55 protein-coding genes, 1 tRNA gene, 1 pseudogene and 1 riboswitch are annotated in these 47,413 nt (G+C 63.3%); of the genes and pseudogenes, 25 read left to right on the forward strand and 32 right to left on the reverse strand.

Annotated features, from left to right (window positions below):
• Window positions 1-87: 87 nt before the first annotated feature.
• The 3 genes and pseudogenes from G455_RS24575 to G455_RS0118235 form a co-directional block, all read left to right on the forward strand.
• A pseudogene (locus tag G455_RS24575) lies at window positions 88-1,044 on the forward strand (DDE-type integrase/transposase/recombinase); the annotation flags it as partial.
• Window positions 1,045-1,298: 254 nt separating this feature from the next.
• On the forward strand, window positions 1,299-2,507 hold the full coding sequence (locus tag G455_RS0118230) for a cytochrome P450 (protein ID WP_028095012.1): 1,209 nt from the start codon (window positions 1,299-1,301) through the stop codon (window positions 2,505-2,507).
• A gap of 86 nt (window positions 2,508-2,593) precedes the next feature.
• A complete protein-coding gene (locus G455_RS0118235) occupies window positions 2,594-3,103 on the forward strand; it encodes a PhnA domain-containing protein (RefSeq protein ID WP_028095013.1) in 510 nt (169 codons plus the stop codon).
• A gap of 15 nt (window positions 3,104-3,118) precedes the next feature.
• Here G455_RS0118235 and G455_RS26485 read toward each other — a convergent pair whose 3' ends face one another.
• The gene (locus tag G455_RS26485) at window positions 3,119-3,256 is read right to left on the reverse strand and encodes an entericidin A/B family lipoprotein (RefSeq protein WP_154664425.1); all 138 of its coding nucleotides are present in this window, start codon (window positions 3,254-3,256) and stop codon (window positions 3,119-3,121) included.
• Between the two features lie 379 nt (window positions 3,257-3,635).
• On the opposite strand from G455_RS26485, the gene G455_RS24580 reads away from it, so the two are divergent.
• Window positions 3,636-3,821, forward strand: coding sequence for a hypothetical protein (locus G455_RS24580; protein WP_035366990.1), 186 nt, complete (start codon window positions 3,636-3,638; stop codon window positions 3,819-3,821).
• 18 nt (window positions 3,822-3,839) lie between these two features.
• On the opposite strand, the gene G455_RS0118250 is transcribed toward G455_RS24580, so the two are convergent.
• Genes G455_RS0118250 through G455_RS0118260 form a run of 3 tightly spaced genes read right to left on the reverse strand, consistent with a single transcriptional unit; the run spans window position 3,840 to window position 5,910 of the window.
• The gene (locus tag G455_RS0118250; protein WP_028095014.1) at window positions 3,840-4,643 is read right to left on the reverse strand and encodes a metal ABC transporter permease; all 804 of its coding nucleotides are present in this window, start codon (window positions 4,641-4,643) and stop codon (window positions 3,840-3,842) included.
• The gene (locus tag G455_RS0118255) at window positions 4,640-5,434 is read right to left on the reverse strand and encodes a metal ABC transporter ATP-binding protein (RefSeq protein ID WP_028095015.1); all 795 of its coding nucleotides are present in this window, start codon (window positions 5,432-5,434) and stop codon (window positions 4,640-4,642) included. Before G455_RS0118255 ends, G455_RS0118250 begins: the two co-directional genes overlap by 4 nt.
• On the reverse strand, window positions 5,431-5,910 hold the full coding sequence (locus G455_RS0118260; RefSeq protein ID WP_028095016.1) for a Fur family transcriptional regulator: 480 nt from the start codon (window positions 5,908-5,910) through the stop codon (window positions 5,431-5,433). Before G455_RS0118260 ends, G455_RS0118255 begins: the two co-directional genes overlap by 4 nt.
• Window positions 5,911-6,024: 114 nt before the next feature.
• On the opposite strand from G455_RS0118260, the gene G455_RS0118265 reads away from it, so the two are divergent.
• Entirely contained in the window at window positions 6,025-7,029 is a 1,005-nt protein-coding gene (locus G455_RS0118265; protein ID WP_028095017.1) for a zinc ABC transporter substrate-binding protein, read from the forward strand.
• Between the two features lie 114 nt (window positions 7,030-7,143).
• Here the strand turns inward: G455_RS0118265 and G455_RS0118270 are convergent, their stop codons facing one another.
• Window positions 7,144-7,479, reverse strand: coding sequence for an ArsR/SmtB family transcription factor (locus G455_RS0118270; RefSeq protein ID WP_028095018.1), 336 nt, complete (start codon window positions 7,477-7,479; stop codon window positions 7,144-7,146).
• A gap of 398 nt (window positions 7,480-7,877) precedes the next feature.
• Between G455_RS0118270 and G455_RS0118275 the strand changes: the two genes are divergently transcribed.
• The 7 genes from G455_RS0118275 (at window position 7,878) to G455_RS0118305 (ending at window position 13,513) form a co-directional block, all read left to right on the forward strand.
• Complete coding sequence (locus G455_RS0118275; RefSeq protein WP_028095019.1) at window positions 7,878-8,510, forward strand: ATP-dependent Clp protease proteolytic subunit; 633 nt, start codon at window positions 7,878-7,880, stop codon at window positions 8,508-8,510.
• A 142-nt stretch (window positions 8,511-8,652) separates the two neighbouring features.
• On the forward strand, window positions 8,653-9,915 hold the full coding sequence (gene clpX / locus G455_RS0118280) for an ATP-dependent Clp protease ATP-binding subunit ClpX (RefSeq protein ID WP_028095020.1): 1,263 nt from the start codon (window positions 8,653-8,655) through the stop codon (window positions 9,913-9,915).
• A 75-nt stretch (window positions 9,916-9,990) separates the two neighbouring features.
• On the forward strand, window positions 9,991-10,353 hold the full coding sequence (locus tag G455_RS0118285) for a RidA family protein (protein ID WP_028095021.1): 363 nt from the start codon (window positions 9,991-9,993) through the stop codon (window positions 10,351-10,353).
• A 99-nt stretch (window positions 10,354-10,452) separates the two neighbouring features.
• Window positions 10,453-12,081: a Vgb family protein gene (locus G455_RS0118290; RefSeq protein ID WP_205620481.1), complete on the forward strand. Its 1,629-nt coding sequence runs from the start codon at window positions 10,453-10,455 to the stop codon at window positions 12,079-12,081.
• Between the two features lie 144 nt (window positions 12,082-12,225).
• Window positions 12,226-12,609 (forward strand): NADH:ubiquinone oxidoreductase subunit NDUFA12, encoded by a 384-nt coding sequence (locus tag G455_RS0118295; RefSeq protein WP_028095023.1) that lies wholly within the window; start codon window positions 12,226-12,228, stop codon window positions 12,607-12,609.
• A gap of 44 nt (window positions 12,610-12,653) precedes the next feature.
• Window positions 12,654-13,148, forward strand: coding sequence for an outer membrane lipid asymmetry maintenance protein MlaD (gene mlaD, locus G455_RS0118300; protein WP_028095024.1), 495 nt, complete (start codon window positions 12,654-12,656; stop codon window positions 13,146-13,148).
• Window positions 13,148-13,513: a DUF2155 domain-containing protein gene (locus G455_RS0118305; RefSeq protein WP_028095025.1), complete on the forward strand. Its 366-nt coding sequence runs from the start codon at window positions 13,148-13,150 to the stop codon at window positions 13,511-13,513. Before mlaD ends, G455_RS0118305 begins: the two co-directional genes overlap by 1 nt.
• Here G455_RS0118305 and aat read toward each other — a convergent pair.
• From aat to G455_RS0118330, 5 genes are all read right to left on the reverse strand, one after another.
• Window positions 13,477-14,109 (reverse strand): leucyl/phenylalanyl-tRNA--protein transferase, encoded by a 633-nt coding sequence (gene aat / locus G455_RS0118310; RefSeq protein ID WP_028095026.1) that lies wholly within the window; start codon window positions 14,107-14,109, stop codon window positions 13,477-13,479. The two genes, G455_RS0118305 and aat, sit on opposite strands and share 37 nt — an antisense overlap.
• Before the next feature lie 30 nt (window positions 14,110-14,139).
• A complete protein-coding gene (gene accC / locus G455_RS0118315; RefSeq protein WP_028095027.1) occupies window positions 14,140-15,489 on the reverse strand; it encodes an acetyl-CoA carboxylase biotin carboxylase subunit in 1,350 nt (449 codons plus the stop codon).
• A 9-nt stretch (window positions 15,490-15,498) separates the two neighbouring features.
• Window positions 15,499-15,990 carry an acetyl-CoA carboxylase biotin carboxyl carrier protein gene (gene accB / locus G455_RS0118320; protein ID WP_028095028.1) on the reverse strand — a complete coding sequence of 164 codons (492 nt, stop codon included), beginning with the start codon at window positions 15,988-15,990 and terminating at the stop codon, window positions 15,499-15,501.
• Window positions 15,991-16,133: 143 nt separating this feature from the next.
• Window positions 16,134-16,673: a helix-turn-helix transcriptional regulator gene (locus G455_RS0118325; protein ID WP_028095029.1), complete on the reverse strand. Its 540-nt coding sequence runs from the start codon at window positions 16,671-16,673 to the stop codon at window positions 16,134-16,136.
• A gap of 42 nt (window positions 16,674-16,715) precedes the next feature.
• Window positions 16,716-17,582: a glycosyltransferase family 2 protein gene (locus G455_RS0118330; protein WP_028095030.1), complete on the reverse strand. Its 867-nt coding sequence runs from the start codon at window positions 17,580-17,582 to the stop codon at window positions 16,716-16,718.
• A gap of 142 nt (window positions 17,583-17,724) precedes the next feature.
• Here G455_RS0118330 and G455_RS0118335 point away from each other — a divergent pair, with 142 nt between their 5' ends.
• Window positions 17,725-18,150 carry a PaaI family thioesterase gene (locus G455_RS0118335; protein ID WP_028095031.1) on the forward strand — a complete coding sequence of 142 codons (426 nt, stop codon included), beginning with the start codon at window positions 17,725-17,727 and terminating at the stop codon, window positions 18,148-18,150.
• Between the two features lie 72 nt (window positions 18,151-18,222).
• Here the strand turns inward: G455_RS0118335 and G455_RS0118340 are convergent, their stop codons facing one another.
• From G455_RS0118340 to G455_RS0118360, 5 genes are all read right to left on the reverse strand, one after another.
• Entirely contained in the window at window positions 18,223-18,978 is a 756-nt protein-coding gene (locus G455_RS0118340; RefSeq protein ID WP_028095032.1) for an ABC transporter ATP-binding protein, read from the reverse strand.
• 14 nt (window positions 18,979-18,992) lie between these two features.
• Complete coding sequence (locus tag G455_RS0118345) at window positions 18,993-19,748, reverse strand: ABC transporter ATP-binding protein (protein ID WP_028095033.1); 756 nt, start codon at window positions 19,746-19,748, stop codon at window positions 18,993-18,995.
• Window positions 19,749-19,758: 10 nt separating this feature from the next.
• Window positions 19,759-20,955: a branched-chain amino acid ABC transporter permease gene (locus G455_RS0118350; protein ID WP_028095034.1), complete on the reverse strand. Its 1,197-nt coding sequence runs from the start codon at window positions 20,953-20,955 to the stop codon at window positions 19,759-19,761.
• Window positions 20,956-20,958: 3 nt separating this feature from the next.
• Window positions 20,959-21,990: a branched-chain amino acid ABC transporter permease gene (locus G455_RS0118355; protein WP_028095035.1), complete on the reverse strand. Its 1,032-nt coding sequence runs from the start codon at window positions 21,988-21,990 to the stop codon at window positions 20,959-20,961.
• 145 nt (window positions 21,991-22,135) lie between these two features.
• Window positions 22,136-23,527 carry a substrate-binding protein gene (locus G455_RS0118360; protein WP_028095036.1) on the reverse strand — a complete coding sequence of 464 codons (1,392 nt, stop codon included), beginning with the start codon at window positions 23,525-23,527 and terminating at the stop codon, window positions 22,136-22,138.
• A gap of 232 nt (window positions 23,528-23,759) precedes the next feature.
• Here G455_RS0118360 and G455_RS0118365 point away from each other — a divergent pair, with 232 nt between their 5' ends.
• The 6 genes from G455_RS0118365 (at window position 23,760) to G455_RS0118390 (ending at window position 29,821) form a co-directional block, all read left to right on the forward strand.
• Entirely contained in the window at window positions 23,760-25,061 is a 1,302-nt protein-coding gene (locus G455_RS0118365; protein ID WP_028095037.1) for a helix-turn-helix transcriptional regulator, read from the forward strand.
• 124 nt (window positions 25,062-25,185) lie between these two features.
• Complete coding sequence (locus tag G455_RS0118370) at window positions 25,186-25,566, forward strand: response regulator transcription factor (RefSeq protein ID WP_028095038.1); 381 nt, start codon at window positions 25,186-25,188, stop codon at window positions 25,564-25,566.
• Window positions 25,563-25,892, forward strand: a complete 330-nt coding sequence (locus G455_RS0118375; RefSeq protein ID WP_028095039.1) for a hypothetical protein — start codon at window positions 25,563-25,565, stop codon at window positions 25,890-25,892. The genes G455_RS0118370 and G455_RS0118375 overlap by 4 nt, the downstream gene beginning before the upstream one ends.
• A gap of 14 nt (window positions 25,893-25,906) precedes the next feature.
• A complete protein-coding gene (locus G455_RS0118380) occupies window positions 25,907-28,588 on the forward strand; it encodes a sensor histidine kinase (RefSeq protein WP_028095040.1) in 2,682 nt (893 codons plus the stop codon).
• 85 nt (window positions 28,589-28,673) lie between these two features.
• A complete protein-coding gene (locus G455_RS25745) occupies window positions 28,674-29,330 on the forward strand; it encodes a TetR/AcrR family transcriptional regulator (RefSeq protein ID WP_051312613.1) in 657 nt (218 codons plus the stop codon).
• The gene (locus G455_RS0118390; protein ID WP_028095041.1) at window positions 29,327-29,821 is read left to right on the forward strand and encodes a hypothetical protein; all 495 of its coding nucleotides are present in this window, start codon (window positions 29,327-29,329) and stop codon (window positions 29,819-29,821) included. The genes G455_RS25745 and G455_RS0118390 overlap by 4 nt, the downstream gene beginning before the upstream one ends.
• A gap of 100 nt (window positions 29,822-29,921) precedes the next feature.
• Here G455_RS0118390 and G455_RS0118395 read toward each other — a convergent pair whose 3' ends face one another.
• The 4 genes from G455_RS0118395 to G455_RS0118410 all read right to left on the reverse strand — a co-directional run bounded on the left by G455_RS0118395 (window position 29,922) and on the right by G455_RS0118410 (window position 32,202).
• Window positions 29,922-30,353: a TIGR01244 family sulfur transferase gene (locus G455_RS0118395; RefSeq protein WP_028095042.1), complete on the reverse strand. Its 432-nt coding sequence runs from the start codon at window positions 30,351-30,353 to the stop codon at window positions 29,922-29,924.
• A gap of 11 nt (window positions 30,354-30,364) precedes the next feature.
• Window positions 30,365-30,796: a DUF6691 family protein gene (locus G455_RS0118400; RefSeq protein ID WP_028095043.1), complete on the reverse strand. Its 432-nt coding sequence runs from the start codon at window positions 30,794-30,796 to the stop codon at window positions 30,365-30,367.
• Complete coding sequence (locus G455_RS0118405) at window positions 30,796-31,224, reverse strand: YeeE/YedE family protein (RefSeq protein ID WP_028095044.1); 429 nt, start codon at window positions 31,222-31,224, stop codon at window positions 30,796-30,798. Before G455_RS0118405 ends, G455_RS0118400 begins: the two co-directional genes overlap by 1 nt.
• Before the next feature lie 114 nt (window positions 31,225-31,338).
• A complete protein-coding gene (locus G455_RS0118410; protein ID WP_035366999.1) occupies window positions 31,339-32,202 on the reverse strand; it encodes an MBL fold metallo-hydrolase in 864 nt (287 codons plus the stop codon).
• A gap of 331 nt (window positions 32,203-32,533) precedes the next feature.
• On the opposite strand from G455_RS0118410, the gene G455_RS0118415 reads away from it, so the two are divergent.
• Window positions 32,534-32,767, forward strand: a complete 234-nt coding sequence (locus G455_RS0118415; protein WP_028095046.1) for a hypothetical protein — start codon at window positions 32,534-32,536, stop codon at window positions 32,765-32,767.
• A gap of 103 nt (window positions 32,768-32,870) precedes the next feature.
• Here G455_RS0118415 and G455_RS0118420 read toward each other — a convergent pair whose 3' ends face one another.
• The 6 genes from G455_RS0118420 to G455_RS0118445 form a co-directional block, all read right to left on the reverse strand.
• A complete protein-coding gene (locus tag G455_RS0118420; protein ID WP_028095047.1) occupies window positions 32,871-33,098 on the reverse strand; it encodes a hypothetical protein in 228 nt (75 codons plus the stop codon).
• Between the two features lie 72 nt (window positions 33,099-33,170).
• Complete coding sequence (locus G455_RS0118425) at window positions 33,171-33,824, reverse strand: adenosylcobinamide amidohydrolase (RefSeq protein WP_035366991.1); 654 nt, start codon at window positions 33,822-33,824, stop codon at window positions 33,171-33,173.
• On the reverse strand, window positions 33,821-34,582 hold the full coding sequence (locus G455_RS0118430) for an ABC transporter ATP-binding protein (RefSeq protein ID WP_028095049.1): 762 nt from the start codon (window positions 34,580-34,582) through the stop codon (window positions 33,821-33,823). The genes G455_RS0118425 and G455_RS0118430 overlap by 4 nt, the downstream gene beginning before the upstream one ends.
• The gene (locus tag G455_RS0118435; RefSeq protein ID WP_028095050.1) at window positions 34,579-35,559 is read right to left on the reverse strand and encodes a FecCD family ABC transporter permease; all 981 of its coding nucleotides are present in this window, start codon (window positions 35,557-35,559) and stop codon (window positions 34,579-34,581) included. The genes G455_RS0118430 and G455_RS0118435 overlap by 4 nt, the downstream gene beginning before the upstream one ends.
• On the reverse strand, window positions 35,556-36,410 hold the full coding sequence (locus G455_RS0118440) for an ABC transporter substrate-binding protein (RefSeq protein WP_229861836.1): 855 nt from the start codon (window positions 36,408-36,410) through the stop codon (window positions 35,556-35,558). Before G455_RS0118440 ends, G455_RS0118435 begins: the two co-directional genes overlap by 4 nt.
• On the reverse strand, window positions 36,397-38,238 hold the full coding sequence (locus G455_RS0118445; RefSeq protein ID WP_028095052.1) for a TonB-dependent receptor plug domain-containing protein: 1,842 nt from the start codon (window positions 38,236-38,238) through the stop codon (window positions 36,397-36,399). The genes G455_RS0118440 and G455_RS0118445 overlap by 14 nt, the downstream gene beginning before the upstream one ends.
• A 137-nt stretch (window positions 38,239-38,375) precedes the next feature.
• Window positions 38,376-38,589: riboswitch (cobalamin riboswitch) on the reverse strand.
• Window positions 38,590-38,727: 138 nt separating this feature from the next.
• On the opposite strand from G455_RS0118445, the gene G455_RS0118450 reads away from it, so the two are divergent.
• Window positions 38,728-38,997 (forward strand): DUF2312 domain-containing protein, encoded by a 270-nt coding sequence (locus G455_RS0118450; RefSeq protein ID WP_028095053.1) that lies wholly within the window; start codon window positions 38,728-38,730, stop codon window positions 38,995-38,997.
• Between the two features lie 187 nt (window positions 38,998-39,184).
• Here G455_RS0118450 and modC read toward each other — a convergent pair whose 3' ends face one another.
• The 5 genes from modC to G455_RS0118475 all read right to left on the reverse strand — a co-directional run bounded on the left by modC (window position 39,185) and on the right by G455_RS0118475 (window position 43,147).
• Window positions 39,185-40,273, reverse strand: a complete 1,089-nt coding sequence (gene modC, locus G455_RS0118455; protein ID WP_028095054.1) for a molybdenum ABC transporter ATP-binding protein — start codon at window positions 40,271-40,273, stop codon at window positions 39,185-39,187.
• Window positions 40,270-40,968, reverse strand: coding sequence for a molybdate ABC transporter permease subunit (gene modB / locus G455_RS0118460; RefSeq protein ID WP_028095055.1), 699 nt, complete (start codon window positions 40,966-40,968; stop codon window positions 40,270-40,272). Before modB ends, modC begins: the two co-directional genes overlap by 4 nt.
• 3 nt (window positions 40,969-40,971) lie before the next feature.
• On the reverse strand, window positions 40,972-41,763 hold the full coding sequence (gene modA, locus G455_RS24590) for a molybdate ABC transporter substrate-binding protein (RefSeq protein WP_035366992.1): 792 nt from the start codon (window positions 41,761-41,763) through the stop codon (window positions 40,972-40,974).
• 77 nt (window positions 41,764-41,840) lie between these two features.
• Complete coding sequence (locus G455_RS0118470; RefSeq protein WP_028095056.1) at window positions 41,841-42,230, reverse strand: winged helix-turn-helix domain-containing protein; 390 nt, start codon at window positions 42,228-42,230, stop codon at window positions 41,841-41,843.
• 23 nt (window positions 42,231-42,253) lie between these two features.
• The gene (locus G455_RS0118475; protein ID WP_240474632.1) at window positions 42,254-43,147 is read right to left on the reverse strand and encodes a hypothetical protein; all 894 of its coding nucleotides are present in this window, start codon (window positions 43,145-43,147) and stop codon (window positions 42,254-42,256) included.
• Between the two features lie 206 nt (window positions 43,148-43,353).
• Between G455_RS0118475 and G455_RS0118480 the strand changes: the two genes are divergently transcribed.
• Window positions 43,354-43,429: transfer RNA gene (locus G455_RS0118480), tRNA-Thr, on the forward strand.
• A gap of 1,245 nt (window positions 43,430-44,674) precedes the next feature.
• On the opposite strand, the gene G455_RS0118485 is transcribed toward G455_RS0118480, so the two are convergent.
• A complete protein-coding gene (locus tag G455_RS0118485; RefSeq protein ID WP_154664426.1) occupies window positions 44,675-45,067 on the reverse strand; it encodes a hypothetical protein in 393 nt (130 codons plus the stop codon).
• A gap of 161 nt (window positions 45,068-45,228) precedes the next feature.
• Here G455_RS0118485 and G455_RS25750 point away from each other — a divergent pair, with 161 nt between their 5' ends.
• From G455_RS25750 to G455_RS24610, 3 genes are all read left to right on the forward strand, one after another.
• The gene (locus tag G455_RS25750; RefSeq protein WP_028095059.1) at window positions 45,229-45,867 is read left to right on the forward strand and encodes a hypothetical protein; all 639 of its coding nucleotides are present in this window, start codon (window positions 45,229-45,231) and stop codon (window positions 45,865-45,867) included.
• Window positions 45,855-46,163 (forward strand): hypothetical protein, encoded by a 309-nt coding sequence (locus tag G455_RS24605; protein ID WP_035366995.1) that lies wholly within the window; start codon window positions 45,855-45,857, stop codon window positions 46,161-46,163. Before G455_RS25750 ends, G455_RS24605 begins: the two co-directional genes overlap by 13 nt.
• Window positions 46,164-46,260: 97 nt before the next feature.
• The gene (locus tag G455_RS24610) at window positions 46,261-47,034 is read left to right on the forward strand and encodes a hypothetical protein (protein WP_051312614.1); all 774 of its coding nucleotides are present in this window, start codon (window positions 46,261-46,263) and stop codon (window positions 47,032-47,034) included.
• A gap of 115 nt (window positions 47,035-47,149) precedes the next feature.
• On the opposite strand, the gene G455_RS0118505 is transcribed toward G455_RS24610, so the two are convergent.
• The coding region (locus tag G455_RS0118505) for a transposase (protein WP_028095061.1) at window positions 47,150-47,413 on the reverse strand (264 nt) is incomplete at its 5' end.

Here is a 47,413-nt window from a genome sequence, read left to right on the forward strand (position 1 = left end):
CGTCAGAGCAGCAATACAGCGATCGCAAGCTTCGATCGCGGAGCTGAGCCTGGGGTCCAAGCGACAAGCGATTGATCCAGTGGATCAATCGCCGCGCAGGACGGGATCAACCCCAAAACGGTCGCGAAGTGGCGCAAGCGACAGACCGTCGATGATCGCAAGACCGGGCCTCGGAAGCCGCGCTCAACCGTTCTCAGCGAAGAAGAGGAAGCCATGCTCGTTGCGTTCCGACGGCACACATTGCTGCCGCTGGACGACTGTCTTTACGCTCTGCAACCGACGATCCCGCATCTCACGCGCTCTTCCTTGCATCGCTGTTTGCAGCGGCATGGGATTTCGCGTTTGCCGGATGTCGAAGGCGACAAGCCGAAACGGCAGAAGTTCAAGCGCTACCCGATTGGCTTCTTCCACATCGACATTGCCGAGGTCAGGACCGAAGAGGGCAAGCTCTATCTCTTCGTAGCCATCGACCGCACCAGCAAGTTCGCAGTCGCGCAACTGGTAGAGAAAGCCGACCGCAAGACGGCCTGGGAGTTCCTTGAACACCTCCTTGAGGCGGTGCCTTACAAGATCCACACGATCCTGACGGAGCGAGCCATTGAAGGCGCCATCGGTTCGAGCCCAATGGCGAGCGGCATCCAGTTCGCAGAGCAGCCCCGAAACCGGAACACCGTCTATTCTCGGCCCATGCGGGTCGATTTGATCTGCGAGGCGAACGGGATCGAGCACCGGCTGACCAAACCGAACCATCCATGGAGTTCCGAGGATCGGAAAACAGTCCGGGGGACTGTTTTCCCGAGGGACGGCCAGGTCGAGCGCATGAACCGCACCATCAAGGAGGCGACGGTGAAACGCTATCACTACAACAGCCACGCGCAGTTGCGCAGCCATCTCGCCGACTTCCTGGATGCCTATAACTTTGCCCGCAGATTGAAGACGCTCAGCGGCCTCACGCCCTACGAATACATCTGCAAAATCTGGACATCAGAACCAGAACGATTCATCTTAAATCCGATCCACCAGATGCCGGGACTGAACACCTAACCAGCTCTGCAACAGGCGCGACTGAAGGCCAAACCAACCAACGCCCCTGTCATCCCCGCGAAAGTGGCCCCCCCCCAGCCGCTCCCGCCGACAGATCCCCGCCCGCGCGGGGATGACTGCCACCCCTGACCGCTTCCCCTCTCCCCACCCCACCTAACGCGACGATGCTTCACTTCGTCTCTTCAATCCAGCGTTGAAACATGAGACCAAGCCATGAGGGGCCCGCTGCCCGGTTCGGAGAAAAGGGGAAGACCATGTCACTCGATCTGCATTCCGCCGACTTCCTGCGCGATCCAGATGCGGGGCTGGCCGGTCTGCGCGCCGAGGCCGGGCTGGTGCGGATGCGGCTGCCGATCCTCGGGCCGGTCTGGGTGACCACCACCTATGGCGCCGCCCGCACGGTGCTGTCGGATTCCAAAAGCTTCGTGCGCAACCCGGCCCATGCCGGCGGCAAGAGCCTGGAGCAGAACTACTGGTGGTTCCCCCGCTTCATCCACCCGCTGTTCCACAATGTCACGCTCAAGGACGGGGCGGATCACTCCCGCCTGCGGCGGCTGGTGATCGGTGCCTTCTCCTCGCGCGGGATCGATGCGATGCGGCCGCAGATCGACGGCATCGTCGATCGGCTGCTCGATGCGCTGCCTGCCGATCGAGAGGTCGATCTGGTCGAGGGCTTCAACCGCCGGGTGCCGATGCTGGTGATCTGCGAGCTGCTCGGCATCCCCGAGGCCGACCGCGCCAAGGTTGCCCGCTGGATGGAGCCGGTCGGCCGGGTCTCTTCGCCGCTGTCGTTCTTCCGTGCCGCGCCGGGGCTCTGGCGCGCGTCGCGCTATTTCCGCGCCGATTTCGACGAGGTCCGTCGCAGCCGTCGCCCCGGTCTGATCCGCGAGCTGGTCGAGATCCGCGACGGTGAGGACAAGCTTTCCGATGACGAGCTTCTGGCGATGGTCGTGGCCATCTTCATCGGCGGCTTCGACACCACCACCCATCTGATCGGCAATGCGGTCATGACGCTCCTGCAGGATCCTGCGCTGGCCCGCTCGCTGGTGGCGGAACCGGCGAAGATGCCGCTCTTCATCGAAGAGGTGCTGCGGTTCCATTCGCCAGTGATGTTCACCAATATGTTCCACGCCACCCAGCCGGTCGAGGTCGGCGGCCGCATGCTGGCGCGTGGCGACCGCGTCGTGCCGCTGCTGATCGGCGCCAACCGCGACCCGGCGGCCTTTGACGCGCCCGAAACGCTGTGCCCTGCGCGCAAGCCGAACCGGCATCTGGATTTCGGCATCGGCACCCATATGTGCATCGGCACCCAGCTGGCCCGGGCCGAGGCCTCGGCGGCGCTGATGCGGCTGTTCGCCCGCTACCCGGGGATCGAACTGGCCTGTCCGGTGGACAAGGTGCCGATGCTCAGACGGGTGGGCCTGCGCGGCGTGGCAAAACTGCCGGTCCGGCTGGAGCCGTGATCGGCACCGGGACAGGTCATCCCTCTTCCCCTCGCGCGCCCAACCCCCTATAGCGCTCTCGACACCTTACAATCCGGAGACACCCGATGCCCTGCGCCCTCTGTTCCGCTGATGCGCCCCTGACCGCCTATGCCGTCACCGGCGGCCCTGCTGGTGCCACTGCCGAGCTTTGCGACACTTGCATCGCCCAGATCGAGGGGGAGGCGGATGCCAATCATTGGCGGTGCCTGTCGTCTTCGATGTGGTCGGAGGAGCCGGCGGTTCAGGTGCTGGCCGCCCGCATGCTGACCCGGCTGTCGGATCAGGACTGGGCGCGCGATCTGGCGGATCAGCTCTGGCTTGATGACGATACCCGCGCCTGGGCTGACAACGTGCCGCAGGACACTGGGCACAAGGACAGCAACGGCGTGACCCTGTCGCAGGGCGACACCGTGGTGCTGATCAAGGATTTGCCGGTGAAGGGAGCCAATTTCACCGCCAAGCGGGGCACGGCGGTGCGGGGCATCTCGCTGGTGCAGGACAATCCCGGCCAGATCGAGGGGCGGGTCGAGGGCCAGCGCATCGTCATCCTCACGGAGTTCGTCAAGAAGCGCTGACCCCCGGGGCCGCTATCAGATTTTCTTCTGGACGTCGGTTGCCGCGTTTTCGATCGCGGTGCCGGCCTTGTTGATGTCACGGCCGGCGCCCTTGGCGGTTTCGCAGGCGGTGAGGGCCATCAGGGTCAGTCCAATCAGGATTGCTCGGGTCATTGGGGTCTCCGTTTCGCTCGACGTTCCCGATATAGGCGCAGCACCCCCCTGCGGGCAAGCGCCTATGCGTGGGGCGGTTTCATCTCCCGGGCGGGGTCCTTGGCCGGTGGGCGGGCATCAGCGAAACCTTGCCAGCCAGAGGCCTGGTGCGGGCCTATGATGCCTTGGTCGGATCGCCCTGCATTGGCAAACTTCTAGGCTGTCCTGGTGTTTTCCTGTTTCACCGCAGTATGTTCGCTGTCCGGGGGCGGGACTCGCGGCGAGAGGGGGGCGGGCAGTCCAGCCGGCCGCCGGTGCTGAAGGCGCCCCCCGGAGGGAGGATGCACGCGGGATGATCCGGATCAAGGTCGGCCCGGCGGGGTGGGCGTAGACCGCTGGCATGAGCCTGCTTATCCTGACCCTGCATCTGTTCATTGGCGCTACCTTGTCGGGGGTGGCTCTCGTCGTCGTGCTGGTGGCGGGGATAGACGGTTTCTGGCCGCTGACAGGCGCGGTGCTGGGTGGTTTCCTGCTGGGGTTTCCCGTCGCCAGGAGGGTGGCCCGGGCGATGGGCGGGGAGGGCTGAGCTGCGGTTCAGGCCGGTTCAGGCCGGGTGGCGGCGCAGCGCGCCGGCCAGGGTCAGCACCAGGAAGAGCAGGGCGGCAATGCAGACGATGCTGGGGCCGGTCGGCGTGTCGAACTGATACGCTGCCCAGAGCCCGCCGAGCGCCGACAGCGCCCCGACCCCGACTGCACCGAGGGCCATCGCCTCAGGGGTGCGCGCCAGCGGTCGGGCGGCAGCCGGCGGGATCACCAGAAGCGAGGCGATCAGCAGCACGCCCACGACCTTGATCGCCACCGCGACCACCACCGCCAGCGCCAGCGTCAGCACCAGTTCCTCGCGCCGGGGATCAATGCCGCTGGCCCGGGCCAGATCGGGGTTCAGCGTCGACAGCAGCAATCCCGACCAGCGCCAGATCGTCAGCCCCAGAACCAGTGCCGCACCGCCCCAGATCACCCCGAGGTCAGATGCCGTGACTGCGAGGATATCACCGAACAGATAGGCCATCAGATCCAGCCGCACGTCGCTGAGCAGGGTCACCGCCACCAGGCCGGCGGCAAGCGCTGTGTGTGACATCACCCCCAGTGCGGTATCCATGGCAAAGCCCCGTCCGGTCATCGTTGAGACCAGCAGCGCCATCAGCAGGGCGGCGGCCAGGACCGAGGGCATCACCGACAACCCGAGCCCGAGTGCCAATGCGACGCCAAGCACGGCGGCATGGGCCGTTGCCTCACCGAAATAGGCCATCCGGCGCCACACCACGAAACAGCCCAGCGGGGCTGCGGCCAGGGCCACGCCCAGCCCGGCCAAGGCGGCGCGAACCAGAAAATCGTCAAGAAGGCTCATATCTGGGCATCCTCGCTCGCCGGATCGGGGGAATGGTGATGATGCGGGTCAGAGCCATGTTCCGGCCCGTGGTCGTGATCGTGGTCATGGGTGTGTTCATGGCGGTACAGCGCCAACGCCCCCTTGGTGCCAGTGCCGAAGAGTGCACGGTATTCCGGCGCATCGGCGACGATCGCGGGGGTGCCTTCGCAACAGATATGGCCGTTCAGGCAGATCACCCGATCGGATGCCGCCATCACCACATGCAGATCATGGCTGACCATGACGATGGCGCAGCCGATCTCCCGCCGCACCTCCTCGATCCGGCGATAGAAGGCGGCGGCGCCAGGCTGGTCCAGACCCTGCGTCGCCTCGTCCAGCAAAAGCAACCGGGGTTGCTCCAGCAGGGCACGGGCCAGCAGCACGCGCTGGAACTGACCGCCGGAGAGATCGACCATCTGCCGGTCGGCCAGCGCCTCGGCTCCGGCCTGGGCCAGGACCTGATTGGCCCGGGTCCGGCCGATGCGGTGCGGCAGTTCCAGGAACCGCCGTACCGTCAGGGGCAGTGAATGGTCGATGGCAAGCTTTTGCGGCACATAGCCGATCCTGAGCCCGGGAGCGCGTTCGATACTGCCGGAACTGGGGCGGATGGCGCCGATCAGAGCGCGCAGAAAGGTGGATTTTCCCGATCCGTTGGGGCCCACGACAGTCACGATCTCTCCGGCACGGATTTCGACATTCACGTGATCCAGAATCACGTGGTCGCCCCGTCGGATCGTCAGATCACGGGCGGTAATCAGGGGGGTGGTCAAGCGGCGGTCTCCGCGCAGGCGGGGCAGAGGCCTTCGGCCTCCACCACGATTTTCTCGATGACAAAGCCGGTCTCATGGGCGGCTTTGCCCAGCCGACCGCCGTCGAGCACCGTCTCGGCCTCGGCCACCGCCTTGCAAAGGCGGCAGATCAGAAAGGCCGGCACATGATCCTCGCCGGGATGGGTGCAGGCGGTATAGGCGTTCATGCGCTCGATCCGGTGGACAAAGCCGTGGCCGACCAGAAAGTCCAGCGCGCGATAGACCACCGGTGGTTGCGAGCCCAGCCCCTCGGCGGCGAGAATTTCGAGGATTTCATAGGCGCCCATCGCGCGATGCTGTTCCAGCAGGATTTCGAGAACCCGCCTGCGCGCCGGCGTGAATTGCAGCTTTTCCGCCTTGCAGCGCTCTTCCGCCGCGGCGATGGCCTCGGCGATGCAATGGCTGTGGTCGTGCTGTTGGAAACCGATGCTGTCCATGCTCTGCGGCCTCTGGGAACTGAGGGCGATCGGGAACGATCAGGGGTTGATATAAGGTAACAGCGCCTATATGCAAGCGACATCACATGTTATGATATAACGTTCGAGGCTGATATGTCCAAATTTCCCCTGCTTGCCGCAGCCGCGCTGTTGGTGGCGACCCCGGTGCTGGCCGAGGTGCCGCGTGTTGTCACCGATATTGCCCCGGTGCATTCCCTGACCGCGCAGGTGATGAAAGGGGTGGGCGAGCCTGTGTTGCTGGTTGCGCCCGGGCAATCGCCGCACAGCTATGCGCTGCGTCCCTCGCAGGCACGGGCGCTGGAAAAGGCGGGGCTGGTTGTCTGGGTGGGGCATCCGCTGACCCCCTGGCTGGAAAAGCCGCTGGACGCGCTGGCCGGCAAGGCCGAGAAACTGGAGCTGATCGAGGGCAAGGGGACGGTCGAGCGTCATTATCGCGGCGCTGCCGATATCCTGGCCGAAGCAGACCACGATCATGATCACGATCATGACCACGGAGGCGAGGCCGATCATGACCACGATCACGATCATGACCACGATCATGCGGTCGACGACGATGGCCACGATCATGATCACAACGGCCCCGATCCGCATGCCTGGCTCGACCCCGAGAACGGCAAGGTCTGGCTGGGGCTGATCGCCGACAAGCTGGCGGCGCTGGATCCTGAGCATGCAGACATCTACCGCGCCAATGCGGCGGCGGGGCAGGACCGGATCGACACGTTGGAACACCAGATCGCCGTCGAGGTGGCGCCGCTGGAGGGGGTGCCCTTCGTTTCTTACCACGACGCTTTCCAGTACTTCGAGCTGCGCTATGGTTTGACTTTGGTCGGCCGGGTCACCGCCAGCGATGCCGCCGACCCGAGCCCGGCGCATCTGGCCCAGCTGCGTGACCGGCTGGAGGATCTTGGGGTGCGTTGCGCCTTTACCGAGCCTCAGTTCGATACCCGGCTGTTGAAGGCGGCGGTGAATGGACGGGATATCCCGATCATCGAGCTTGATCCGCTGGGCCGTAGTTTCGAGCCGGGCCCGGATCTCTATCCGCAGCTTCTTGAAGATGTGGGCGCGTCTTTCGCCACCTGTGCGGCGATGCTGAAGTAACCTCCGGGTGGGGCGTGGCCTGATCTTTGCCGGTCAGGTGACCGGCGGCAATATCGTCCTGCACACCCTGGAATACGGCTTGAGGCTCTGCGTTGGGATGCTTGCGGCGGGGGCTCAGCCCTTGTCGCAGAACAGCGAATAGACAACCTCAAGCACCCGGCGCGGCTTGTCGTCGGCCAGCCGGTAATAGATCGCCTTGCCTTCGCGTCGCGGCGTGACCAGCCCCTCTAGCCTGAGCCGGGAAAGCTGTTGCGACACCGCCGCCTGACGCGCGCCCAGAAGAGTCTCCAGTTCGGTCACGGACTTCTCGCCCGAGACCAGATGGCACAGAATGCGCATGCGCCCCTCGTGGCTGATCGCCTTGAGAAAGGCGGACGCCTCGGTCACGTTGTCGACGACTTTGCCGAGCTGGTCCTTCGATATGTCGGAACCTATCTGTGGAAATGCCATTGGTATCGTCCTCGTCATCCTGGGTCATCCTGGGGTTCCCTGCGGACAGGTCCGGTCGGGCCGGTCCGCGGTCGGTCGACCGTTCCGGCATCGGCCAGGTTCTTCCGTTGCCCGGAATGCCGTGGCCCCGCCGATGTCACGCCAGAGCCGCGCAGCCCTTTGCTCCGTGATGATATTCAAGAAATATAATTTGTTGAAAGGCGCGGTTCAAGCGTCATGGCGGGAAACGGCCCAAACCGGGGCATGGGTTCGGGGCCGGTGTCGGAACGGTGGGCGATCGACGGGGGGGCGGGGGCAGATGGCCCGCGCCCCCTTGCAGGGCCCCGGCAGCGACACTAAGACTCTTGTAACGTAAGCGCGGGTATCGTCCCGATCCTTCAAGAAGGCAGGCAGATTACATGTTCGATCCGATTGACACCTACATGAACACCCTGGTCCCTATGGTCGTCGAACAGACCAGCCGTGGGGAACGGGCCTATGATATCTTCTCGCGCCTGCTGAAGGAGCGGATCATTTTCATCAACGGTCCGATCCATGACGGGATGAGCCATCTGATCGTGGCGCAGTTGCTGCATCTTGAGGCAGAGAATCCCAACAAGGAAATCAGCATCTACATCAACTCGCCCGGTGGCGTGGTGACCAGCGGCCTGTCGATCTATGACACCATGCAGTACATCAAGCCCAAGTGTTCGACCCTGGTGATCGGTCAGGCGGCTTCGATGGGCTCTGTTCTGCTGGCCGGGGGCGAAAAGGGGATGCGGTTCTCGCTGCCCAACAGCCGGATCATGGTGCACCAGCCCTCTGGCGGGTTCCAGGGCCAGGCCAGCGACATCATGATTCACGCGGCCGAGACCCAGAAGCTGAAGGACCGGCTGTATGACATTTATGTCAAGCATACCGGGCAGACCAAGAAGGCGGTTGAAAAAGCGCTGGATCGTGACAATTTCATGTCTCCGGAAGAGGCGAAGGAGTGGGGCCATATCGACGAGATCGTCGAAAGCCGCACGAAAATCGGTGATGACGGGAAGTAACACCGGAGACCGCGGACGCGCCTGAGGCGCGGCGGGCCGGATAATTTGCGATTGTGATGCCCGAAACGCTGCCCTAAGCTGGCCGGGCAGAACTTCTTCCCGGCGGCGGGGTGGCGCATCAATCGAAGCCGAAAGGTAAACTATGGCAACGAACTCAAGCGGCGACAGCAAGAACACGCTTTACTGCAGCTTCTGCGGCAAAAGCCAGCATGAGGTGCGCAAGCTGATCGCCGGGCCGACCGTATTCATCTGTGATGAGTGCGTCGAGCTGTGCATGGACATCATTCGCGAGGAGACCAAGGCCTCGGGGCTCAAGGCCACCGACGGGGTGCCCACGCCCAAGGATATCTGCGCGGTTCTGGATGATTACGTGATCGGTCAGGCGCGGGCCAAGCGGGTGCTGTCGGTTGCCGTGCACAACCACTACAAGCGACTGAACCATTCGCAAAAGGCCGGTAGCGATATCGAGCTGGCGAAGTCGAACATCCTGCTGATCGGCCCGACCGGTTGCGGCAAGACGTTGCTGGCACAGACGCTGGCACGCATCCTCGATGTGCCCTTCACCATGGCAGATGCCACCACGCTGACCGAAGCCGGCTACGTGGGCGAGGATGTCGAGAACATCATTCTCAAGCTGTTGCAGGCCAGCGAATACAACGTTGAACGGGCGCAGCGCGGCATCGTCTATATCGACGAAGTCGACAAGATCACCCGCAAGTCGGAAAACCCCTCGATTACCCGCGACGTGTCGGGCGAGGGGGTGCAGCAGGCGCTCTTGAAGCTGATGGAGGGCACTGTCGCCTCCGTGCCGCCGCAGGGCGGGCGCAAGCATCCGCAGCAGGAATTCCTGCAGGTGGACACCACCAACATCCTGTTCATCTGCGGCGGCGCCTTTGCCGGTCTCGACCGGATCATCGCGCAGCGCGGCAAGGGCTCGGCCATGGGCTTCGGTGCTGATGTGCGTGACAATGACCAACGCGGCGTGGGTGAGATCTTCCAGGATCTGGAGCCGGAGGATCTGCTGAAATTCGGCCTGATCCCGGAATTTGTCGGTCGTCTGCCGGTGATCGCGACGCTGGAGGATCTGGACGAAGACGCGCTGGTCACTATCCTGACCAAGCCGAAGAACGCCTTGGTCAAACAGTATCAGCGCCTGTTCGAGCTGGAGGATACCGAGCTTCAGTTCACCGACGATGCGCTGAAGGCGATCGCCAAACGTGCCATCGAACGCAAGACCGGTGCGCGCGGGCTGCGCTCGATCATGGAAGACATCCTGCTGGATACCATGTTCGAACTGCCCGGCATGCATGAAGTCACCAAGGTTGTCGTGAATGACGAGGCGGTGAATTCGGATGCGCAGCCGCTGAAGATTTACGCCGACACCGAAAAGGCGACAGCGGGCTGAAGCCCTTGTAATAGAACCAATTGGACGGCGCGGGATGTTTCCCGCGCCGTTTTCATTTGCAAAAGGGAAAAGTGCATGGCGACCATCAAAAGGATTTCCTCGGGCGGGGAATATGAGGCCAGGATCGGCTATTGTCGCGCGGTCGTGGCCGGCGGCTTCGTGCATGTGGCGGGCACCGTGGGGCAGGGCGAGACGGTGGTGGAACAATGCCGCGCGGCGCTGGCCATCATCGGCAAGGCGCTGGACGAGGCAGGTGCCAGCTTTGCCGATGCGGTGCGGGTGAATTACTATCTGCCCGATCGGGCAGAGTTCGAAGCCTGCTGGCCGCTGTTGTCCGAAGCCTTCGGAGATAATCCGCCGGTGGCGACCATGATCGAATGCGGGCTGATTGACGCGAAATATCGCATCGAGATCGAACTGACCGCATTGCTTCCTTAACGCAACGTCACAGCAGCCCCTGACGCGGGCTTGCGCCTATGCTGAGCCATCGCCCGCCGGAAGAGGAGCCGGCGGGCGGTGGTATTTTGGGAGGATATCATGACAAGACTCAATCGGGCGATGCGCACCGCATCGACCCTGGCGCTTGCCGTCGGATTGGCTGTGCCGGCGCTGGCCGGGGGCTACCAGGTCGAAACCCTGGTGCCGGGATCGGCGTTTCACGGCGTTCACGGGCTGGCGACGGATGACGCGGGCCATATCTATGCAGGCTCGGTCATCGGCCAGCAGCTTTACCGTGTCGATGCGGCGACGGGCGATGTGGCGGTGGAAATCCCCGCGCCGCAGGGCATGGCCGACGATCTGGTGATCGGGCCGGATGGCACCCTGGCCTGGACCGCCTTTCTTTTGGGCGATCTCTATGCCCGCGGTGCAGACGGGCAGATCAAGACCTTGGCCAGCGGGCTGCCGGGCATCAACTCGCTCGCCTACAGTCCGGACGGGCGGCTGTTCGCGACCCAGGTGTTTCTGGGGGATGCACTTTATGAAATCGACACCAGGGGCGAAAAGCCTGCGCGCAAGATCATGGAGGGCATGGGCGGGCTGAACGGGTTCCAGTTCGGCCCGGATGGCAAGCTTTATGGGCCGCTGTGGTTCAAGGGGCAGGTGGTTCGCATCGACGTCGACAGTGGTGACATCGAGGTGATCGCCGAGGGCTTCAAGGTGCCGGCGGCGGTCAACCTCGATTCCAGGGGCAACATCTGGGTGGTCGATACCGCACGCGGCCAACTGGTGCGGATCAGCCCCGACGGCCAGTCCAAGGAGGTGGTGGCGCAACTCAGCACCTCGCTCGACAATCTGGCGATCGACGGGCAGGACCGCATCTTTGTCTCCAACATGGCCGACAACGGCATTCAGGAGGTCGATCCCGCGACCGGCGCGGTGCGGCAGGTGGTCAAGGGATCACTGTCGATGCCTGGCGGGTTGGCTCTGGTGGCCGAGGATGGGCAAGAGACGCTCTATCTCGCCGACGGTTTCGCCTTTCGCACGGTGGATGTGGCGACCGGGCAGGTGAGCGATATCGCCCGGATGCAGGCGGACCATCTGGAATATCCGTTCAGCGCCCGTGCCAATGCCGATCATGTCCTGTTGTCGAGCTGGTTCACCGGCACCGTGCAGGTGATGAATCGCAAGACCGGGGAGAGCCTGCATCTGCTGCACGGCTTCGCAGCTCCGCAGGATGCGGTCGAACTGGCCGATGGCAGTCTTCTTGTCACCGAACTCGCCACCGGCAAGCTTTTGCATGTGTCCGGCCCCGAGGGCGAAACGCGCGAGGCGGTGACCGAGGGGTTGATCCTGCCGGTGGGCATGGTTCTGGACGGGCAGGGGGCCGTCTTTGTGACCGAGGCCGGGGCAGGCACCCTGTCGCGGATCGACCTTGAAACCGGGGCCAGGACGCCGATCGTCGAAGGGCTGAAGGGGCCTGAGGGGCTGGATCGTGGGCCGGACGGGCGGCTGGTGCTGGCCGAGGTCGGGGCGAAACAGGTGATCGCGGTCGATCCTGAATCGGCGGAGGTGACGGTCCTGGCCACTGATCTGCCGATCGGCATGAGCGCCGCCGCCGGCATGCCGCCCAGCTATGTGCCGACCGGCATCGCCGTGGGACAGGACGGGACGGTTTATGTCACATCGGATCTGGAAAATGCGATTTACCGGCTGAGCCCGCGGTAAATCCCTGTTTGTGGTGGCCATCCCTACGGATGGCCGCCGCTTCCATCGGCGTGGCGGCGCTGGCGAGCGGAATCTTCGGGCTCTGATCTGGACCTTGGCGCGCGCTTGGTCCATACCTGCGCTTGGACAAGGCCGGAGGCTTACATGGGAATCCTCAACACTCTTCTGCGCGCGGCGACCTGGTGGCACGGGCAGACGATCAACACCCAGCTCTACACCTGGCGCAAGGGTACCAAGGTCGGCGAGGACAATCAGGGCAATGTGTTCTATCGCAATGCCGACGACAGCCGCCGTTGGGTGGTTTTCAACGGAGAGGTCGAGGCGAGCCGGGTCGATCCGGACTGGCACGGCTGGCTGCACCATACCTTCAAGGAACCGCCGAACGAGAAACCCCTGGCCCACAAGCCCTGGGAAAAGCCGCATCACGAAAACCTGACCGGGACGCCGCAGGCCTATGCGCCGGCGGGGTCGCTGCTGCGGGCCCAGCCTGTTGAACGGCGTGATTACGAGGCCTGGAGCCCGGAGTGATCCGGCGCACCTGGGACCTGGGACTTTAGCGGACGGAGCGTCGCATGTCGCATAACACCACCGAGGTTCTGGTCGGGGGCGTGGTTTTGGCCGCGGCCATCGGCTTTGCCGTTTATGCGGGGCAGACCACTGGCTTCGGTCGGGGCAGTGGCGGCTATCCGCTGACCGCCTCCTTCCGGTCGTTGGAAGGGGTGACGGTGGGCACGGATGTCCGTCTCGCCGGGGTCAAGGTCGGCACCGTGACCGACATGGCGCTGAACCCTCAGACCTATCGCGCCGATACCAAGCTTTCGATCCTGAAGGGGATCGAGCTCCCGGATGACAGCTCTGCCGTGATCTCCTCCGAGGGGCTTCTGGGCGGCAACTTCGTCGAGATCATGCCCGGCGGGTCCTTCGACTATTTCACCCCGGGGGCCGAGATCGTCGACACCCAAGGGTCCGTCAGCCTGATTTCACTTCTGCTTAAATTCGTCTCGGGCAGCGGATCGTCTTCGGATGGCGATAGTTCCGCCGATGGTGAAAGCGGAGCGTCGGAGTGATCAAGGCCCTAGCCGTAGCTGTCATTACCGCGCTGAGCCTGGCGTCGCCGCTGTCGGCGCAGGATCGGGTGCCGGCAAGTGTCGGGCAGGGCGCGGTGCTGCGGGGGCTCGACAAGGTCAACGGCCAGACCGTCGATATCGAACTGAAGAACGGCAGCAGCGGAGAGGTTTTCGGTCTCGACGTGGCGCTGGCCGAGTGCCGCTTTCCGACCGAGAATCCCACCGGCGATGCCTTCGCCTATGTCACGATCAGCGATCATGGTCAGCCGCAGTTCGAAGGCTGGATGATCGCATCGGCTCCGGCGCTCAATGCGCTGGATCACCCGCGTTACGACGTCTGGGTGTTGCGCTGTATCACCTCCTGAGCGGTCGGAACCGGCGGCAGGGTGAACTCCGCATCCAGGTCGATCGCTGCGCGCAGCCGGCGGTGATAGTCAGCGCGAGAGATTTCCACAGCCCCGAGGCTGGCCAGATGGGTGGTCAGGAACTGGGTGTCGAACAGCCGGAACCCCGCCTGCCGCAGCCTGTCAACCAGATAGGCCAGCGCGATCTTTGAGGCATCGGTGCGGCGCGAGAACATGCTTTCGCCGAAATAAGCTGCCCCGAGCACCACGCCGTAGACGCCGCCGATCAGATCGTCACCCTCCCAGACCTCCAGAGAATGGGCATGGCCCAGATGAAAGAGCTGGATATAGAGCGCGCGGATTTCCCCGTTGATCCAGGTCTCGGCCCGGTCGGCACAGCCATCGAGCACGCCTTCGAAATCCTGGTCTATGGTGACGCGATATCCACCCCGCCGCATCCGGCGGGCGAGCGATCGGGAAATGTGGAAGTGCTCCAGGGGGAAGATACCGCGGCGCTTCGGGTCGACCCAGAAGATATCGGGATCGTCCCGATGCTCGGCCATCGGAAAGACGCCGATGGAATAGCCGTGCAGCAGAAGGTCGGGGGTGATCGACATGCCGATCACCCCCCGTTGTCCTGTGCCGGATCAGTCGCCCAGATGATCCTCAAGCCACTGTTCCAGCCAATGAATGTTATAGGTGCCCTTCAGGATGTCGGGCTCGTGCAGAAGCGCGTCGAACAGCGGCACCGTGGTGTCGACCCCATCGACGATAAGCTCGCCCAGGGCTCGGCTCAGGCGCGCCAGCGCCTCGTCACGATCACGGCCATGCACGATCAGCTTGCCGATCAGGCTGTCGTAATAGGGCGGGATCATATAGCCGTCATAGAGCGCTGAATCCATCCGTACCCCCAGCCCGCCGGGGGCATGGTAATGGGTGATGCGGCCCGGGCAGGGGGCAAAGTTCGGCAGCCGTTCGGCATTGATCCGCACTTCGATGGAATGGCCGTTGATTGCCAGATCCTCTTGGGTGAAAGACATCGGCTCACCCGCAGCGACGCGGATTTGTTCGCGCACCAGATCGACGCCGAAGATCGCCTCGGTCACCGGGTGTTCCACCTGCAGGCGGGTGTTCATCTCGATGAAGTAGAACTCGCCGTTCTCGTACAGGAATTCGATGGTGCCGGCGCCGATGTATTTGATCTTAGCCACTGCATCTGCGCAGACCTTGCCGATCCTGGCGCGTTCCTCGGGGGTGATGACTGGGCCAGGGGCCTCTTCCAGAACCTTCTGGTGGCGCCGCTGCAGCGAACAGTCGCGTTCGCCCAGATGCACCGCCTGGCCCTTGCCATCGCCAAAGACCTGGATTTCGATGTGCCGCGGCGTGCTGAGGTATTTCTCGATATAGACCTCATCGTTGCCGAACGCCGCCTTGGCCTCGGCCCGGGCGGTATGAAAGGCGCCTTCGATGTCTTTCTCGGTCAGCGCCACTTTCATGCCGCGTCCGCCGCCGCCGGCGGTCGCCTTGATGATCACCGGATAGCCGATCTCGCCGGCGATGGTGCGGGCGCTTTCGACATCCGGAACCCCGCCGTCAGAACCGGGAACGCAGGGCACGCCCAGCGACCGCATGGTTTCCTTGGCGGTGATCTTGTCGCCCATCAGCCGGATATGTTCCGCCGAGGGGCCGATGAAGGTGATGCCGTGATCTTCGACGATCTGCACGAAGTTGGCATTTTCCGATAGGAAGCCATAGCCCGGGTGGATCGCCTGCGCGCCGGTGATCTCGCAGGCCGACAGGATCGCCGGCATGTTGAGATAGCTTTGCGGGCTGGGCGGCGGGCCGATACAGACGGATTCGTCGGCCATGCGGACATGCATGGCATCGGCGTCGGCGGTGGAATGGACCGCCACGGTGGCGATCCCCATCTCGCGCGCGGCGCGGACCACGCGCAGGGCGATTTCGCCCCTGTTGGCAATCAGGATCTTGTCGAACATCTCCGCCCCTTACTCGATGATCACAAGCGGGGTGCCGAATTCAACTGCCGCCCCGTCATCGACCAGGATGCGCTTCACGGTGCCGGCGCGCGGTGCGTGAATGTGGTTCATGGTTTTCATCGCCTCGACGATCAGCAGCGTGTCGCCTTCGTCGACCTGGCTGCCGACCTTCACGAAGGGGGCGGCGCCGGGTTCGGGCTGGAGATAGATCGTGCCGACCATGGGAGAGGTCACGGCGCCGGGATGGGCGGCCGGATCCTCGGCTGCCGCGGCAGCGACGGGAGCGGGCGCAGCGGCGACAGGCGCAGGTGCGACGGCCGCGGGGGCTGCCATCGCAACCGGGGCCGCCGCGATGGGGGCCGCCCGGCTGACGCGCACATTCAGGCTGTTATCTTCACTGTATTCGCGCTTGACCTCAAGTTCGGTCAGGTCGTTTTCTTGCAGCAGCTCTGCAAGCGCCTTGATGAAAGCCACATCCGCGTCAGTGGTTTTGTTCGTCATGTCTGTCCTCGACCGGTTACTTCCGCAGGCCCCGCTTCGCGGGCGCGGCATGCAAATCATGCGCGCTTATAGGCCATGGGGCAAAGGGAGAAAAGCGCCCATCCCCTTTTCCTCTGCCGTAACGTCAACGCGTCCAATTGCTCTTACATTGGCATGCCCGACAGCTTTGCAACCAGTTCCGGCAGCTTGCGGGCGCCGAATTTTTGCAGCAGGCGGGCACGATAGGCTTCGACGGTGCGGAACGACAGGCTCAGCTCCACCCCGACCTCCTTGGCCGATAGACCCTGGCAGGTGAGGATCGCCACATCACGTTCACGTGGGGTCAGCCGGACCAGGGGGCGTTCGTCGGAAATATCCGTAAATGACCAGATTCCATGTCGGAACGGCTGATCTGGGGTCATCGACTGGCCACTTGCCCGGCACCAGAATAGCTCTCCGTTGTTGCGGCGCATGATCCGCTCGTCATGATATTCGCCGGTGCGCCGCATCGCATCCAGTCCGCGGGCGCCGATGCGCTCGAATTCGGCCTGCGAGGGGTAGAAATCGCGCAGTGGCCGGTTGCGATAATCGTCCTCGGTGCCGCCGAAGGTGCGGATAAAGCGCAGGTTCGCACGCCGGATGATCCGGTTTTCCAGTTCGACCAGGCCGACAGGGGCGTAGAGGAAGGCGATATCGCTGTTCATGTCTGACAAATTGCCGGGATTTGCCGGGGAAGAGAAGGGCCCTCAGAAAGAGAGGATGCGCTGGGGCAGGGTGGTGCGGCATTCGGGACGAATATTCTGGGCGCGCAGCAGCCCCTTTTTCAGGTCGCGCTGCGGGGCGGTGCTGATCCGTTCCCAGGCCTCGGGCTCGCAGTCCTGCCAGGGGCGTTCGGGCAGCGCTTCGAAATCGCTGTAGAACTTGCGCGCGGTCAGCTTCGGCTTGGCCCAGGCCGATCCGGGCAGCGCCCTGCCGGGGCCGGTGGCGATCTCGCGCCGGTGTTCGTTCGCCGCGTTGAGCGCCCGCCGGCTGGCGTATTTCAGATGCGCCAGATAGACGCCGCGCGGCAGCACAAACGGATAGCGTGCCGCCCGCGCCGGCCTGAGTGCGATACCGTGGCGGGCCAGGGCCATGCCGTTGCGCGCGGCCCAGGCCTTGGAGTAATGGCCGGAAAAGGCGATGGCCGGGCGCAGCGGCAGGGCGGCCTTGCCCTCGCCGATCCTGGGGTCGCCGGGCCGTTCCGCCACATTCATCCCCAGCGCGAAGATCGCGTCCGACGGCTGTCCCTCCAGCAGGGTCGAGAAATTCGGGTGGATATCGGGGTCGAGACAGATCAGCTCGTCCGCATCGGTGCGGATCACCCAGTCATAGACGGCGCCAAGCCCGGCCTGAAACCCATTCAGTACCGTATCGCGCAGCGTGTCGAACCCATCCAGCCGATCACGCGGAAGCGGCAGAATGGTGGCCTTGGGGCAAAGCATCGACAGGGTCGGGTCGGCGCCGTGGGCCACGATGAACAGATTCTCCGCCCCCAGATGGCGGGCATAGTGGCGATACCATTGGGCCAGGGCCCAGTGGTCGCGATAGACCATAGTGATCGCACAGATTTTCATGGGCTCACTTTGCTGTGAGGCAGGGATTCCGACAAGCGGAACTTGTGTCGGGTCAGCCTTGGGCTGACGTGGCGTTCCCGCTGGACAGGGGGGGCTCGGCGGATACCCTTGCGCCGACATCGGGGCCGGGGGAGGGGCGCGAATGGAGATGCTGGAACATGGGCGGGCGGTACTGGCGGCGCAACCGTTTTCGCAACTGGTCGGCGCCGAGCTGACCCGCTTCGCCCCGGGGGAGGCTGAAATCGCCCTGGCGATCACCCCGTCATTGAAACAGCAAGACGGTTTCGTGCACGGTGGAGTGCTGGCCTTTCTGGCCGACAATGCGCTGACCTTCGCGGGCGGGTCGGTGCTGATGGGGGTGCTGACCTCGGAACTCAAGATCAACTATCTGCGTCCTGGGGTTGGCGAACGTCTGATCGCACGGGCCACGGTGCTGTCGCACGGGCGCAGCCAGGCGGTGTGCCGTTGCGAGATCTTCGCGCTGAGCGACGGGGTGGAAAAGCTCTGCGCCGCGGCTCAAGGCACGATCGCCAAGGTGTCGCCGCCGGGTGGAAATTCGGACGCCTGATAGAGAGCGGGCCGCCTGGACAGGCGGCCCGCTCAGGGCACGGGGTCTTGCGACCCCGCGGCAGGGAGCTTGTTAGATCGCCAGATATTCGGCGCGCAAGTCGGCATTTTCCAAGACTTCGGCGGCGGTGCCGTCAAAAACGATGGTGCCGGTGTCGAGGATGATCGCTCGATCTGCCAGTTGCAGCGCGCGCACCGCATTCTGTTCGACCAGAATGGTGGTCATCCCCTGTTCCTTGATGTGGATGAGGGTCTTTTCGATCTCGTCCACGATCACCGGGGCGAGGCCCTCATAGGGTTCGTCCAGCAGCAGCACCTTGATGTCGCGGGCCAGGGCGCGGGCGATGGCCAGCATCTGCTGTTCGCCGCCCGACAGCGTCACCCCCTCCTGCTTGCGACGCTCGCCCAGGCGGGGAAACAGCTCGTAAAGCCGGCCGATGCTCCAGCCGATGGGCGGCGCGATCTGGGCGAGTTGCAGATTCTCCTCCACCGTCAGCCCGGGGATGATGCGCCGGTCCTCCGGCACCAGCCCCAGCCCGCTGGTGGCCGCTTCGTATGAGGTCATGGAATGCAGCGGCTTGTGATCCAGCCAGATTTCCCCGCGCGTCACCTGCGGGCTGCCGGTGCGGGCGATCGACCGCAGGGTCGAGGTCTTGCCCGCGCCATTGCGGCCCAGAAGCGCCAGAATCTCCCCCTCGTGCACGTTGAAGGAGATGCCCTGCACGATATAGCTCTCGCCATAATAGGCGTGCATGTCCCAGACCGACAGAAAGGCCGGGGCAGTCAGCGCCTGATTGGCGTTCTTGGAAAAGTCGGGTTTGACGTTCATTGCGCGGCCCTCCGTTACGCGGTTTCACCCAGGTACGCTTCGCGCACCTTGGGATTGCCGCGGATGTTCTGCGGCTCGTCCTCGACCAGCGGCGTGCCCTGCGCCAGAACGGTGATCCGGTCGGCAAGCGAAAACACAACGTGCATGTCGTGTTCGATGATGGCGATGGTGATATCGCGTTCCGCCTTGATCTGCTTTAACAGGTCGATGGTGTTGTTGGTATCGGCTCGCGCCATGCCGGCGGTGGGTTCGTCCAGAAGCAGCAGCCGCGGCTCCTGGCTCAGGCACATGCCGATCTCTAGCCGCCGCTTGTCACCGCGCGACATCGAGGCGGCGTGCATGTGCCGCTTGTCGATCATCTTCATGTCGATCAGCATTTTTTCGGCCTGTTCCAGCACCGCGCTTTCATGCGCCACGCTTTCGATCGCATGCATGCGGAAGGCGCCGTCGCGGCGGGCGAAGATCGGGATCAGCATGTTTTCCATCACCGTCAGATCGCCGAAGATCTCGGGGGTCTGGAACACGCGGGAAATACCCATCTGGTTGATCTCGAACGGCTTGCGGCCCAGCACGGATTGGCCGTCGAACATCACGGATCCGGTGTCGGGGATCAGCTTGCCCACCAGGCAGTTCAGCAGGGTGGATTTGCCGGCCCCGTTGGGGCCGATGATGGCATGCACGGTGTTTTCCCGCACATCGAGGGTGACATTGTTCAGCGCCTTGAGGCCGCCGAAGTTCTTCGAGACGTTCTTGACTTCGAGAATACCCATGGCGGCCTCCTTACTCTGCCGGTTCGGTCTTGCGGCGGCTGTCTTCGGCGCGTCGGCCCCTGATCCAGCGGGCCAGCCGCTGGCCACCCTCGACCAGTCCACCGGGCAGGAAGATCACCACCAGCATGAACAAGAGGCCCAGTGTGAGGTGCCAACCCTTGCCGATGAAGGGATGCACGATGAAGACCATGACATCCTCAAGCCCGTCGGGCAGAAAGCCGAACCAGCCATGCAGCACGGTGTCGTTGATCTTCGAGAAGATGTTCTCGAAATACTTGATGAAACCCGCGCCCAGCACCGGGCCGATCAGCGTGCCGGTGCCGCCGAGGATGGTCATCAGCACGACTTCGCCGCTGGCGGTCCATTGCATCCGCTCGGCACCGGCCAACGGGTCCATCGCCGCCATCAGTCCGCCGGCGAGGCCTGCGTACATCCCCGAGATCACGAAGGCGGCCAGCGTATAGGGGCGGGTGTTCAGCCCGGTGTAATTCATCCGCTGCTGGTTCGATTTCACCGCCCTCAGCATCATCCCGAAGGGTGAGCGGAAGATGCGGATCGCCAGATAGAATACCAGCAGCATGACCACCGCGCAGAGGTAGTAGCCGGTATTGAACGAAAAGCTCCAGTCGCCCATGTGCATCGTGTGGGTGGCTCGCATCGACAGGCCGAAGAGATGCGGAAGGTCGGGCAGCCGGTCGCTGTGGAACCACTGCGGATCATCGGTATAGACCTGCAGCCCGGTTTCGCCGTTGGTCAGGTTGAACTTTGGGTTCGACAGCACCGAATAGGCCAGCGCAAAGGACATCTGTGCGAAGGCCAGCGTCAGGATCGAGAAATAGATACCCGACCGGCGTAGGCTGACGAAGCCGATGAGAAGCGAGAAGAGCCCGGCCACCACCACGCTGAGCGCGATCGCCGGCAGCACGTTGTAGGTGAACAGCTTGAAGATCCAGACCGCCGAATAGCTGCCCACCCCCAGAAAGGCGGCATGGCCGAAGGACAGGTATCCGGTCAGTCCAAAGAGGATGTTGAAGCCCACCGCGAAGATGCCGAAGATCACGAAGCGCTGCATCAGGTCGGGATAGCCCGCGTTGAACTGCGCCATGGCGCTGCCGGCGGGGAAGGGGTTCAGGATGAACGGCGCGCAGAGCGTCAGCACCGCCACCACGATCAGGAGGGTGGTGTCTTTCTTGCCCAGTCCTAGCATGGGTTAGTCCTCCATCACGCCCTTGCGGCCCATCAGGCCACGCGGACGCGTCAGCAGAATGATGATGGCGACCAGATAGATGATGATCTGGTTGATGCCCGGAAGGGTGGTCGTGGCCCAGGTGGTCGAGGCGAAGCTTTCCAGGATGCCCAGAAGGAACCCCGCCAGCACCGCGCCCGGCAGCGACCCCATGCCGCCGACCACGACGACAACGAAGCTGAGCACCAGGAAATCCATCCCCATGTGATAATTCGGCGGGTTGAGCGGCCCGTACATCACCCCGGCCAGCCCTGCCACCGCCGCGGCGATGCCGAACATGATGGTGAAGCGGCGGTCGATGTTGATGCCCAAAAGGCCCACCGTCTCGCGGTCGGCCATGCCGGCGCGGACCACCATGCCGAAGGTGGTGAATTGCAGGAAGGCGAAGACGCCGCCGATCACCGCCACGGCGAAGAAGAAATAGATCAGCCGCCAGATCGGATAGATGATCGCATTGGCCTGAAAGCCGATCATCTGGCCCAGATCGACCGACCCGCGCAGCGCCTCGGGCGGCGGGGTCTGGATCGGGTTGGCGCCGAAGAAGTATTTCACCACCTCCTGCAGCACGATGGCGAGCCCGAAGGTCACCAGGATCTGATCGGCATGGGGGCGCTTGTAGAAATGCTTGATCAGCCCGCGCTCCATCGCATAGCCGATCGCCAGCATCACCGGGATCGCGAAGATCAGCGCCAGCGGCACCGACCAGTCGATAATCGCCGCCCCGGTCTCGGGGCCGAACCAGGACTCGACATAAGGTGTCTTCACTTTCAGCGGATTGCCGAGAAAGTCGGTCTTGGTCGGGTCGATCGTCTCAAAGGATAGGGTGAGCAGCCGCTCCAGCGTCACCGCGCAGAAGGCACCGATCATGAACAGCGCGCCATGGGCGAAGTTGACGACGCCGAGCGTGCCGAAGATGAGGGTCAGCCCCAGGGCGATCAGCGCATAGGCCGAGCCCTTGTCCAGGCCGTTGAGAATTTGCAGAAGGAATGCGTCCATCGTCCCGCCTCCGGAAGGGGTAGGGGGATGCCTCCGGCCTGGCCGAAGGCATCCGACAGCTGGGTCGACCGTTTTCCGATCTGGAAAACGGCCCGGAATTCCTGGAGAATTCCGGAATCGGCCTCAGAACCGGCCTGGGGGCCGATCAGGCGCCCGGGTTGCACTCTCCGAGGCTGCCGCCTGCGAACATCGGGTGATCCGGCTCGTACCAGACCTGCGCGGCCGGGGTCACCTGAACCACTTCCAGCAGGTCGAACTCGCTGGTCGGGTTCTCCTTCCCGCGCACCACCAGAACGTCCTTGAAACACTGGTGATCGGCACCGCGATAGAGCGTCTGGCCATTGCCCAGCCCATCGAACAGGAACCCCTTGTTGGCCTCGGAGCTGATGCCGGGCAGCGAGCTGTCGCCGCCGGTCAGCGCCTCTTCCACCGCGCAGGGATTGAACGAACCCGCGCGCTGCACCGCATCGGCATAGAGCAGCGTCTGACAATAGCAGGTATGTGCCGCCTGGCTGGGCGGGAAGCCGTATTTCGTGCCGAAGCTCTTGACGAAGGTCTTCGATGCCTCGTCCTGCAGCGACCAGTGCCAGTTGGTCGATCCCAGGATGCCCTTGACGTTCTCGCCGGCGCCCTTGGCCATCAGCCGGGAATAGAGCGGCACGACGATTTCGAACCGCTTACCGTTGACCATCTTGTCGCGCAGGCCGAACTGCACCGCGTTGGTCAGCGAATTGACCATGTTGCCGCCGTAATGGTTCAGGATCAGCACATCGGCGCCCGAGTTCAGCACCGGCGCGATGTATGAACTAAAGTCCGTCGCGGCCAGCGGCGTCTTGACCGTGTTCACCGTCTCCCAGCCCAGGGCCTCGGTCGCGGCCTTGATCGATTCCTCCTGGGTCCAGCCCCAGGTGTAATCGGCGGTCAGGTGATAGGCCTTGCGGTCCTTGCCGTATTGCGCCGCCAGCACCGGCGCCAGCGCAGCCCCCGACATATAGGCGTTGAAGAAATGGCGGAAGCCGTTGGCCTTCTTGTCCTTGCCTGTGGTGTCGTTGGAATGGGTCAGCCCCGCCATGAAGATCACGCCGGCCTCTTGGCACAGGCCTTGCACCGCGACAGCCACGCCTGAGGACGAGCCGCCGGTGATCATGATGGCGCCGTCCTTCTCGATCATTGACTTGGCGCTGGCGCGGGCGGCGTCCGATTTGGTCTGGGTGTCGCCGGTGACGAATTGCACCTTCTTGTCGAGGATGCCGTTGCCCTGCAGCGCCTTGGAGCTGAAGGTGTTCAACATGCCGCCATCGCCTTCGCCGTTCAGATGTTCGACGGCGAGTTGATAGGCGCGCAGCTCATCCGCGCCCTCGTCGGCATAGGGGCCGCTTTGCGGGACGTTGAAGCCCAGCGTCACGGTGGCGCCGGTGGGTTCGTTCATATAGGCCGAGGCCGAAGAGGCGGTGAAGATCGTCGGTAGTGCCAGCCCGGCGCCTGCAGCGGCACCTGTCCTGAGCACGCCGCGACGCGTGACAGTGGTCTTGGTCATGTGGTCCTCCCATTTCGCTCTCTGCGCCGCCGGGCTCCTCTTCCCGGGGATGGCGCAAGCACGATTGTGCAAATCAAGTATGCTGGGGGGCCGGAAAATTTCGCAATAAGCCCCTTGATGGGAAGAATATTTTTGTCAACTAATGAACAGATATATAGGTATAATTGTCAAAATCATTATGCTGCATCGCGGAAAGGCCTTGAAAAGCCGATAGAAAGGGGAGGGGCGTGCCATGGCTCGCGACACGCTGACAGGCAGCCGCATCCGGGAGCGGCGGGCGATCCGGGGGCTGCGCCAGGCCGATTTGGCCCGCAGGGTGGGGATTTCGGCCTCCTATCTCAACCTGATCGAGCACAACCGGCGCAGAATCGGCGGCAAGCTGCTGGTCGACATCGCCCAGGTCCTGGGGGTCGAACCCTCGATGCTGAGCGAGGGCGCCGAAGCGGCGCTGATCGCGGCGCTGCGCGAGGCGGCGGTGGATGCCGGCACGCCGCTGGCCGAAACCGACCGTGCCGATGAATTCGCCGGGCGCTTTCCCGGCTGGGCCGAGGTGCTGGCCTGGTCGCATCGCCGCATCGCCTCGCTTGAACGGACCGTGGAAACCCTGTCTGACCGGCTGACTCATGATCCGCGGCTTGCCGCCTCGCTGCACGAGGTGCTCTCGACCGCCGCGGCGATCCGCTCCACCGCCTCGATCCTGGCCGAGACCGGAGAGCTCGAGCCGGAGTGGCGCGACCGGTTCCATCGCAACCTCAATGAGGACAGCGCCAGGTTGGCCGACAGTTCCAAGGCACTGGTGGCCTATCTCGACGACAGCGAGGCGGCGCAGGATACCAGGGGCGCGCCGCAAGAGGAGGTCGAGGCCTTCATGGCCGCCCATGGGCATTTCTTCCCCGATCTGGAAGAGGGACGGGTGGCGATCGGGGAACTGATCGAGGCCGCGCCCGAGCTCACCTCACGCGCGGCGCGCACGGTGGGACAGGCGGTGCTGGCGCAATATCGTGCCGATGTCGCGCTGATGCCGCTCGCCCCCTTCCGCGAGGCGGTGGCGCGTCACGGGATCGACCCTCTCGCTCTGGCAGGGGTCTTCGCGGCAGATTTGCCGGCAGTGTTCCGGCGGCTGGCGGCGATGCCGCCGGGGGTGTTGCCCGAGGAGGTCGGCCTGGTGGTCTGCGACGCCTCGGGATCGGTTTTGTTCCGCAAAGCGCTGACCGGGTTCGCCTTGCCCCGGCATGGCGAATCCTGTCCTTTGTGGCCGCTGTTCACGGCGCTCAACCGACCCTTGGTTCCGATCCGGCGGCGGGTGTCGCAATTGGGCCGGACCGCAGCGCAGTTCGATTGCTTTGCGGTGGCCTGGCCGTTGGGCCGGCCCGGCTTCGATGTCGATCCGGTCTATCACTCGATCATGCTGATCCTGCCGGTTGCCGATAGTGCTGCGCCCGAAGTTCAGCCGGTGGGCAGCAGTTGCCGGGTGTGCCCGCGCGAGGGCTGCGAGGCGCGGCGCGAACCTTCGATCCTGAGCGATGGGTTCTGACGAAGGGTTTTGACTCTCTCCTGCGGCAATGGATATTCTGGGCCGAACAAACAATCCGGCCCGCCCGGGCCCCGGTCGTTCCGGCCGGGAGCGGGACCGGAGACCATGGGGGAGGAGAAGCCGCATGGGGCGCCAAGTGCTGCTTATCGAAGACGAAGCCAATATCACGGAGGCGATCCGCTTTCTGCTGACCCGCGACGGTTGGCAGGTGGACACCCATGCCGATGGCTCCGATGCTGTCGAAACCGTGTGCCGGCTGTCTCCGGACCTGGTCATCCTGGATGTGATGCTGCCGGGCAAGAGTGGCATGGATATTCTGCGCGAACTGCGCGAGATCGACAGGCTGCGCGATCTGCCGGTGCTGATGCTGACCGCGCGGGGCCAGTCGCGCGACCGTGACATGGCCGAACGCGCCGGCGTCAGCCGCTTCATGACCAAACCGTTCTCGAATACCGAGGTGCTGGACGCTGTCCGCGATCTTTATGCCCAGGCAAATAGCAGATGAGCGACGGGGCCGAGGAACCTGTGGCGGGCAAGAAAACACCATCGGTCTTTCTTGAACGTCAGAGCTACCGCCGGCGGCGGCTGATGGATGCGGCGCGATTGCTGCCGGTGCTCGGCGCGCTGCTTTTTGCGGTGCCGCTGATCTGGCCGCGCGCCGGTCAGCCGGGTGCGGTGCAAAGTTCGCACGGAGTGATCTATATCTTCACCGTTTGGGCGGTGCTGATCCTTGGCAATCTGTGGTTCGGTCATCTGACCCGAAGCTGGAGCGGTCGTGATCCCGTTGATCCGGGCCGCGAAGGGGATAGCTTCCCACCGGCCGGTGGCTGAAGGAAGGGCACAGGATGGCAACGCTGAACCTCATGGTGCTGGTTTGCCTGGCCTATGTAGCTTTGCTGTTCATCGTCGCCTTCGCCGCTGATCGTTTCGCCGCCACCGGCCGCAGCACTTGGCTGCGCTCGCCTTTGATCTATACGTTGTCACTGTCGATCTATTGCACCGCCTGGACCTTTTATGGCGCGGTGGGCTATGCGGCGCGCTCCGGGCTGGAGTTCGTGACGATCTATCTGGGGCCCACGCTGGTGATGATGGGCTGGTGGTGGGGGTTGCGCAAGCTGGTGCGGGTCGGGCGCAGCCAGCGGGTCACTTCGGTCGCCGATCTGATTTCCTCGCGCTACGGCAAGTCGAACCTTTTGGCGATCGCGGTCACCGTGCTCGCCGTCATCGGCATCACGCCGTATATTGCGCTGCAACTGCAATCCATCACGCTCTCCTTCTCGATCTTCTTCGAAGAGGCACCGGTCGGTAGTTACAGCGACGCCTCGGTGGTGTTCTGGGTGGCGGTGGGGCTGGCGGTCTTCGCCATCCTCTTCGGCACCCGCAACCTGGACGCGAACGAACGCCACCATGGCGTCGTCACTGCCATCGCGCTTGAGGCGGTGGTCAAGCTGGTGGCGCTGCTGGCGGTGGGCATCTTCGTGGTCTGGGGCCTGTCGGGCGGTGTGGCCGAGACGCTGGCGCGGATCGACGCCTCGCCCATCGGGGAATGGCAGGTGAATGGCAGTCGCTGGGCGACGATCACCTTCCTGGCGGTGGCGGCCTTCGTCTGTCTGCCGCGGATGTTCCAGGTGATGGTGGTCGAGAACGATGATGAACGCCATCTGCGGACGGCAGCCTGGGCCTTTCCGCTCTATCTTCTGTTAATCAGCCTCTTCGTGGTGCCGATCGCGGTGGTGGGCCTCGATGTGATGCCGGCGGGCGCCAATCCCGACATGTTCGTGCTGACCGTGCCGCTGGCGCAGGGCAAGGCGGCGCTGGCGATGCTGTCGTTTTTGGGTGGCTTTTCCTCGGCCACCTCGATGGTGATCGTGGCCGCGATGGCGCTGTCGACCATGGTGTCGAACCATGTGGTGATGCCGATCTGGCTGTCGGCGCAGGGGGATCGCGCCTCGGTCTCGGGGGATGTGCGCAGCGTGGTTCTGCTGGCACGCCGGATCTCGATCGGGGCGATCATGGCGCTGGGCTATTTCTATTTCCGGTTGTCGGGGGGCGGCTCGGCGCTGGCCTCGATCGGGCTGATCTCCTTTGCCGGCATCGCTCAGATCCTGCCGGCGATGATAGGCGGGCTGTTCTGGCGCGGTGCCACCCGGATCGGCGCGCTGGCAGGGTTGACGGTGGGATTTGCGCTCTGGCTCTATACGCTGCTGCTGCCGCAGCTCGGCGCCGGCATCCTGCCGCAATCGGTGCTGGAACAGGGGCTTTTCGGTTTCGGCTGGCTGCGGCCCGAGGCGCTTTTCGGCATCGAAGGGCTCGATCCCATCGTGCATTCGGTGATGTGGAGCATGCTGCTGAACGCTGGCGTTTTCTGCCTGGGCTCGATGCTGAGCTTTCCCAGCCCGCTGGAGCGGTTGCAGGGCGCGCAATTCGTCGATGTCTTCGACCACTCCGCCGGCCCGCGCGGCTGGACCGGATCGGTGGCACAGAGCGAGGACCTGATGATCATGACCCAGCGCATCCTCGGCGCGCGGGAGGCGCAGGTGCTGTTCCAGCGTGAGGCGGCATTGCAGGGCGGTCGCGGTCATCTGCCAGAGCCGACACCGTTGTTCTTGGAGCGGCTGGAGCGCGAGCTCAGCGGCTCGGTCGGAGCGGCGGCGGCCCATGCGATGATCGGCCAGATTGTCGGTGGTTCCTCGGTGTCGGTCGAGGATCTGCTGGCGGTGGCCGATGAGAGCGCGCAGCTGATGGAGTATTCCAGCCAGTTGGAGGCGAAATCGGCGGAACTGGCCCGTACCGCGCGGAAGTTGCGCGAGGCAAATGAAAAGCTGACGCAGATTTCACTGCAGAAGGACGCATTCCTTGGGCAGATCAGCCATGAATTGCGCACACCGATGACCTCGATCCGGGCCTTTTCGGAAATCCTGCGTGACGAGGACAACCTGACCGAGGGGGAGAAGGTTCGCTATGCCGGGATCATTCATGATGAAGCCCTTCGGCTGACCCGGCTGCTGAACGACCTTCTGGATCTGAGCGTGCTGGAAAGCGGTCAAGTGACGTTGAACATGCGGACCGGCCTGATTTCCGAGGTGCTGGACCGTGCCGTTTCGGCGGCGCTTGCGGGGGCCGAAGGTTCGTTGCTGGTACGTCGTCGTCAGGGCACCGAGGCAATCCGGCTTACCTCGGATTTCGACCGGCTGGCGCAGGTCTTCATTAACCTGATTTCCAACGCGCAGAAATACTGTAATGCGCCGCAGCCGGAACTGGTGATTTCGGTGCATGATGTCGGTGGCCAGGTGGTGGTCGATTTCATCGACAACGGCGGCGGTGTTCCGGTCGAGGTGCAATCGACCGTCTTTGAAAAGTTCTTTCGGGTGAATGCCGAAAAGGCCGGCGGCGCCGGGCTGGGACTGGCAATCTCGAAGGAGATCATGCAGCGGCTCGGCGGCGATATCGTCTACCTGCCGGGGCATACCGGCGGGGCGTTCCGGGTCAGCCTGCCGCTGGAGGAGGCGCAAGTGGGGCAGGGCTGACAGGGGGCGGCGGTTTGATCAAAGGCGGATGTGGCCCGCGGAAAAGCCGGTTGACGAGATTTAGACCAGTGGTCTAAATGCTCATATGACAGACTCGGACATTACCCCGCGCAAGCGATTTCATGCTCTGGACGCCCGGGAGCGGGCGCGTTGGCTCGATCCGGCTGAGGCGGAATTCTGCGCCCACGGGTTCGAAAACGCCTCGTTGAACCGCATCCTGAAACAGGCGGGGATGAGCAAGGGACGCTCTTATCACTACTTCGCCGATAAGGGAGAACTGTTTCGTGCCACGCTCGACCGCCGGATGGCAGGGATTGCAGAATTATGCGATGCGGCGGTGCTGGCGGCAAAGGAGCCTGGGCTGTTCTGGCAAGAGGTCGCGGCGCTCGGCGCACGGCTGACCGCCGCCTTGCAAAAGGATGAAAGGCTGGCGGCACTGATCCGAACCCTGCATCAGGAACGCGCGGCGCAACAGGCCTGTGCGGTGCAGCTGGACGTTTTTCGCGCCCGGGTTGAGGCCTTGCTGACCGCGGGGCAGGCGATTGGGGCGGTGCGTGGCGATCTGCCTACATCGCTGCTTGTTGCGGTGACATTGCAGCTGATCGTGACGGTCGATCACTGGTTCGCCGACCATGCGGCAGCCCTGGACATGGCGCAGGAACAGCTCCTGTCCCGACAGGCCTTCGGCCTGCTGATCGCGCCACTTATCCCCCCATCACAGTTTGGAGACGATCTTCCATGACCCTGACCCGTATCCTTGCGGTACTGCTGTTTCTAAGCGCTGCGAATCTTGCCTTGATGATCCCGGGCGGTTTTGTCGAAAATCGCGTTTTTCCCGGTTATCCGGTGGCGATTCTGGTGGCCTTCAACATCTTTTTGACCGGGCTCGGGCTGGGCAGTCTGATGTTGGGCGTGCGGGTCTGGCGCAGCGGTGGTGCCGGGGGCTGGGGCGCGCTGGCCGGGTTGGGCTATCTGGCGGTCTATCTACTGGATCTTGCCCATATCTTTCCAGTGGCCGAGGCGCAGATGTCGTCGCTTCTGATCACGCTGGAGGAGATCGGGACACTTCTGGGGCTGATGCTGGTTGCTGCGGGCCTGCGGGTTGAGGTGCTCGGCAAGGGCTCAGCCCAGGACGGGGGGATGGCGCTGCCGCGTGGGCTGCTTGTCTGCATGGCGATCCTGTCGGTGATCATCATTCTCTTTGCGACCTGGTCGGCGATGCATCTGGCATAGCTTGGGGCCTATTACCCGTCGCCAGAACACCAGTGCGCGAGGGGTAAAGAAAAAGCGGCCCTTGGGGCCGCTTTCTGTGTCTCTGTCGTGCGGGAGACGCTCAGCCGCGGCTGGCGGCGAGCGCTTCCAGCGCCGGGCGCAGGTGATCGAGCTGATAGCCTGCGGCGGCGGCCTTCTCCAGGATCTCGTCAACCGGCAAGGTTCCAGCTTGGCCGAGCGCCCAGATCACCGTGCTGCGGGTGCCTGTGCGGCAATAGCCCAGCACCGGACCGGTGGCGTCGGCGATGGCTTCGACCTGGCGAATGCCGTTCTCCGGTGTCAGCGTGGTCTGATCCAGCGGCAACGGGATGAAGGTGATCCCCACCGCTTCGGCTGCGTCGCGCATGGCGGCGCAGCTCTGTTCAGGCCCGATTTCGGAATCGGGACGGTTACAGATCACCGTGGTAAAGCCGGCCTCGGCGAGGGCGGGCATATCTTCCACCGAAATCTGCGGCGAAACGGCGTAGCCGGGGGTGAGTGCGCGAATATCCATGACCCGAGTCATTACGCTGCCGCCGCAACCCTGTCCAGTCCGCGCCCCACCGCCGGTGCGGCCCCCATGCCGATCAGCATGGCCACGACGAAGACCAGCCCGCCGATGCCGTTATAGGTGATCGAGGCGATCGCCGGGCCGGGGCAGATGCCGGCCAGCCCCCAGCCCATGCCGAAGAGAATCGAACCGACGATCAGCCGGTGATCGAGCTCGGGCCGGGGCAGGGCGGGGAAGTCGCCGCCGACCAGCGGATGGCGACCGCGGGTCAGTCGCCAGGCGAAGAACATCGGGATGATGGCGCCGCCCATGACGAAGGCCAGCGTCGGATCCCAGTTACCGAAGACATCGAGCCAGCCCTGCACCTTGGTGGTGTCGGTCATGCCCGAGATGAAGAGTCCGGCACCGAACAGGCCGCCGGCGATCAGAGACAGAAGAATGCGCATCAGATCACCCCCAGCACATGACGGAACAGCGCCAGCGTCAGCCCGCCGGCCAGAATATAGAAGACGGTGGCGACGATGCCGCGCAGTGACAGCCGCGAGATGCCACAGACCCCGTGCCCCGAAGTGCAGCCGTTGGCGATCCGGGTGCCGACCCCCACCAGAAGACCGGCGCCGATGATCACCCACCAGTTCGACGTCAGATGCGTGCTGATCTCGACGTTGTAGAGCGGCCAGAGCAGCAGCGGCATCAGGATGACGCCGGCCAGAAACGCCAGCCGTTCCCACAGGGTGGACCAGCCGCTGCCATCCACCAATCCACCGATGATGCCCGAGGCCCCCATGATCCGCCCGTTGCCGAGCAGATAGACGGCGCCGCCCAACCCGATCAGCAAGCCGCCGACCAGGCCCCAGATCCAATCTGTTTCCATGAAGTGTTCCCTATTGTTTTTGCGTCGGTTTCATCCATTGCCAAGCTGTGCGGACCCGGCGCCGGATGCACGGAAGCCGGGGGACCGGGCGGTCCTCCGGCCGGTTCGGCTCTGTCAGAGCTTGTTCACCGGAAGTTTGAGAAAGACATCGCCTTGGTCATCGGCGGGCGGCATCTGGCCGGCCCGCATATTGACCTGCAGCGAGGGCAGAATCAGCCGGGGCATTGCCAGCGTCGCATCACGCGCATCGCGCATGGATACGAAATCCTCGATGTTCTTGCCGGCGCCGACATGGATGTTCAGGGCCTTCTGCTCGCCCACTGTAGTCTCCCAGGCGTATTCGTCACGGCCCGGCGCCTTGTAGTCGTGGCCGACGAAGATGCGGGTTTGGTCGGGAAGCGCTAGGATCTTCTGGATCGACTTGTAAAGCGTTTCCGAAGACCCTCCGGGGAAGTCGCAGCGGGCGGTGCCGAAGTCGGGCATGAACAGCGTGTCGCCCACGAAGGCGGCATCGCCGATCACATAGGTCAGGCAGGCGGGGGTATGGCCAGGCGTGTGTAGCACGTCGCCGCGCATCTGCCCGATCATGAAACTGTCGCCCTCCTTGAACAGCGCGTCGAACTGACTGCCGTCACGCTGGAATTCTGTCCCTTCGTTGAAGACCTTGCCGAAGGTGTCTTGCACGACGGTGATGTGGTCGCCGATGCCGATCTTGCCGCCGACCTTCTCCTGGATATAGGGCGCCGCCGACAGGTGGTCAGCGTGGACGTGGCTTTCCAGGATCCACTCGACGTTCAGACCTTCTTCCTGCACATAGGCAACAACCGCATCCGCCGACTTGGTGGAAGTGCGGCCAGAGGCGTGATCGAAGTCCAGAACGCTGTCGATGATGGCGCAGGCTTTACCGTGCGGCTCGCGGACGACATAGGACACGGTATTCGTGCCCTCGTCGAAAAAGGCTTTCACAAAGGGGGTCATCGGGCTCTCCATTGGTCTTTGCGTAATACATATATTTCAAATTGAATGTGTTGCAAGACGTTCGCCAAAATTGCAGTAAGGTAATCGCGGCATGTCGTCGATGACCGGCGGGGTACCGCAAGGGGGGCCTTCGAAAGTTGTAATACCGTTAAAGTTGTAATACCGTTCATGTGTTCATGTGTTCATGTGTTCATGTGTTCATGTGTTCATGTGTTCATGTGTTCATGTGTTCATGTGTTCATGTGTTCATGTGTTCATGTGTTCATGTGTTCAGGTGGGTGTTACAAACCTGTGAGAAGGATTTGCGGGGAAAAGGGAGGAGAAGATGAATATGAAGCAAACTGAAAGTCACAATATTCACGACCTTGTCCTTGCCGCTGAGCGGCTGGAAAAAAATTTGGCTGGGGCCTGTTCGGTGACGCGGCTCAGCTTGCAGCCGGAATTCAGCCGGGTGCTGGACCGCCTGCAACAGAAAGGTCAGAACGTTCCCGCCCGGATGCGGCGGCTGGAACGCGCGCTGCATGACGAGGCGCTGGAGGCGCGGTTCGATAATATGCCGATCTGACGGCGCGCCCTGGGTGGAAGCGTATTCGTGAGGGGGCAGGTTCGGGGCGGCGGGATTTCTCGCTGCCCCATTCTTATTTTGCGGTTTCGCCTATCCGTGGCGATCAGCCCATATAGGCGCCGAGCGCCACCAGGATCAGCCCGAAGATCGACAGCATCAGCGCGCCCAGATTGATCGGCACGATGCCTTGCAGCACTTTGCGCAGATCGTCATCGGACAGTTTCGCGCGCTTGGCGCGCAGCACGCGGAAGATGCACCAGCCCAGCCCGAACAACCCGGCCAGCGACATTGCCGCGCCGACCCAGATCATGATGTCAAATACATCGAGCATGCGATCTTCCCCGTTTGTCTCCGTCTCCGCCGGGTAGCGGATCGCGGCCTTTGGCGCAAGGGGAGGAAGGGGTCAGATCACCCCGGGTCGGCGCACATGGCGCATCCAGATATCAGCGCCGCGGCGGACCGCTTCATAAACGGCGCGGCCTGCTGCCTCGCCCTGTGCGGTGTGAAGCCCGGCGTAGGGGGTGGGCCCCACGGGGGCGGCGACGGCGATGCAATCGGTGCCGGTGCCGGTGGCGCGTCCGTCCGGCAGATCGAGCCCGGCGTCGATCACTGCCGCAGTGCGGGCCTGAGTGACCATCGACAGGGTTTCCAGGAGCGCCGCCTCGGTCAGCCCCAGATCCAGATGCAGCGCCACGTTGATGGTGCCCCAGTCGTGGCCGCTGCGGTCGAGCCGGTGGCCGATCCGCTCGGCGTTGCTGAGCCCGACGGTGGCGACGCAAAAGGCGCGGATGCCCTCCACCTCGGCCTCGGCCACCTCATAGGTATCGAGCGTGCGGGACGTCAGCATCGCCACGGCATCGGCATCGCCGCGCGCGGCCAGCTCGGCGCGATACCATTCCAGCACGTCCAGATCCTGCGGCAGATCGGCATTGCGCACCTCGCGCCAGAGGATTTTCTCTGCGGTGACGAAACCGGGGTTGGTCAGCGACCAGCTCAGCACCCGCTGCGGGGTGCCGAGGTCGAGTTCCAGCCAGGGATGATCGAGCGTCAGCTTCACCGCGTCACCCGCATTGGCTGGAACACCGGGCCGTCGCCGGTGTCTTCATAGAAGGCCGTGATGCCGAAGACCTCGGCCACGCGGGCGGGGGCCAGCACCTCGGCGGGCGGGCCATCGGCGACCAATTGGCCACGGTTGAGCATCAGGAGCCGGCTGCAATGTCGCGCCGCCAGCCCCAGGTCGTGCAGCGACACGATGACCGAGCGTCCCTCGGCGGCGAGGGTGGCAAAGACCTCCATGGTGGCGATCTGATGTGCCGGGTCCAGCCCGGCGGTGGGCTCGTCGGCGATCAGCAGCGGCGTCTCCTGCGCCAGGGCGCGGGCGATCAGCACCTGCGCCTGTTCGCCGCCGGAAAGCTGGGTGGCCGTGCGGGTGCGATAGGCATCGAGCCCCATGCGGGCAATGGCATCCTCGACCGCGGCGCGGTCGGCAGGGCCAAGTCGCGCGCCATGTGGCAGATGCGGGATGCGCCCCAGCGCGATCAACCGCTCCACCGTCACCGGCCAGGCGATTTCGCGCGCCTGCGGCATCCAGGCGACGGCGCGGGCGCGGTCGCGGGCGGGCAGGGCGGCAAGCGAGCTTTCGCCCATGGCGGGCAGCAGCCCCAGCGCGCCGCGCAACAGCGTGGTCTTGCCGGCGCCATTGGGGCCGATCAGCCCGATGCATTCGCCGGGGGCGACCGACAGGGTGATGTGATCGACCACCGGACAGGCGCCGCGCAGCACGGTTAGATCGCGCAGGCTCAGAAGGCTGTTCATGCCATCTCCCTCTTGGTGCGGAAGATCAGATGCAGGAACAAGGGCGCCCCCACCAGCGCCATCAGCACGCCCAGTTTCAGATCGCGGTCGGGCAGGATCAGCCGCACCGCGATATCGGCGGCCAGCACCATCGCCGCGCCGCCAAGCGCCGAGGCCCAGAGCAGGGCCGAAGGACGCGCGCCCACCGCGCGGCGCAGCAGATGCGGCACCACCAGTCCGACGAAGCCGATGGCGCCGGCGACGGCGGTGGCCGCGCCCACGGCGGCGGCGGTGCCAAGGATCAGCCGTAGCCGCACGCCCTTCAGGCCGATCCCCATCGCTTCGGCCGCGTCTTCGCCCAGCGTCAGCGCGTCAAGGCCGCGGCCGAGGCTGAACAAAAGCGCGGCGCCGATGGCGATGAAGGGCGCGGCCAGCCAGACGTGGACAAAGGAACGGTCGGCCAACGACCCCATCATCCAGAACACGATATCGGCGGCGGCGAAGGGATTGGGCGACAGGTTCAGGGCGAGCGAGGTTAAGGCGCCGGTCAGCGCCGAAATCGCGATGCCCGCCAGGATCAGGGTGATCGATGATCCGCGCGGCCCGGCGAGGACCAGGATCAACAGCACCGCCAGAACGGCCATGGCCAGTGCCGCGAAGGGCAGCGCCAGCGGAAACAGCAGGCTCAGCCCGGTTTGCAGCGACACCACGGCGCCAAGCGCTGCGGCGCCTGAGACGCCGATCAACCCGGGTTCGGCCAGCGGGTTGCGCAGATAGCCCTGCATCGCCGCCCCCGACAGTCCCAGCGCCGCGCCGATAAGGGCGGCGAGGATGGCGCGAGGCAGGCGGATTTCTCGCATCACCACCGCCAGCGGCGTGCCATCGTCCCAGATCAGCGCCCGCAGGCTCTGCCCGGCGGGCACGGCCGCCACGCCGATGACCAGCGAGATGACGAAAAGCGCCGCCACCAGCAGGATCAGTCCGGTGGCGAGCTTCATTGCGCGGCCTCCAGCGACAGCCGCAGATCGCGGATGTTGCGCACGGCCGACAGCACCAGGGGCGTGCCACAGATCCAGTCGCGATCGGTCACCGTGCCGGCGACGCGGGTGCCGCTCAGCGCATGCAGCGCCGGATGGTGCAGCACCTCTTCGGCGCGGGCCTGGCCGGGATAATCGCGGCCCTCGATGATGACATCCGGGTCCAGCAGGATCAGTTGCTCCAGCGCCAGTGTGCCACCCTGGCGCAGTCCGGCCTCTGCGGCGACATTGTCGAAGCCACCGGCGCGCAGGATGTCGCCCGCCAAGGTGTGATCGCCAACGGAATAGCTGTTGACGTAATAGAGCGCCGCGCGCGGTCGATGCTCGGGCGCCGCGCTCAGCGTTGCCAGATCGGTTTCGAATGTCGCGATCATCGTCGCCGCCTTGTCTTCCTGTCCCAGGGCCTTGCCCATCTGTTTCAGCCGTTTCGGCACATCGGCGAGCGATCGCGCCGGCGCGAAAAGTTCGACCCGGATGCCGAGGTTTTCCAGCATGGAGACGGTTGCCGGAGAGGTAAAGGTGCCGCCCAGCACCAGATCGGGTTTCAGCAGATAGACCTCTTCGGCCCCCGATCCATTGGTGGGATAGGCCCGCGCCAGATCGGCCATGGAGGAGCTGGAGGGATCCTGCGCCAATTTCGACACGGAGATCAACTGCCCCGGATCGGCCAGCATCAGCGCCAGTTGATCGGTACAGAGGTTGATCGACACCACCCGTTGGGGCCGCGGATCGGCCCCGGCGGTGGCCGCGAAGGCTGCCGCGCCGGTCAGCACCAGCGCGGCAAGCCATGGTTTCAGATCAGAAGGACGCACGCAGCCCCACATAGACCGCCTGGCCTTGGGTGTTGAAGCCCTCTGCGGTCTGATATTCCTCGTCGAACAGGTTCTCGACCCGCAGATAGGCCTGCGCCTGATCGGTGATCGCATAGGCCACGCCCAGGTTGACGACGGTGTAATCCTTCATTTCCACGCCATATTCGGCGGGACGATCAGCGACGTAGCGGACGTTTACCTCACCCGACCACCGGGCGGCCAGATCGGCGGTAAGGCCAATGTTGACGTCGTTGCGCGGCACCCGCAGCAGCCGGTCACCATTGGCGTCCTCGGCATCGGTATAGGTATAATTGGCATAGAGGCCGAGTTGATCGTTGATCGCCCATTGTCCCGACAGCTCGATCCCCTGCGACGTCGAGGTGCCCGGGATGGTCTGATATCGGCCGCCGATCCAGGCCCCTGTATCATCATAGAGTGACCGGAAGTCGATCAGATCGTCGATCTCGGTGTAGAAGGCGGTCGCCTTGATGATGCGCCCGACCCCGAAATCATGTTCGATGCCCAGCTCAAAGCTGGTGCTTTCCTCGGGCTTGAGGTTCGGGTTGCCGTAGAGCGTGTTGTTCAACTCGTAGAGCGAGGGGGCGCGGAAGCCGGTTGCGGCGGTGGCGCGCAGGGTGGTGGCGCCGGTCAGCTGATAGGCTGCCGCAAGCCGTCCGGTCACATGATCGCCGAAGTTCGAGTGATGATCGTAGCGGACCGACCCCGACAGGTCGAGCGCGCTGGTCGCGGCATATTGCACTTCGCCAAAAACGCCGGTGGTACGGGTCTTGCCGGTATCGGCGCCGGAGTCATAGCTCTGCTCTTCCCAGTCGGTGCCGAAGGTCAGGCCCAGCATGTCCGAAACCGAGTAGCTGCCGACATAATCGACACGTTTGCGCTTGCCCTTGAAAGGGGTGTCCACGCCGTTCGAGCTGCTGATGCGGTCATTCTTGTAATAGCTGGCCGAGACCTGGTGTTGCCAGGCGCCGAGATCGAGTTGCCCATAAGCGCGAGCGGCCCGCGTCTTGGTGGTGGTGTATTCGTCATAGGGCGGGGTGCCGTCGCTGCCAAATTCGTCGAAATGGCCACGGGCCTCGAGCGAATAGGCAGTGAGCCCCAGTTTCAGCGTCTCGGTGGCCATCACATCGGCCGAGAAGGACAGTTGCGTGCCTTGATAACCGTCCTTTTCGGTGCCGCCCGCGCTGGAGGAAAACCCGTCGGTGATGGTCCGGTCGATGCCGATCGCCAGGCCACCGCGGCTGCCGCTATAGCCATAGGTGGCGGTCCCGCGCCAGGTGTCGTTGCTGCCGCCCTCGACGCTCATGGTGGTTTTCTGCCCGGGCTCCTCGGGGCGGGTGAGGGTGGTGATGCTGACAACGCCCGCCACCGCGCGCGAGCCATAGAGCGCCGAGCTGGAGCCCTTCAGGATCTCGATCCGTTCGATGTTGTCGGTGGTCATGTTGCCCCAGTTGTACTGGATCTGGGGTGAAGACGGATCGGTCACGTCTATGCCGTTGACCAGCACCTTGATGTATTTGTCGCCAAGGCCACGGATTCGCAGCGAGGTGGAGGTGCCAAGCCCGCCGTTGCCGCTGACGGTGATCCCCGGTTCGCGGGCGAGGTATTCGGCCACGGTGGTCTCGCCGGCGTTCTTCAGGTCTTCCTGGGTGATCACCTCGACGGTGGCGCCGGTGCGGTTCAGCGGTGTCGCCTCGCCGGATTTGTTGGCCGTGACGGTGATCTCATCCAGTTCATAGGCGTCTTGTGCCAGCAGGGGCGATGCCGCGCAAACCGCGAGGGCGGAGGCGGTGGCAAGAAATTTCTTCATCTGTTCTGGTCCTTTCCGGGCCGTTTTCAGGTCTTTTCTGTCTGGAAAGGCACGGGGGCCGCGCTCTTCCGCAAACGGTGAGTTTGGTCATCACCCCTACGGTTCGAACGCCGCCCATCTGACGCACCCCGCGTCAAATGAAGGTGATCGCTTTGGCAGGTCTCCTGACTTGCGGGTCGTCGCCTGGGCCGGACCTTCCCGAACCCGTCTCGGGTTCAGTGGTATTTGCCGGCCCCGCTCGCCGTTTACAGTTGCGGGGGCAGTCACGGATTTCCCCGGATCTCGGGGGGGCACCGCAGTTCCCTTTTCACGACGATCTCTGATCGCCGAACCAAAGCGATTTTTGGAATACGAGGTCGCGACTTTTCGCGCAAGGGCCTTTGCCACAGCCTTTGGCGGGCTGTTGCAGTCAATCCCGCCTTGCGGGGCGGGGTCGGGGCGGCTATCCCGGCGGGTGATCCCAAAACAGATGATCGAGCGGAGCTTTCCATGGATCCCATTGACGACAGCACGGCCGAGGCCAACTACCGCGTGACCGCTGGCGAATTGCGCCAGTTCATCGAGCGGTTCGAGCGCCTCGAGATGGAAAAGAAGGACATTGCCGACCAGCAGAAGGAGGTGATGGCCGAGGCCAAGGCGCGCGGTTATGACACCAAGGTCATGCGCAAGGTGATTTCGCTGCGCAAGCGCGACAAGGACGATATTGCCGAGGAAGAGGCAATTCTGGAAATGTACAAGGAAGCGCTGGGCATGAGCTGACAGCGGTCGGCCTGGGCCGGATGCGCCGGATTGCGGCGCCCGGCCCGGCTGACGGACCTGGCGGAGAGGCACGCACCGGACGATGTTCGGACTGCGCGCTGCCGGGAGCCGTGATGATCTGGGGCTCCGATCCGAACAAGTGGCCCCTGCACGCGGGGCGCAGAAGATCGGGCCCACCGCCCGGGTCTCAGCCCGCGCCGATATCGCCGCGGGCGATCGCGACGGATTTGATCACGGCATAGATCCTTTGCCCGGGGCTGAGGTGCAGCGCCTGGGCAGACCGGCGGGTGATGCGGGACAGCAGCTTGTCTTCGCCAGATTGCAGTTGAACGATCGCTCCGGGACCGCTGCCTTCGCGCAGGGTGACGATTTCGCCGCGCAGAATGTTGAGTGCGGAAATGCCGTTCGGGGGCTCCAGCGCCAGCATCACGTCCTGCGCCAGGATGCGCACCCGGGTATGGCTGCCCGGCGCCATGTCGAGATGCGGCAGGAACAGCCGTCCCCCGGAAACCGAAAGTTCAGTCAGCCCGTCGTCGTGATGGCGGGCCACGGTCGCGGGCAGCAGTGCACCGGCCTCGCGCAGGCCGATCTGATGCACCAGCGCCGGATCGGACAGCACCTGTTCGGCCGGTCCCGAACGCACCACTTGCCCGGCCTCCAGCACCACGACAGAGGTGGCAAGGCGTGCCACCTCGGCCATGGAATGGCTGACATAGAGGATCGGCAGGCCGGCGCGGTCGCGCAGCCGCTCGAGATAGGGCAGGATCTCTTCTTTCCGCGCGGCGTCGAGCGCGGCGAGGGGTTCGTCCATCAGCAGCATGCGCGGCCAGGACAACAGGGCCCGGCCGATGGCGACGCGCTGCTTTTCCCCCCCCGAGAGCGCACCCGGGCGGCGGTCGAGCATGGCGGTGAGGCCCAGAAGATCGGCGACCTCCTCAAGGCCGGGGCCACTGGCGCCCCTGGGGGCAAAGCGGCGGCCATACATCATGTTCTGCCTGACCGACATATGCGGGAACAGCCGGCCGTCCTGGAACACATAGCCCAGACGCCGGCGGTGGATGGGCAGGTTCACCCGGGCCTTGGCGTCGAACAACGTCTCCCCGCCCAGCAGGATACGGCCCTGTTGCGGTTTCAGCAGGCCGGAGACCGCATTGATCACCGTGGTCTTGCCGGCGCCGGACCGACCGAAGAGCGCGGTCACCCCTTCGGGTGCCTCGAAGGCCACGTTCAGATCGAAACCGGCCAGCGGATGGGTGATATCGACCGTCAGGCTCATGCGCCGGAAACCCGCTTGGCGGCGCGGCGCGCCAGGATTTCGGAAATCGCCAGCGCGCCCATGGCGACGGTGACCGAGACGAGCACCAGCCGCATCGCCTGGGTTTCGCCCCCCGGCACCTGCAGGAAGGTGTAGATCGCCGAGGGCAGCGTCTGGGTCTGGCCGGGGATGTTCGAGACGAAGGTGATGGTGGCGCCGAATTCGCCCATCGCCTTGGCGAAACCGAGGATGGCGCCCGCGATCACCCCGGGCAGGATCAGCGGCAGGGTGACGGTGAAGAAGACCCAGAGCCTTGGCGCGCCAAGGGTGGCGGCGGCCTGCTCCAGCTTGGGATCGACCGATTCCACCGCCAGCCGGATCGACCGGACCATCAACGGGAAGGCCATGATCGAGGCTGCCAGCGCCGCACCGGTCCAGCGAAAGGCGAAGATCAGCCCGAACCACTCATAAAGAAAGCTGCCTACCGGCCCGCGCCGCCCGAAGCTGAGCAGCAGCAGATAACCGGTGACGACGGGCGGCAGGATCAGCGGCAGGTGGATGATGCCGTTCAGAAGCTGCTTGCCCGGGAAGTCCCACCGGGCCAGCGCATAGGCGGCGAGGATGCCGATAGGAAGGCTCAGCCCGATGGCCCAGAGCGAGACTTTCAGCGACAGGGCGACTGCCTGCCACTCCGCCGGGCCGAGCCAATCCGTCATCGGTTATTCGCCCGCGATACCAAAGCCATGGGCCTTGAACACCGCGCGGGCTGCGTCGCTGGTCAGATAGGCGAAGACGGCGCGGGTCTGGTCGCTGTCGCCGTCCTTCAGGATCGCCGCCGGATAGACGATCGCCGGGTGGCTGTCGGCTGGGAAGGTATCGAGCACGCGAACCTGCGGATCGGCGGCGGCGTCGGTGGCATAGACGATGCCCATCGGTGCCTCGCCCGAACCGACCAGCCGCAGCGCCGCGCGCACGTTATCGGCCTGGGCAACTTTCGGTTCGACGCTGTCCCACAGCCCGAGCGAGCTCAGCGCCGCCTTGCCATAGATGCCTGCCGGCACCGCATCGACCAGCGCCATCGCCAGCCGGCCATCGCCCAGCAGTGTGGCGAGGTCGGTGTCGGGACCGATCTTGACGCTGAGGTCGGCGGACGCGCCGGGACCGGCGATCAGCACGATGGAGTTCAGCAGCAGATCGACCCGGGTGCCATCAACCAGCAACCCGTCCTTTTCCAGCGTGTCCATCCAGCCCGGGTTGGCCGAAATGAAGATCTGTGCCGGGGCGCCTTGCTGGATCTGGCGGGCGAGCTTGGAACTACCGGCATAGGAGGGCAGGATCTCATTGCCGGTCTCGGCCTTATAATCGGCCGCGATCTCGTCCATCGCGTTCTTCAGGCTGGCGGCGGCAAAGACGGTGGTGGTGCCCGCCTGCAGCGCCGAGACCGCGCCGAGGGCGGCGAAGGCAGCCGAGGCGACGGCGGTGCGCAGGGCGCGGGACAGGGGACGGGACATGGGAGAACCTCCGGTCAAATGGCGATATGTCTGGCCGGGAATATCGCGAGGGGTCTCCGGGATTGCAAGCGTTGTTTTCATTCGGACATATCGCTCGGGAGCGGGGTGGCGCTGAGCCCCTGCAACGCTGCCAGCTCGGCCCGTCCGCCCTCTGCCGCGGCGCGTTCCAGCGCCCGATACCGCTCCAGCACCGTGGCACCGGTATCGGTCAGCTGGGCGCCGCCGCCGCGGGCGCCGCCGCGCACGCTTTGGACCAGCGGGGCGCTGAACATTGCGTTCATCTCTTCGACCAGCGACCAGGCGCGCTTATAGCTCATCCCCATCTCGCGCCCGGCGGCCGAGATCGAGCCGGTATCACGGATCAGCCCGAGCAGATCGGCCTTGCCCGGGCCCAGCATGCGACCGGGGGCGAACACCACCCGCAACCGCAGCCTCGGGAGATCATCGGAGGGGGTGTCGTCGGGCATGGCGGGCTCCGCTGGGGCAGGGGTCAGGGGGCGAGGAATCGCACCCCCGGAAGGTTGGCGATGACGTCGATATCGGCCTCATAGGCGGCGGTCACTGCGTCGACCAGTGCCTCTGACCAACCGGGCAGGTCGATTTCCTCGATCAGTTCTTCATCCATCGCGTATTTGTCGAGAAAGGCCATGATCACCCGGCGGCGCTGTTCGATCGTCATCTCGGGGTTCTGATGCAAATAGACACGAAAGCGCTGCATGCCTTCCTTGTCCATGATCTCGGCCAGCATGTCGAAATTGCCGGCGATCTTCGCCCCCATGTCGAGCCCGGCCATGGTGCGGACCAGTTCCCCCCAGATCAGCGGCAGATCCTCGTTGCACCAGACGGTCAGCCGGACATTGGGAGCGGCTGCCGTGATGCGGGCGAAAAGATCGGACCAGCGCAGGTTACGCGGATCGCATTGTCCCAGGATTTCGGTGACGCGCTGCGCCGGCGCCTTTTGCAGGACCGCTGGCAGGAAGGTGGCAGGATTGCGAATCGCCATGAAGATTTCGACATTATCCTGTTCGAACAGATGCTTGAGGCTGGCAATCCGTTCGGGGGCGTCGGGATAGAACATGCCATCCCCCAGTGCCATGCGCTGCGAGCCGAAGAAATGTTCGTTTGACAGGATCATCCGTTCGGCGATCTCGTCATCCAGAATGGCATCGACCAGAACGTCGCGCGCACCGGGGGCCGCGGCTGAGGTTTCCATCGCTTTGATGGTTTCCTTGAGCAGGGTCCGGTATTTGCCTGGCCCGGGGACTGAAATCTTCTGGGCCGCAAGGTCTTCTTTGTTGCGCAAAAGACATTTCAGCAACCGGTCCTCATCAGTGCAATGGGCGCCGGTATGGAAAATGATCTGCAACTTATCCGTCACGCGCATGATCCCTTCGCTTTGATTTCCTTGGGGTTACCGTCTCGTCCGGGTTCCGTCAAACCGCTTTGCCGGCCTGTTGTGCCTGTGCTGGAGCAAAGGACGCCTGGCTTTTGTTCTGTCCGGGTCGTCGCGGCGCTTGCGGTGGCTGTCGCCTTCGGGTAGGGAAGCCCAATGTCACTAGACTGATCGGGACAGGCCATCGCCGCCCCGACGCCCCTATAGCTCAGCTGGTAGAGCAACTGATTTGTAATCAGTAGGTCCGCGGTTCGAGTCCGTGTGGGGGCACCATTTTTACTCAATAAAAACAAAGACTTGCCGCATATCGGTCGCTGACGTCGCGACTGGAGTATTTGAGAAACAGACATATAGCAGACATTGAACGGGCACTGTCTGACGGTTTCCACAGATGGATGATGCGCCCCGCGCGACCTCGCAACCTGCTGACGGGTCTCGCTTTTTCAGGTTGATCCATACCAAAAAGGGATTTGCTCCCAAAAATCCGGCGCAAATGTAAGCGGAGGAGGCCAAGCCTTCCTGCCCCCCACCCCCCCACCCATATGGGGGGCATCTAGGACAGCACCGGCTCACCCCGATCATACGACGATGCCGACGACCATGCACCACCAAGGACCGAAACAATCGGATTCGGCAAAGCAGACAGTCCGAGCAGACATGCAGGGTCACGATCTGACGCAACGACTGACACCCGGATTTTACGAGCGACAGAACGCGCGTGACGCACGATAGCCCCGAACCCGTAAAGCCGCTGCAAACCGCGTCACAGCGCACGACGCGCGACACGTAGCCCCGACACGCGATCACGCGTCTCTGACGCATCAGGGGCGACGCGAAAGCGTGGGGTAAGCCTTCACGCGAACCGCCGAAGCCATCCGACACATCGCGCCCCCAGACCCTCAATGGAGGTGTCCACATGCGGGCCGCGCGGCCATATCATCGGCACAAATGTCGTGTGACAAGAATTGCCCTGCTAAAACAATCGGTTACGCGTGTCTTTCACGCGAAAAGCGGTATTGTCACAGCTTCTGTCACGGGGGTATCTTAATAAAATCAATGCGTTGCCAGTGCGTGTGACAGTTGTGACAAGAATATTTTATATTAATAAGCAGTATGAAGATATGAATGTATTTAATTATAGATAAAATATTTGAGGGGGCGGTTCTGTCACAGCCGTCACGAATGCAAAGGCAAGCTATTGTTTTTAGTAGACAATCGCTGTGACAAAACCGCTTTTGATTTCTGTCAAAGCCTCGAAGTATAGGATAAAATTCCCCACCGAAGAATTACGATAAATAGCGGGACAACTAACGAGAAATATCGGTGTGATCCCTATTTTTCACTATTTTCCGTAATTTCTCGTTAGGTGTAAATGAGGCTGTTCACGCTTATTTGGATTTTCAAACCACACGATTGTCCCCCTGAATATTTGAGAACGCTATTTTCTGTTAGGCGCAGAATACGCAAAAAGAAGGGGGCCGCAGCCCCCTATTTCAACATTCACTACTGTGGAAACCCTTACTGCCGTGCGAACTGGTGCAGTGCGCGTTGCGAGGCTTCGGCCATTGCAGCCCAGTTTTCAGGGTTGGTCATCGGGACGAAAACAAGACCCGATATCTGCGCAAGATCTTTGTCGGCTTGCTTCTTCTGCTCGTCGCGGGTCGTGATCAGCTTGAATAGACGGTCGAAAGCCTTTGCGGCGTGTTCGGACTCGGCCTTGGTAATGTCTGGCAGGCCCATGTAGCACTCAAACTCATGCTTCAATTCATCGAGCGTCTGGCACTCGTGAAAGCGCACAGGGCGAACACGTTTGGATTTCTCGTTGAACAGAATGCGGGCTGCATCAGCGTCACCGCCCTGCGCCCGAAGCGTCAGCGCCTGCAATACGCGGTTTTCTTCTTCCTCGTTCATTTGGACCTCCAAATCCGATATTCGCATTATAAAGGGCGCCTGAGCATCGCACAATCTCGAATGCCGTCCTGTTATCAGCGTGAAGTCCTTAATTACCGTTTGATCGCAGTATCTTGCGGGAATATTATCGTTGCAATGCAGTCGAGGTGAGTGGCGGAATAATGTCGAAGCACGTCCCCATAATTGAAGTTCATTTCAAGTCGCTGCTCGAACACGCGGAGCGAATGAAAGTCATGTTCGGGGGCTTCCAGTGGTACGGCTCGCCGGTCGCCCCCGGCCTGCCGCAGTCGAATTTGCTCAACGGCGAAATGTTCTATTCGGCTGGCGACTTCCTCGACACGCTGCGAGAAATGCAAATCTACTGCATCCGCCACCCGAACGACCACGGGCTGGATCACGCCCTGATCTATGTTTTCGATGGACGCGACGAGCGCCCCAAGTTCCACCACTATCTGTGGAAACCCCATATGGGCGCGACGATGGAGCGGGTCGACTACGGGCAGGCTGTCCCGGACGACTTCTATGCCCGTCATGCCTTTGAAGCCCTCATGTCGCAACGCAAGCCCGTGAAGGTTTCCACAGTGGTCAATGCGGCGCTCAAGCGGGTGCGCGGGGACATGGGGGCGGATGGGACAGACGACGCTCACAGAGCCGCCCTGCGCTCGGCTGTGGCGGCATTCATCAACACGAACCCCCTTGTCCATTCGCAACGGGTGGACAGCCTCAAGAACCCTCATGGCGGCTACACGATGGTGGAGCACCTTGGCATCTACGACAAGGAACCGAAATGGCTGAAGTAATCGAACTCGATTTCGCTGCGCATGAACCGCAACTTACACACGAAGCGCAGGCCGCATTTGATCGCTGGCGCGTTCCCTTGGATGACCTGCTCTATGGGAGCCGCAAGGCTGGGGACTGGGCATGGGCCGGGGAACTCACGTACCGCATCAACGCGGTGCGCCGCATGTGCCGCAAGCTGTCCCAGCCTGTCAGCCATGAGCATATGCGGATCGTCCTCGACGCCCTGTCCGAGACCGTTCCGACCGCTGACCTCGACGTGGCGAAGCTGATTGCGACGGCTGCCGAACGCGTGTGAAGCGCCCTTAGGCAACAAATGCGCTCGACCTGACACCTTGGAGTTGAGGGTATCCTTCCGTTCAGATACTACATCTAGGACGATGCCGGAGGGAAGAATGTTCAATTTAATTGTGTCAGGCGGACTGGAAAACGAGCGCCGCGGCTCGATTATGGCCAGCCGAGTGTTTGATTACACATCTGAGGAAATGGAAGAAAAATTCAAGCCGGGTGGGGTGCTTGATATTCCTGGCGTAATGTCCCTCCCAACAATCTTGATGGAAGAAGGCGTGGGTGATCAGGTTGCGGGTGTAGGTTGGCTCAACCGTATTGAGCGCAAGGGGACAGACTATCAGCTCCACTTCTCTTTGGATCCGGATGTTCCGCGCATGACAAATGCGGAAATTTCTGATTTGGCTTCTGAATTAGATATTGACGATTTTGAATTTCACCGGAACCACTGGGCGATCAAAGATGTGGACTTGTTCCATGTCCTATATCGGAAGGGGGCTGGTAAACGTTCGTCGCCGACCGTTTTCCAACTTAGCGAGAAGCCTGTTAATCCGAAGTTGGTATCCTTTATGATGCCGTTTTCGGGACCGTTTACCTCTGTTTATCATGAGGTTAAGGCTAGGCTAGAGGCTGATGGCTATAAATGCCAGAGAGCGGATGATATGTGGGTTCATGCCCATATCATGTCTGATATAATCGAGCTTATTTGCACCTCAGCTGTGGTTGTTTGCGATCTTACGGGCAAGAATCCCAACGTGTTTTACGAGGCGGGGATTGCGCACGCGCTTGGGAAAGAGGTGATCCTAATTACGCAGTCGCACGACGATGTTCCGTTTGACCTGCGTCCCATCCGGTTCATCCACTATCTAACAGGCTGCTGAAGAAGTCGGCCTTGAAGGACGTTATTCCTGCCGCCACGATTTGAAGTCGGTTTTCTTCGGCATCGGCATCGGCATCGGCATCGGCGGTGGTCGCGGGTCAGAGTTGCCTTCTCCGTCAGGCCGTCAGGAGTTTCGGTAGCCTCGCGAGGTTGCAGGCCGCCATCGTCATCGTGAACTGGGCGCAGACCCTATCGAGCCCGCGGTGAACGGTCTGGGACATGCCGCCGACGGTCTTGGCCCAGCCGAACGGTTCCTCTATCTTCTTGCGGCGCCGCTGGGACAGGGCGTAGCCGAGGTGCCGGGTTGTCCGTCCGTCGATGGCGGAATGCCGGGCTTTCTGCGCGACGTGCGGTGTCACGACCATGCGCCTGAGGTCGGC

The sequence above is a fragment of the Pseudodonghicola xiamenensis DSM 18339 genome, assembly GCF_000429365.1.
Classification (GTDB): domain Bacteria; phylum Pseudomonadota; class Alphaproteobacteria; order Rhodobacterales; family Rhodobacteraceae; genus Pseudodonghicola; species Pseudodonghicola xiamenensis.

Excerpts from the sequence above, each read along its gene's own strand:
- G455_RS0118230 (WP_028095012.1), top strand. The coding sequence starts at position 1,299 with ATGTCACTCGATCTGCATTCCGCCGACTTCCTGCGCGATCCAGATGCG.
- G455_RS0118235 (WP_028095013.1), top strand. The coding sequence starts at position 2,594 with ATGCCCTGCGCCCTCTGTTCCGCTGATGCGCCCCTGACCGCCTATGCC.
- G455_RS26485 (WP_154664425.1), bottom strand. The coding sequence starts at position 3,256 with ATGACCCGAGCAATCCTGATTGGACTGACCCTGATGGCCCTCACCGCC.
- G455_RS24580 (WP_035366990.1), top strand. The coding sequence starts at position 3,636 with ATGAGCCTGCTTATCCTGACCCTGCATCTGTTCATTGGCGCTACCTTG.
- G455_RS0118250 (WP_028095014.1), bottom strand. The coding sequence starts at position 4,643 with ATGAGCCTTCTTGACGATTTTCTGGTTCGCGCCGCCTTGGCCGGGCTG.
- G455_RS0118260 (WP_028095016.1), bottom strand. The coding sequence starts at position 5,910 with ATGGACAGCATCGGTTTCCAACAGCACGACCACAGCCATTGCATCGCC.
- G455_RS0118265 (WP_028095017.1), top strand. The coding sequence starts at position 6,025 with ATGTCCAAATTTCCCCTGCTTGCCGCAGCCGCGCTGTTGGTGGCGACC.
- G455_RS0118270 (WP_028095018.1), bottom strand. The coding sequence starts at position 7,479 with ATGGCATTTCCACAGATAGGTTCCGACATATCGAAGGACCAGCTCGGC.
- G455_RS0118275 (WP_028095019.1), top strand. The coding sequence starts at position 7,878 with ATGTTCGATCCGATTGACACCTACATGAACACCCTGGTCCCTATGGTC.
- clpX (WP_028095020.1), top strand. The coding sequence starts at position 8,653 with ATGGCAACGAACTCAAGCGGCGACAGCAAGAACACGCTTTACTGCAGC.
- G455_RS0118285 (WP_028095021.1), top strand. The coding sequence starts at position 9,991 with ATGGCGACCATCAAAAGGATTTCCTCGGGCGGGGAATATGAGGCCAGG.
- G455_RS0118290 (WP_205620481.1), top strand. The coding sequence starts at position 10,453 with ATGACAAGACTCAATCGGGCGATGCGCACCGCATCGACCCTGGCGCTT.
- G455_RS0118295 (WP_028095023.1), top strand. The coding sequence starts at position 12,226 with ATGGGAATCCTCAACACTCTTCTGCGCGCGGCGACCTGGTGGCACGGG.
- mlaD (WP_028095024.1), top strand. The coding sequence starts at position 12,654 with ATGTCGCATAACACCACCGAGGTTCTGGTCGGGGGCGTGGTTTTGGCC.
- aat (WP_028095026.1), bottom strand. The coding sequence starts at position 14,109 with ATGTCGATCACCCCCGACCTTCTGCTGCACGGCTATTCCATCGGCGTC.
- accC (WP_028095027.1), bottom strand. The coding sequence starts at position 15,489 with ATGTTCGACAAGATCCTGATTGCCAACAGGGGCGAAATCGCCCTGCGC.
- accB (WP_028095028.1), bottom strand. The coding sequence starts at position 15,990 with ATGACGAACAAAACCACTGACGCGGATGTGGCTTTCATCAAGGCGCTT.
- G455_RS0118325 (WP_028095029.1), bottom strand. The coding sequence starts at position 16,673 with ATGAACAGCGATATCGCCTTCCTCTACGCCCCTGTCGGCCTGGTCGAA.
- G455_RS0118330 (WP_028095030.1), bottom strand. The coding sequence starts at position 17,582 with ATGAAAATCTGTGCGATCACTATGGTCTATCGCGACCACTGGGCCCTG.
- G455_RS0118335 (WP_028095031.1), top strand. The coding sequence starts at position 17,725 with ATGGAGATGCTGGAACATGGGCGGGCGGTACTGGCGGCGCAACCGTTT.
- G455_RS0118340 (WP_028095032.1), bottom strand. The coding sequence starts at position 18,978 with ATGAACGTCAAACCCGACTTTTCCAAGAACGCCAATCAGGCGCTGACT.
- G455_RS0118345 (WP_028095033.1), bottom strand. The coding sequence starts at position 19,748 with ATGGGTATTCTCGAAGTCAAGAACGTCTCGAAGAACTTCGGCGGCCTC.
- G455_RS0118350 (WP_028095034.1), bottom strand. The coding sequence starts at position 20,955 with ATGCTAGGACTGGGCAAGAAAGACACCACCCTCCTGATCGTGGTGGCG.
- G455_RS0118355 (WP_028095035.1), bottom strand. The coding sequence starts at position 21,990 with ATGGACGCATTCCTTCTGCAAATTCTCAACGGCCTGGACAAGGGCTCG.
- G455_RS0118360 (WP_028095036.1), bottom strand. The coding sequence starts at position 23,527 with ATGACCAAGACCACTGTCACGCGTCGCGGCGTGCTCAGGACAGGTGCC.
- G455_RS0118365 (WP_028095037.1), top strand. The coding sequence starts at position 23,760 with ATGGCTCGCGACACGCTGACAGGCAGCCGCATCCGGGAGCGGCGGGCG.
- G455_RS0118370 (WP_028095038.1), top strand. The coding sequence starts at position 25,186 with ATGGGGCGCCAAGTGCTGCTTATCGAAGACGAAGCCAATATCACGGAG.
- G455_RS0118375 (WP_028095039.1), top strand. The coding sequence starts at position 25,563 with ATGAGCGACGGGGCCGAGGAACCTGTGGCGGGCAAGAAAACACCATCG.
- G455_RS0118380 (WP_028095040.1), top strand. The coding sequence starts at position 25,907 with ATGGCAACGCTGAACCTCATGGTGCTGGTTTGCCTGGCCTATGTAGCT.
- G455_RS25745 (WP_051312613.1), top strand. The coding sequence starts at position 28,674 with ATGACAGACTCGGACATTACCCCGCGCAAGCGATTTCATGCTCTGGAC.
- G455_RS0118390 (WP_028095041.1), top strand. The coding sequence starts at position 29,327 with ATGACCCTGACCCGTATCCTTGCGGTACTGCTGTTTCTAAGCGCTGCG.
- G455_RS0118395 (WP_028095042.1), bottom strand. The coding sequence starts at position 30,353 with ATGGATATTCGCGCACTCACCCCCGGCTACGCCGTTTCGCCGCAGATT.
- G455_RS0118400 (WP_028095043.1), bottom strand. The coding sequence starts at position 30,796 with ATGCGCATTCTTCTGTCTCTGATCGCCGGCGGCCTGTTCGGTGCCGGA.
- G455_RS0118405 (WP_028095044.1), bottom strand. The coding sequence starts at position 31,224 with ATGGAAACAGATTGGATCTGGGGCCTGGTCGGCGGCTTGCTGATCGGG.
- G455_RS0118410 (WP_035366999.1), bottom strand. The coding sequence starts at position 32,202 with ATGACCCCCTTTGTGAAAGCCTTTTTCGACGAGGGCACGAATACCGTG.
- G455_RS0118415 (WP_028095046.1), top strand. The coding sequence starts at position 32,534 with ATGAAGCAAACTGAAAGTCACAATATTCACGACCTTGTCCTTGCCGCT.
- G455_RS0118420 (WP_028095047.1), bottom strand. The coding sequence starts at position 33,098 with ATGCTCGATGTATTTGACATCATGATCTGGGTCGGCGCGGCAATGTCG.
- G455_RS0118430 (WP_028095049.1), bottom strand. The coding sequence starts at position 34,582 with ATGAACAGCCTTCTGAGCCTGCGCGATCTAACCGTGCTGCGCGGCGCC.
- G455_RS0118435 (WP_028095050.1), bottom strand. The coding sequence starts at position 35,559 with ATGAAGCTCGCCACCGGACTGATCCTGCTGGTGGCGGCGCTTTTCGTC.
- G455_RS0118445 (WP_028095052.1), bottom strand. The coding sequence starts at position 38,238 with ATGAAGAAATTTCTTGCCACCGCCTCCGCCCTCGCGGTTTGCGCGGCA.
- G455_RS0118450 (WP_028095053.1), top strand. The coding sequence starts at position 38,728 with ATGGATCCCATTGACGACAGCACGGCCGAGGCCAACTACCGCGTGACC.
- modC (WP_028095054.1), bottom strand. The coding sequence starts at position 40,273 with ATGAGCCTGACGGTCGATATCACCCATCCGCTGGCCGGTTTCGATCTG.
- modB (WP_028095055.1), bottom strand. The coding sequence starts at position 40,968 with ATGACGGATTGGCTCGGCCCGGCGGAGTGGCAGGCAGTCGCCCTGTCG.
- modA (WP_035366992.1), bottom strand. The coding sequence starts at position 41,763 with ATGTCCCGTCCCCTGTCCCGCGCCCTGCGCACCGCCGTCGCCTCGGCT.
- G455_RS0118470 (WP_028095056.1), bottom strand. The coding sequence starts at position 42,230 with ATGCCCGACGACACCCCCTCCGATGATCTCCCGAGGCTGCGGTTGCGG.
- G455_RS0118475 (WP_240474632.1), bottom strand. The coding sequence starts at position 43,147 with ATGCGCGTGACGGATAAGTTGCAGATCATTTTCCATACCGGCGCCCAT.
- G455_RS0118485 (WP_154664426.1), bottom strand. The coding sequence starts at position 45,067 with ATGAACGAGGAAGAAGAAAACCGCGTATTGCAGGCGCTGACGCTTCGG.
- G455_RS25750 (WP_028095059.1), top strand. The coding sequence starts at position 45,229 with ATGTCGAAGCACGTCCCCATAATTGAAGTTCATTTCAAGTCGCTGCTC.
- G455_RS24605 (WP_035366995.1), top strand. The coding sequence starts at position 45,855 with ATGGCTGAAGTAATCGAACTCGATTTCGCTGCGCATGAACCGCAACTT.
- G455_RS24610 (WP_051312614.1), top strand. The coding sequence starts at position 46,261 with ATGTTCAATTTAATTGTGTCAGGCGGACTGGAAAACGAGCGCCGCGGC.